Below are 55,697 nucleotides of genomic sequence, written 5' to 3'. Positions count from 1 at the left end.
AGACTGGATGCGCCGCATGCTGCTGCGCGACAACCGCATCGCCGACGCCAGCGTGATCGGCAATCTGGAGCGCAACGCGTCGTTCTTCGCCTCCAGCACGTTGATTATCCTGGCGGGTATTCTCACCGTGCTCGGCGCATCGGAGCGAGCGGTCTCGCTGTTGGCGGATATCCCGATGGTGCAACAGGCCTCCCAGGGCATGTCGGAGATCAAGTTGCTGTGTCTGGCGCTGGTGTTTGTCTATGCATTCTTTACCTTTAGCTGGTGCATGCGTCAGTACAACTTCGCAGCCATTCTGGTCGGCTCGGCCCCCATGGTCGGTGAGCGCCATGTGTCCGAACAGGAGCGCAAGGCCTTTGCCGCTCGCGCGGCGCGCGTCATCTCAATGGCCGCCAACCAGTTCAACTTCGGTCTGCGCTCCTACTACTTCGGCATGACCATGCTCGCCTGGTTCGTCAGCCCGTGGTTGTTCATGCTGATGAGTGCTGGTGTGGTGTTCGTGTTGTATCGCCGCGAGTTCCACTCCGACGTTCTCGACGTGATGGTCTATACCCCTACAGAGGCACCAATGCCCGAGGTGAATAAAGAGGCTGCTTGATGAGTATTCCATTCTGGTGTGTGTTTATCAGTGCCGTACTGATTTATGTGGCGCGGATGCCCGTGACCACGGCCATGAAAGAGCAGGGCGGCTACGACAACCACTTGCCGCGCCAACAGCAAGCGCAACTCACGGGGTTGGGGGCTCGTGCGGTAGCGGCACATCAGAACAGTTTTGAGGCGTTCATATTGTTCGCGGTTGGCGTGCTGATGGCGCATACCACGCAGACAGCGGGCTGGCTCATCGACTTGTTGGCGATCATCTTCGTGATCTCGCGAGTTCTCTATTTGGTGTGTTACTGGAAGGATTTGGCGTGGCAGCGCAGTCTGGTTTGGCTAGTGGGATTAATCTGCTCGTTGTTGTTGATGATTAGTCCGACTTTTCGCACGATTTTGCTTTAGCGCTGACATTGCAAAAAAATCAGGCAAAAGAAAACCCGCACTTGGCGGGTTTTCTTTTTCGACGCTAAAAACCGGTTTAGTTTTTAGGCGCTGCTTCTTTAGCAGCTTCTGCGTTCGATTCAGCCTGATCTTTGGCGGCTTCGGCGTTTTCTTTCGCCGCGTCGTTCACTTTATCCTGAGCTTTGTTCATGTCTTGCTGAGCTTGCTCAGCATGTTTGGCTGCATCTTGAGCTTTGTCCTCGGATTTTTTATCGCAGGCAGCGAGACCGAGGGAAGCGGTCAACATCAAGGCAATAGCTAAAGTCTTACGCATGGGGTGTTTCTCCTTATGGAAAATATCTATCTGGCCTTAAGAGCCCAGCCGTCAGGGTTAAGTTCCTCACTTTGTTCAGATATATAAGTTTGTTCTAAAACGGAACTTTTACCCGGACTGTTACTGCACTGTCCGAATGTTAAACAAGAGTATTTATCAAATGGCCGAAAACCCCGTTTTTGAGCGTGCGACGCGATTTCTGTCGGCGCTTCGACATTGTCAGGTACTCGGTTTGCGGGTTCACAGCGCGAGTACCGAGGGGCTTACGGTGGTACTGCCTTACAGTCCGCAAATCGTTGGAAACCCACAGACAGGCGTCATTCACGGCGGCGCACTGACATCGCTGATGGACACCGCATGCGGTATGTCCACACTCTGTGTGCTGCCCGAGTTTGAAGTCTGTCCGACCCTCGATCTGCGCATCGATTACATGCATGCCGCCGAGCCGCATAAAGATGTCTACGGCTTCGCCCAGTGTTACCGGGTCACCACCGACGTGATTTTCGCCCGCGGCTTTGCCTATCAGGACGATCCTGAACAACCAATTGCCCATGTCGTGGGCACGTTCATGCGCATGGGCAAGAACATCAAGGGCACCAAGGGTTTTGGTGGCGCCATCGCCGGAGTCAGGAAATGAGCGATTTTCAAGAACGACTGCAGGCGGCCCATGAGAAGGGCGAGTACAGCTCGCTGCTGCAATTGATTCCCTATGCCGGGCTGATCGGTGTCGAATGTTCGCGGGTGGGCGATGACTTGCTGTTCCGCCTGCCGGCCAACAAGGACAACATTGGTAACCCTTTATTGCCTGCGATCCATGGCGGCGTGATCGCCGGTTTCATGGAACTGTCCGCGGCGCTGCATCTACTGATTGCCACCGGATCGCCGGGGGTGCCGAAGATTATCGATTTTTCCCTCGATTACCTGCGCGCCGGGCAATTCCGTGATACCTGGGCCAGGTGCCAGGTCTGCCGTCAGGGGCGGCGGGTGGCCAATGTGGCGATTACCGCCTGGCAAACCACCGAAGGCGAGCCCATCGCCACAGCCCGGGCGCATTTCAAACTCGAGGAGCCCTTGAAATCCTGAACTGAGCCCCCAACTCTGATGACAACCCGCCGCCGACCGCTCAAGGTCGCGGCCAATGCCATCTGATTGGAGTTTGATGACCATGAGTGTGGAAACTCAAAAGGAAACCCTGGGCTTCCAGACCGAGGTGAAGCAACTGCTGCACCTCATGATCCATTCGCTGTATTCCAACAAGGAAATCTTCCTTCGCGAACTGATCTCGAACGCCTCTGACGCTGTAGACAAATTACGTTTCGAAGCGCTGTCCAAGCCAGACCTGCTGGAAGGCGGCGCCGAACTGAAAATCCGTGTGAGCTTCGACAAGGACGCTAAAACCGTCACCCTCGAAGACAACGGTATCGGCATGAGCCGCGAAGATGCGATCACCCATCTGGGCACCATCGCCAAATCCGGCACTGCCGACTTCATGAAGCACCTTACCGGCGACCAGAAGAAAGATTCGCACCTGATCGGTCAATTCGGTGTCGGTTTCTACTCCGCATTCATCGTCGCTGACAAAGTCGACGTGTACAGCCGTCGTGCCGGCACCGCCGCCAGCGAAGGCGTGCACTGGTCATCCAAGGGCGAAGGCGATTTCGAAGTTGCAACCATCGACAAAGCCGAGCGCGGCACCCGCATCGTTCTGCACCTGAAATCGGGCGAAGACGAATTCGCCGATGGCTGGCGTCTGCGTAACATCATCAAGAAGTACTCCGACCACATCGCCTTGCCAATCGAGCTGCCCAAAGAAGTGGCGGCCGCTGAAGGTGAAGAGAAGCCAGCCGTTGAATGGGAAACCGTCAACCGCGCCAGCGCGCTCTGGACTCGTCCGCGTACCGAAATCAAGGACGAGGAATACCAGGAGTTCTACAAGCACATCGCTCACGACTTCGAAAACCCGCTGAGCTGGAGCCACAACAAAGTCGAAGGCAAGCTGGAATACAGTTCGTTGCTGTACGTGCCAGCCCGTGCTCCGTTCGACCTGTACCAGCGTGAAGCGCCGAAAGGCCTGAAGTTGTACGTACAGCGTGTGTTCGTCATGGACCAGGCCGAATCGTTCCTGCCGCTGTACCTGCGCTTCATCAAAGGTGTGGTCGACTCCAACGACCTGTCGTTGAACGTGTCGCGGGAAATCCTGCAGAAAGACCCGATCATCGACTCCATGAAGTCGGCGCTGACCAAGCGCGTGCTCGACATGCTGGAAAAACTGGCGAAAAACGAGCCTGAACAATACAAGGGCTTCTGGAAGAACTTCGGCCAGGTCATGAAAGAAGGCCCGGCAGAAGATTTCGCCAACAAGGAAAAGATCGCCGGCCTGTTGCGTTTCGCATCGACCCATGGCGACGATGGCGAGCAGGTTGTTGGCCTGGCCGATTACCTGGCGCGTGCCAAGGAAGGTCAGGACAAGATTTACTACCTGACTGGCGAAACCTACGCACAAGTCAAAAACAGCCCGCACCTTGAAGTCTTCCGCAAGAAGGGCATCGAAGTGCTGCTGCTGACCGACCGCATCGACGAGTGGCTGATGAGCTACCTCAACGATTTCGACGGCAAGAGCTTTGTCGACGTGGCACGCGGTGACCTGGACCTCGGCAACCTGGACTCGGAAGAGGACAAGAAGGCCGCTGAAGAAGTCGCCAAGTCCAAAGAAGGTCTGGTTGAGCGTCTGAAGACGGCGCTGGGCGAGTCCGTAGCCGAAGTTCGGGTTTCCCATCGTCTGACCGATTCCCCGGCGATCCTGGCCATTGGCGAGCAGGACCTCGGTCTGCAAATGCGCCAGATCCTCGAAGCCAGCGGGCAGAAGGTTCCGGATTCGAAGCCGATCTTCGAATTCAACCCGGCTCACCCGCTGATCGAGAAGCTCGACAATGAGCAGAGCGACGAGCGCTTCGGCGACCTGTCGCACATCCTCTTCGATCAGGCGGCCCTGGCGGCCGGCGACAGCTTGAAAGATCCGGCGGCCTACGTACGTCGACTGAACAAGCTATTGGTTGAGCTGTCGGCTTAATCAGGTTGTAGAAAAACCCGCTTCGGCGGGTTTTTTCATTCTGGTGTTTACAAGTCAGGAGTCAGAAATGAGCCAAATCACTGTACGTTCCGTTGCCTATCAGATTGACGGCCAGGCCTACGAAAGCCGTCTGGCCTTTGATGCCGGCCACCAAGGCCCGCGTCCGGGTTTGTTGATGGCGCCGAACTGGATGGGTGTTGGTGCCGGCGCCGAGGAGATCGCCAAGTCGGTTGCGGCCAAGGGTTATGTGGTGCTGATCGCGGACCTCTACGGCCAATCGGTGCGTCCGCAGAACAATGATGAGGCAGCTGCGGCAATGATGCCGCTGAAGAATGACCGACCCTTGCTGCGCAAGCGCATGCAAGTGGCGTTCGAGCAGTTGCAAAGCCAGGGTGAGGCCGCTGTCGATACCTCGAAGCTGGCCACGTTCGGTTTCTGCTTCGGTGGTTGCTGCGCGCTGGAGTTCGCCCGTACGGGGGCGCCTGTGAAGGCGGCGGTGTCGTTCCACGGTACGCTCGATACCCCGGACGTCAACGATGCGAAAAACATCAAGGGCTCGGTATTGGTGCTGCACGGCGCGTCCGATCCATTGGTACCGAAAGAGCAACTGCCGGCGTTCGAAGATGAAATGAATGCGGCGGGTGTGGATTGGCAGCTGCTGAGCTACGGCGGCGCATTCCATTCGTTCACCGATCCGCATGCGAATGTGCCGGGCATGATGATGTACGACGCCAAGGTCGCCGCCAGGGCGTTCACCGCGATGCACAACCTGCTGGATGAAGTGTTCAAGGGCTGACAGTAATTCGATCGTTCCCACGCGCAGCAAAGGAATGCCTCAACGGACGCTCCGCGTTCGGCTCTGGATGGGACGCGGAGCGTCCCGGGCTGCATTCCCACGCAGAGCGTGGGAACGATCATCACAGCGGAGTGGGTTCGCTTCGTCCTTTTGGCAGTTCGATTCGCTCAACTTCCCCCGGCACTGTCGGCCAATCTCCGGCCGCCCAGCGCCGGCGCGCTTCGTCGATGGCCGCCGGATCGCTCGCCACGAAATTCCAGTTGATCCGTCGCGGTCCATCCAGCGGCGCACCACCGAACAGCACTGCATGACAATCGCTCTCGGCGAACAGTGTCATCTCTTCCCCGGCCGGCAAGACCACTAGCGAATGCGGTTCTACCGGCTCGCCATCCAGGTGCACATCGCCGCTCAACACATACAGCGCTCGTTCTTCATGCTCGGTTGGAATCAGCAAAGTCGTCGCCGTTTGCAGGTTCAATTCCGCGTAGAGCGTAGGAGAAAGAACAGGTACCGGTGACTCAAGGCAGAAGCCTGACCCGGCGATCATGCGGATCTTTACCCCCAGGTTATCGCTGACCGGGAGTGTCGCTGCCGGGTGATGGCTGTAATGCCCTGGACCTTGTTCATGATCCTTGGGCGAGGCCAGCCAGATTTGCAAGCCGTGCAGCTTGAAACTCCGATCCCACAGCGGCTCAGGCGTGCGTTCAACGTGAGCGATGGCGCTGCCGGCCGTCATCCAGCTGACATCGCCGGCGTTGACCACTTGATCCGAACCGAGGCTGTCCTTGTGCTGAAGCTGCCCCTCGAACAAGTAGGTAAGGGTCGACAGGCCGATATGCGGATGCTGTCGGATGTTCATGCCTTTGCCTGCCGGATACTCGGTTTCGAGCATGTGGTCGAAAAAAACGAAAGGTCCGACGCTGCGGCATTTGGCTGACGGCAACGGGCGAAGAATCGGCTGGCCTTCGACATCTTCAGCGCGAGGGCGGATCACGAGCGGAGTGTTCATGGTGCGTTCCAGACTGAGCGGGTAATGCCGTCGAGCATAACCCGCTTGCGCAGCCCTTGCCGCTATTGGCTGAATGCACCTTCCGAGAGGTGGGTTTCGATGCTGACTTCGGACGTGGTCATCAGCTTGTGGATCGGGCAGCGGTCAGCCACGCGATGCAGTTCGTCACGCTGTGCATCGGTCAGCACGCCCTTGAGCGTCAGCTTCACGTGTAGCGCGTATTTGCCTTTCTGTTCTTCGCTGTTATCGCGCTTGACCTCGACACCGACGCCAGTCAGCGGTATGTCCTTTTTCTTCGCGTACATCTTCAGGGTCAGGGCCTTGCATGCGCCCAATGCCGCGTCGAAGTAATCGTGTGGTTCCGGTGCGGAGCCTTCGCCGCCCGCGGAAACCGGGGCATCGGCAAACAATTGGTGGTCATCGATCTGTACGGTATGGCGAAGACCTTCAGCGGAAACGGTGTTGACGGTGACAGTCATGGAAAACCTCGCTAGCGACAGGAATAGTCATTCGATCAAAAAAGACCTTGAAGGTATAGAGCATGCCTGCGGTGACACGTTCCGGTTTTTTGTCCGGGCATGAAAAAGCCCCGCGATTGCGGGGCTCCTTCGTATCGTTGCGGATCAGCTGCCCTTGACAGCCTTGCCGTTGACGGTGCCGTCCAGGAGCATGATGTTGTACTCCTTGCCGTCGGTTTCGACCTGTTGCAGACGGACCAGCAGGTAGTCCCAATCCTTTGCGAACCACAGCACGGTGATGCGCTTGCTTTGGGTCGGGTCGCGCACGCGCTCGACCTTGATCGCCTCGATTTGGCCGGCCTTGGTGTCGACTTTTTCCGAGCCCAGCACGCGGAAGTCATAGGTATCGACTTCGCCATCATCGACAACCTGATAGCTCATGCTTTTTTTGCCGGCAGCCACGTCATGTTGCAGTGCCAGTTGATAGGTGGATTTGTCGAAGATGCCGCGGTTCAGCGGGATATTGACTGCGTCACCACGATCGGTGCCGGTGACCTTTTTGGCGGCCCAGTCGAAATCCAGGTCAGCCTTTTTGGCTTTGCCCAGGCCACCACGTTCGAAGTGGTAGGACTGGGGCAGCAAGGTGTCCTTGTCGACCGTCAGGGTGCTTTCTTCGGACAGGCTGGCGATCATCATTGACGCCTTGAAGCTGAGTTTCCAGACGCCGTTGGCTTCCTTGGTCAGGCTGCGTTCGGCGGTGCCGCTCATGGGCAACTGCTTCCAGTCGGCGGTGTAGCTGGCGGAGAAGGGTTGAAGGTCTGCGGCCTGCGCGAATGGCAGGGCGAGCAGAGCGCAAGCGAAGAGCAGGGCGCGACGCATAAAATCTCCTAGGTTCGAATCAAGTGGCCGCTGGCGGCGAGTAACTGTCCATCCAGTAAAGCACCTTGCTCACCGAGTGATAACCGGCCTTCGGCAAACCAGCGTACGGCCATCGGGTAGATCAGGTGTTCCTGAGCGTGGACTCGCTGCGCCAGACTTTGCGGCGAGTCGTGCAACTCTACCGGTATTACTGCCTGTACGACCAGTGGTCCGCCATCGAGTTCCTCGGTGACAAAGTGCACGGAGCAGCCGTGCTCGGTGTCACCGGCCTCCAGCGCGCGCTGATGAGTGTGTAACCCTTTGTATTTGGGTAGCAGCGAGGGATGGATATTGAGCAGGCGACCCTGGTAATGACGGACAAAGCCAGCGCTGAGGATGCGCATGAAGCCGGCCAGTACCACGAGTTTGGGATTGAAGGCGTCGATCAGTTCGATCAGCGCGGCGTCGAAGGCCTCGCGACCTTCGAAAGCCTTGTGATCCAGTGAGCGGGTGGCGATACCCGCATCACGGGCGCGTTGCAGGCCGTAGGCGTCGGCTCGGTTGGAAATCACCGCAGCGATGCGGACCGGGCTGTCGCCGGTCCGCGTGCTGTCGATCAAAGCCTGCAAGTTACTGCCGGTGCCGGAGAGCAGCACCACGACATCACAGGTGGCGGACATCAGTGCGCCTTAAGGTTCTTCAGTTCAACCTGAGCCGCGCCTTCGGCAGCGGTGGAGATCTGACCGATGACCCAAGGCTGCTCACCGGCTTCACGCAGAACGTTCAGGGCGGTTTCCACGTGCTCTTGAGCCACGCAGATGACCATGCCCACGCCGCAGTTCAGCACGCGGTGCATTTCGTTCTCGTCGACGTTGCCTTTCTCTTGCAGCCAGTCGAACACCGCCGGGCGGGTCCAGCTCGCTACGTCAACGACTGCTTGGGCGCCTTTTGGCAGCACACGCGGGATGTTGTCCAGCAGGCCGCCACCGGTGATGTGGGCCATGGCTTTGACAGCGCCGGTTTCCTTGATCAGCTTGAGCAGCGGCTTCACGTAGATGCGGGTCGGGGCCATCAACAGATCGGTCAGCGGTTTGCCGTCGAGCTGGGTGTTTTCGATGTCGGCACCGGAGACTTCGATGATCTTGCGGATCAGTGAGTAACCGTTGGAGTGCGGGCCAGAGGACGGCAGGGCGAGCAGGGCATCGCCGGCAGCGACCTTGGAACCGTCGATGATTTCGGACTTTTCCACGACGCCGACGCAGAAACCGGCCAGGTCGTAGTCTTCGCCTTCGTACATGCCTGGCATTTCAGCGGTTTCGCCGCCGACCAGCGAGCAACCCGACAGTTCGCAGCCAGCGCCGATGCCGGTCACGACCTGAGCGGCGGTGTCGACGTTCAGTTTGCCGGTGGCGTAGTAGTCGAGGAAGAACAGCGGCTCGGCGCCGCAAACCACCAGGTCGTTGACGCACATGGCAACGAGGTCGATGCCGATGCTGTCGTGTTTGTTCAGGTTCAATGCCAGGCGCAGCTTGGTGCCGACGCCGTCAGTACCGGAAACCAGCACAGGCTGCTTGTAGCCGGCCGGGATTTCGCAGAGGGCGCCGAAACCGCCCAGGCCGCCCATGACTTCCGGGCGCGCAGTGCGCTTGGCGACGCTCTTGATGCGTTCGACCAATGCTTCACCGGCGTCGATGTCTACACCGGCGTCCTTGTAGCTCAGGGAGGGTTGCTTGCTCATGATCCAGGCCTTTAGGGGGGATTCAGGGGTAACGACCGAGTCCAGCGGGGCCGCCGAAATCGACGAAGGCGATTGCCTCACGCGAATTTCGAAAGTGCCCGGCTGTTGCCGGTCTGCGAAGGCGCGCGATTTTATCAGGCTTGAAGGGCAGCGGCCATCCTCAGGCCGACGGCAGGGGGCATATCCGCCTAAAAAAACCTTAATTATTCCGGGTTGATGGCATCCTGCTGACCTGTGCAAGGTATCGTCATTAACCGTCTATCGTTATGACAGTGCGAAAACTTACCCAGAGCGTGTGAATGTTTTGCGCCGGGCGATGGTCACAGCCTTGCTCGATGTCTTCATGCGGTCTGTTCCAGCCGCTCTTGTCGTCAGGAATCTTCCATGCGTTTTTGTAAATTCTTGTTTGTAGGCTGTTTGTCATTGTTCAGTCTGGTCAGTCATGCCGAAACCGTCAAAGGCCTTTATCAAGTGCGCGAGCCGGTCAGTGGCCAGGCGCCGGAGGAGCGTGATCAGGCGACCCAACGCGCGCTGGATACGCTGGTGTTGCGCCTGACCGGCGATCCCAAGGCAGTGCAAAGTCCGGGTCTGGCGGCGATTCGCAAGGATCCGCAGCAAATCATCAGTCAGTTCGGCTTCGACGCCGGGCCACCGGAAGTGCTGAAAGTCGATTTCGATCCGGCATCTACCGAGCAGGCGCTGCGGCGCGCCGGGCTGGCAATGTGGGGCGCCAATCGACCCTCGATACTCAGTTGGTGGTTGAACGATTCCGCAGAGGGCTCGAGCCTGGTAGGCGACGGGCAGGCCAGCGCCGCACCTTTACGCAGGGCGGCGCAACATCGCGGTTTGCCGCTGCGGTTACCGCTTGCCGATCTGAACGAGCAGATCGTCGCCACGGCGCCGAATCTGGAAAGCGCTGATCCGGCACCGCTACGTGGGGCGTCGGAACGTTACAATGCCGATGCGTTGCTCGCGGTGCATGCCCGGGAAGAGGGGGGGCAGTGGCAAGCCAAGTGGCGTTTGTGGCTGGGCGATCAAAAGGAGGCGGGCAATGTTCAGGGGGCTGATCAGGCGGCCTTGGCGGATGCGGTGATGTTGGCGGTCAATGAGCGCCTGGCGCCGCGGTTTGTTGCCAAGCCGGGAGCGTCGTCGCAGCAGTTGCTGGAAGTGCAAGGCATGAACCTTGAGCGCTATGCAGTGCTTGGGCGTTTGCTGGAGCCTTTTGCCGGGCGCCCGCAAAGTGTCGACGGTGACCGGATCCTGTATCGGGTCAACGGCAGTACCGATCAATTGCGTGCGCAATTGTCCCTGGCGAAGTTACAGGAGGTGACGGATGCACCGGTAGCTGCCGTTCCCGTGACGCCGGCTCAGCCTGCGGCGGGCGGTTCCGCTCCTGCCGTAGCGCCAGCCCCGGCCCCGACCCCGCAATTACGTTATCGCTGGTAGATTTTCTTTCTTTATATAGAAGCAATGGAGTGGTTCATGGCCGATACGCGGCGTTGGTTCTGGTTGGGTGCAGTAGTCCTGCTCTGCGCGTTTATCTGGCTGTTGCACCCTATTCTCACGCCGTTTCTGGTGGCGTTGTTGTTGGCGTATCTGTTCGATCCAGTGGTGGATCGGCTGGAAAGGGCCGGACTGTCGCGGACCTGGGGCGTGATCACGGTATTCGCGTTGTTCACCCTGATTGTCACCGCGCTGATGCTGGTGTTGGTGCCTATGCTCGCCAAGCAGCTCTTGCGCTTATATGAGTTGGCGCCACAGATGCTCGATTGGTTGCAGCACACTGCGTTGCCATGGGCGCAGTCAAAGTTTGGCTTGTCGGAGGGTTTCTGGAAGTTTGACAAGCTCAAGGCGGCCATCAGTGAGCACATGGGGCAGACCACCGATATTGTCGGGGTGGTGTTGAGTCAGGCGACGGCCTCGGGGCTGGCCCTGATTGGCTGGCTGGCGAACCTGGTATTGATCCCGGTGGTGAGTTTCTACTTGCTGCGCGATTGGGATCTGATGATGGCCAAGATCCGCAGCCTGCTGCCGCGTGATCGCGAAGAGCGCGCAGTGTCCCTGGCCGGCGAATGCCATGAAGTGCTGGGCGCGTTCGTGCGTGGGCAGCTGCTGGTGATGGTGGCGCTGGGCGCAATCTACGCCGCGGGCCTGATGCTGGTTGGTCTGGAGTTGGGGTTGCTGATCGGTTTGATTGCCGGACTGGCCGCGATTGTGCCGTACATGGGGTTTGTGATCGGGATTGGCGCGGCGCTGATCGCCGGGCTGTTCCAGTTCGGTGGCGATCTGTATCCCATGATCGGCATCGTCGCGGTGTTCATGGTCGGTCAGGCGCTGGAAGGCATGGTCCTGACGCCGTTGCTGGTGGGGGATCGAATCGGCTTGCACCCGGTAGCAGTGATCTTCGCGATTCTGGCCGGTGGTGAGTTGTTCGGGTTTACCGGCGTTCTGCTGGCGCTGCCGGTGGCAGCGGTGATCATGGTGCTGGTGCGCCATGTACATGATTTATATAAAGATTCAGAAATTTACAGTGGCGTTGACGAGCCTGAGCTATAAAGGAAGGCGCGGGCAGCCCGGGTCGCTCCCGGGTTGCCCTGCACCTTCCATTGGATTGTTGCCCGCAGCGCCAAAGAAACTGTCATAAAACCAGAGCGCTAACGCAAACCTTTGATTTTGCTTGTGGTCTGTCGCATTGTGCGGTCGGCTTCACGGGTATAAACTTCGCAAACTTTACACAGAGGCCACTAACGGTTCCTTTGGAACTGTTCAGTCAGCATGAAACCGATTCAGCTGCCCCTAGGTGTGCGTCTGCGTGACGACGCCACCTTTATCAACTACTACCCAGGCGCCAATGCCGCTGCACTCGGCTATGTCGAGCGGCTGTGCGAAGCCGATGCTGGCTGGACCGAGAGCCTGATCTATCTCTGGGGCAAGCATGGGGTGGGGCGCACGCATCTGTTGCAGGCCGCATGCCTGCGATTCGAGCAGATGGGTGAACCGGCGGTTTATCTGCCGCTGGCCGAGTTGATGGACCGCGGCATCGAAATTCTCGACAACCTTGAACAGTATGAGCTGGTCTGCCTGGATGACTTGCATGCAGTAGCCGGCAAGGCGGATTGGGAAGAAGCACTGTTCCATCTGTTCAATCGCCTGCGTGACAGCGGTCGACGCTTGCTGATTGCGGCATCGACGTCCCCCCGCGAGTTGCCGGTGAAGCTGGCGGACCTCAAATCCCGCCTGACCCTGGCGCTGATCTTTCAAATGCGCCCGCTCTCCGACGAAGACAAATTGCGAGCCCTGCAACTGCGAGCATCCCGTCGCGGCCTGCACCTGACCGACGAGGTCGGGCATTTTATTCTGACCCGAGGTACCCGCAGCATGAGTGCACTTTTCGACCTGCTTGAGCAGCTCGATCAGGCCTCGCTTCAAGCCCAGCGCAAGCTGACAATTCCCTTCCTTAAAGAGACGCTGGGTTGGTAGTTGAACCCGCTAAATTAAAGGCTTAAAGCGCTTTCTGGCATATTTCAGGCGCCAGAAAATCCGCTTTCCCGCATGGCTGCAGGCTGCGTCAACATTCAAAATAGGCTTAAGCGCTTAGATGTTAACGAGAAACCGATAAGTCACAAAAAGTTCGATTGAATTTGCAAATGAGGTTGATAGCGGGCATAGTCTCGGCTTCTTTACAACTATCAGCCACGGTCGTGCCCATGCTAAATCGCTTTGCACCCCTCGTGCCCCTCGCACTCGTTACCCTGTTGTTCGGTTGCGCTGCCCATACTCCGGTGTCCCAGCAGCAACAACAGCAGGTTCAAAACTCTGTTACTGCCCAAGCTTCCGCTCGTTATCAGGAAGCTCTTTATCAAGAAGAAGTCGCCACCGAAAAAGAACTGGCCAACTTCGCCGATGGCAAGTCCTACCAGCTGCCGGTTCTGGCAGACAGCATTCTCGAACGCGGCATGTCGCTGATCGGTACCCGTTACCGTTTTGGTGGTACCTCTGAAGCCGGTTTCGATTGCAGCGGTTTCATCGGTTACCTGTTCCGTGAAGAGGCCGGCATGAACTTGCCGCGCTCGACTCGTGAAATGATCAACGTTGACGCGCCACTGGTTTCGCGCAGCAAGCTCGAACCGGGCGATCTGCTGTTCTTCGCAACCAATGGCCGCCGTGGTCGTGTCAGCCATGCCGGGATCTATCTGGGGGACAACCAGTTCATCCACTCCAGCAGCCGCCGCAGCGGTGGTGTGCGGATCGATAGCCTGGGCGACAGCTACTGGAGCAAGACCTTCATCGAAGCCAAGCGTGCACTTGCCATGGCCCCCGGTGCCGCTCCGATCGTCACCGCACGCAAGTAAACGGACTTTTTGTAAGGCGAACTTAAAGTCTTACTTGAAGTTTGCCTGATAAGCGCTAGAATTCTGATCAATCAATGATGGCAAACCGCCTGCGTACTGCGCAGGCGGTTTTCTTTTCTGCGTCCCGGCAGAAAAAAGCCGCAGCCAGATCAGGATGCTTTGCTTATGACGATGTCGGCCCGCCTCGCAATCATCTTTATCGCGGCACTGCTCAGCGCTTGCGCCAGCCGCACACCGCCACCAGCGCCGGTGGTTCGTGCTCCAATCGTATTCGGTCCCTCCCAGGCTTTTTCGCCAGAAGCGCAAGACGTGCTGTTTCGCGCGTTGGGCCTGGTAGGCACGCCCTATCGCTGGGGCGGCAACACGCCGGATTCGGGCTTTGATTGCAGTGGCTTGATCGGCTATGTGTACCGTGATGTCACCGGAATTTCCTTGCCGCGCACCACGCGCGAGATGATCTCCATGCAGGCGGCCAATGTCGGCAAGGAAGGTTTGCAGACCGGTGACCTGATCTTCTTTGCCACCAATGGCGGTTCCCAGGTCAGCCATGCCGGGATTTACGTGGGCGAAGGCCGTTTCGTCCATGCGCCCGCCACGGGTGGCACGGTCAAGCTCGATAGCCTGTCCAAAGCGTATTGGCAGAAAGCCTACCTGAGTGCCAAGCGCGTTCTGCAGCCAGAACATCTGGCGCGCAATCCCTGATGGCTTGAGGTTGTCGATATGACTGCTCGCACGCTTAATCTCGACGATGCGCTGTATCAATATCTGCTCGATGTGTCCCTGCGCGAGATGCCGCTGCTCAAGCGTTTGCGTGACGAAACCCAGGCATTGCCGATGGCGCGCTGGCAGGTAGCGCCCGAGCAGGGACAGTTCCTCGCGTTACTGGTGAAACTCACTGGAGCACGACGAGTGCTGGAAATCGGCACCTTCACCGGATACAGCGCCCTGTGCATGGCTGCAGCCTTGCCTGAAGACGGGGCACTGATCTGTTGTGACATTCCTGGGGATTACAACGCCATCGCGCGTCGCTATTGGCAGGAAGCCGGGCTGGCCAAGCGCATCGATCTGCGTCTGGCGCCTGCGCTGGAGACGCTCGGCAAACTCGATCAGCCTGGCGAATTCGATTTGATTTTCATCGATGCCGACAAGGCGAACTACCCAGCCTATCTGGAGCACGCATTGCGCTTGCTGCGTACTGGCGGGCTGGCGGTATTCGACAATACCCTGTGGAGCGGCCGGGTACTTGAGGACAACCCCGAAAGCGCAGACACCCGCGCCATTCAAACGCTCAATCGAGCGTTGAAGGATGACGCGAGGGTTGATCTGTCATTGTTGCCGCTGGGGGATGGGCTCACGCTCTGCCGTAAACGCTAGAGATCACAGGCTTGGGGACGTTTACTGGGTCGCAGACACCCGCCAAACCTTGTTCCCCACATCATCGGCCACCAGCAGGCCTCCTTGCTGATCGATCACCACACCCACTGGCCGGCCCATGGCTTTCTCATCTTCGTTGAGGAAACCGGTGAGCACATCAATCGGTTGTCCCGTTGGCTTGCCAGCGTTGAATGGCACAAAAATCACTTTGTAACCGCTGTGCGGCTTGCGGTTCCAGGAGCCGTGCTGACCGATAAAGGCACCTTCCTTGAATTGCGCCGGCAACGTGTTGCCTTCGGCGAACGTCAGGCCGAGCGAGGCGGTGTGCGGGCCGACGGCGTAATCCGGCGCAATGGCCTTGGCGACCAGATCGGGGTTTTGCGGTTCGACGCGTACGTCTACGTGCTGGCCGTAATAGCTGAACGGCCAGCCATAAAAGCCGCCGTCCTTCACGGAAGTGATGTAATCGGGCACCAGATCGCTACCGATTTCATCTCGCTCGTTGACTGCCGTCCACAGCGCCCCGCTTTGCGGCTCCCAAGCCATGCCATTGGGATTGCGCAGGCCAGAAGCAAAGATCCGGTGATTGCCGGTGGCGCGGTCCACTTCCCAGATGGCCGCGCGTCCTTGCTCCTGATCCATGCCGTTTTCGCCGACATTACTGTTGGAACCGACCGTCACGTACAACTTGCTGCCGTCCCGGCTGGCAATGACATTTTTGGTCCAGTGGTGATTCAGCGTGCCGCCGGGCAGGTCGACCACTTTGATCGGCTGCGACTTGATCGTCGTGTCGCCGTTTTCATAATGGAAGCGCAGCAGGCGATCAGTGTCGGCCACGTAAAGGTCGTTACCCACCAGCGTCATGCCGAAGGGCGAATTGAGGTTTTCCAGGAAGACCGTGCGGGTTTCGGCGACGCCATCGTGGTCCTTGTCTCTGAGCAGTGTGATGCGATTCGCACTTGGTACACCCGCCCCGGCGCGGGCCATGACTTTCTTGGTGATCCAGCCCTTCACGCCTTTGTTGTCATCGGGCTTGGGCGGGGCATTGGTTTCAGCGACCAGTACGTCACCATTGGGCAATACATACAGCCAGCGTGGATGGTCGAGATTATCGGCGAATGCGGCGACTTGAGTGCCGCTGGCCGCTACGGGTTTTACGCCCTCCGGCCAGCCAATGGCCGGGGCGATGTTCATCGTCGGGAACAGTGTTTTGTTGGGTTCGGGCAACTTGGGTGACGGGCCGGTGCCGTCGGAGACTTGCAGTCTGGAGGTTTCACCACAAGCGACGAGCCCTCCGGCGAGCGCGATAACGAGAACGTATTGAGGTTTGCGCATTGCTGATCTTCCCTATGCATGCCTTGATTTAATCATAGAGAAGCCGGGATGCCGGATGGTTCAACGCTTCAGCCGCGAGCCTCCTTGAACAGCACCGCGATGCCGGGATGATACTGGCCCGCTTCGTTGTGCAACTTGCGATAGGCGTATGGGAAATACCAGGCCACCGCGCAGGTGTGTTCCTTTTGCAGGTCGTCGACCATGTCCTGGAGCTCTTCGGGTGTGGCGCCATGCTGGGTTTTATGCGGCGCCACGAACAGGCAGCCAAGCTTCAGGTCGCTGGCGTAGCTGATGCGTTTGGCCTCGCTGGTGATGTCTTGCAGCGCCTGGGCGAGGTTCAGATTGTTGACCCGTGGCCAGCGCTGAGTGGCCTGGAGCCAGGCGCGGGTTTCGGTGGTGGCGATGAACAGGTCGGCCCGGCCGTTGCGCTCGCCTTCTTCTATCTGTTTGCGGGTGGGCGATTGCTGGAGGGTAATCATCTCGGCCATCCAGGCCGCGGAGGAGAGCAGGCCTAGGTTGGCTTTTTCGTCCAGCCAATAGGGCGTTTCATTGTCGCCGCGTACAGCGTTGTAGCGATCGATGCAGTCAAACCAGCGCTCCAGCACCGGTCGCAGGAATTCCAGCTTCGGATTGCTGATGATCAAGCCTTGCATGGTGCTCACCCTTATTATTGTGTGGTGTTATGGCTCTTTGATATCACTGCTGAGAGTGTGGCACAAGATCGCCATCAGATTATTGATCGCTGGTAGTTATTCACTTGTGCGCCCTGTCTTCAATTGACGCTCCACCCCCAACCCTCTAACCTTCGCGGCTTGTTTCAGGTGCTCTGTGGCTCGGGTCGACAGAGTGAAACAGGGAAGTCGGTGAGCGAGCGCATCAAGGGTGATGAGCCGCAATCCCGACGCTGCCCCCGCAACGGTAAATGAGTGAAAGACTGCGCCTTTAGCCACTGTGTCGACTGACATGGGAAGGCGCGCAGTCAGGCGCAAGCCGCTCATGAGTCCGGAGACCGGCCTGATTCATCCAAGCGGCATCACGGTGGGCGATGCCAGGCTTCTTGCCGTCTATTCTTGTGCCTGCCCGCCGTTATTCATGCCTCAACGGAGAGCTCCCCCATGACTGATACCCCTGATCGTGACGAACGTCATCTGGCGCGCATGCTGCGCAAAAAAGCTGTGATCGACGAACGTATCGCCAATTCCCCGAATGAATGCGGGCTGTTGCTGGTGCTGACCGGTAACGGCAAAGGCAAGAGCAGCTCGGCGTTCGGCATGCTTGCGCGATCCATGGGCCATGGCATGCAGTGTGGCGTGGTGCAGTTCATCAAAGGGCGTAACAGCACCGGCGAAGAATTGTTCTTCCGACGTTTTCCCGAGCAGGTGCGATTTCATGTGATGGGCGAGGGCTTCACCTGGGAAACCCAGGATCGCCAGCGTGATATCGCCGCGGCCGAAGCGGCCTGGGCTGTTTCGCAGGAACTGCTGCGTGATCCGTCCATCGGCCTGGTGGTGCTGGACGAACTGAACATCGCCCTCAAGCACGGGTATCTCGATCTGGACCAGGTGCTCAGTGATTTGCAGGCGCGCCCGGCGATGCAGCACGTGGTGGTGACCGGTCGCGGCGCCAAGCCTGAGATGATCGAGCTGGCCGACACCGTCACCGAAATGGGCATGATCAAACACGCCTTCCAGGCCGGCATCAAAGCGCAAAAAGGCGTTGAGCTGTGAGCCGCCCTGTATGAATAGCGCTCGTCAATGCCCGGCGGTACTGATTGCCGCGCCGGCCTCCGGTCAGGGCAAGACCACGGTCACCGCGGCGCTGGCCCGTTTGCATCGCAATCAGGGGCGTAAGGTGCGGGTGTTCAAATGCGGCCCGGACTTTCTCGACCCGATGATTCTCGAGCGCGCCAGCGGTGCGCCGGTTTATCAACTGGACATGTGGATGGTCGGCGAGCAGGAAAGTCGTCGGCTGTTGTGGGAAGCCGCGGCTGACGCCGATCTGATCCTGATCGAAGGCGTGATGGGGTTGTTCGACGGCACGCCGTCGAGTGCCGATCTGGCACGGCACTTCGGTGTGCCGGTGCTCGCTGTGATCGACGGCACCGCCATGGCCCAGACCTTTGGTGCGCTGGCCCTCGGGCTGGCGCGCTATCAGGCGGACTTGCCGTTTGCCGGGGTTCTGGCCAATCGTGTCGGCACCCTGCGTCACGCGCAATTGCTCGAAGGCAGCCTGACCGAAGGCTTGCGCTGGTACGGCGCCTTGTCCCGGGAAACCGGGATCGAATTGCCGAGTCGGCACCTGGGGCTGGTACAGGCCAGCGAGTTGAATGATCTCGATGTGCGTCTGGATGCTGCCGCCGATGCCCTGGCCAGCAGTTGCGAAGTGGCGTTGCCGCCGGCCGTGGAATTCGCGGCGCCCGACCTGATCGCGGCCGAACCGTTGTTGGCCGGTGTGCGGATTGCCGTGGCCCGGGACGAAGCCTTTGCCTTTACCTATGGTGCCAGCCTCGATCTGTTGCGGGCGATGGGTGCCGAGTTGCGGTTTTTCTCGCCGATTCGCGATGCCGATTTGCCGCAGGCCGACAGCCTGTATCTGCCCGGTGGTTATCCGGAATTGCACCATGTGGCATTGGCGCAAAATACTTCGATGCTGAACGCCATCCGCGCGCACCATGCCGCGGGCAAGCCCCTGCTGGCCGAATGTGGCGGCATGCTTTATCTGCTCGATTCGTTGACCGACGTCGAAGGCACGCGCGCCGAGCTGGTCGGTTTGCTCAGCGGTGACGCGGTGATGCAAAAGCGCCTCGCCGCGCTGGCCTTGCAAGCGGTCGAGTTGCCGGAGGGTTCGCTGCGTGGACATACGTATCACCACTCGCTGACGACCACCGATTTGACGCCGATTGCCCGTGGCCTGAGCCCTAACGGCGGGCGCGGGGCGGAGGCGGTTTTCCGCGAGGGGCGGATGACAGCGTCGTATGTGCATTTTTATTTTCCGTCCAACCCATCGGCAGTCGCCGCATTGTTTGCGCCTGACCTTGAAACCGCTATCGCTGCGATGCGGCGACCCGACAAATCAGCCCCCACAGTGAGCGGTGTGATACCTGGAAAAATGCAATTCCCTGTGGGAGCTGGCTTGCCAGCGAAGAGGCCATGACCGACAACGCCTTTTCCGACGTCGAACGCGAAGCGGTTTATCGCGCCATCGCCGAACGCCGCGACATGCGCCACTTCAGCGGCGGTACTGTCGAACCCGAATTGCTTCGGCGTCTGCTCGAAGCCGCGCATCAGGCGCCCAGTGTCGGCCTGATGCAGCCCTGGCGTTTCATCCGCATCAGCGATCGAGATTTGCGCGGCAAGATCCAGCGACTGGTGGAAGACGAACGTGTGCGTACCGCCGAGGCTCTCGGTGAGCGCACCGACGAGTTCATGCAGCTCAAGGTCGAAGGCATCAACGAGTGTGCCGAAGTGCTGGTGGCCGCACTGATGGATGGCCGCGAGCGGCACATCTTCGGTCGCCGCACCTTGCCGGAAATGGACCTGGCGTCGTTGTCCTGCGCGATCCAGAACCTGTGGCTGGCGTCCCGTGCCGAAGGATTGGGCATGGGCTGGGTTTCATTGTTCGAACCGCAGGCGCTCGCCGACCTGCTGGGCTTGCCCGCCGGTGCCAAGCCGTTGGCGATCCTGTGCCTGGGGCCGGTCAGGGCGTTCTATCCGGCGCCGATGCTGGTGCTCGAAGGCTGGGCGCAGGAACGTCCGCTAAGCGAAATGTTGTACGAAAATTATTGGGGAGTGAGTCAATGAGTGTGGCGTTATTGAGTGTCGCCGCAGTGGCGCTGGATGCGCTGCTGGGCGAACCCAAACGCTGGCATCCGCTGGTGGCGTTCGGCCGTTTTGCCGAGCGCATCGAGCAACGTTTCAATGGCGGTGGCCGTGGCTGGCGCAGCCATGGCGTGACGGCGTGGGTGATCGCCGTGTTGCCGCTGACATTGTTGGCCACGGCCTTTTCCTGGGCGCCTTATGTCGGCTGGATCGTCGAGATTCTCGCGCTGTATTGCGCCCTCGGCATGCGCAGCCTCGGTGAGCACGTCGAACCTGTAGCAAAAGCCCTGCGCAGCGATGATCTTGAAGAAGCACGCAAACGCGTGAGTTATCTGGTGAGCCGCAAAACCAGTGAGCTGGACAAAACCGAAGTCGCCCGTGCCGCCACCGAATCGGTACTGGAGAACGGCAGCGACGCGGTGTTCGCCGCCTTGTTCTGGTTCGCCGTGGCCGGTGCGCCGGGCGTAGTGCTCTACCGTTTGAGCAATACGCTGGATGCGATGTGGGGTTATCGCAACGAACGCTTCGAGCGTTTCGGATGGGCCGCGGCAAAGATCGATGACATCCTCAATTACATTCCTGCGCGTCTGGTGGCGATGACCTACGCGCTGCTCGGCAAAACCCGACTGGCCTGGAAATGCTGGCGTACCCAGGGACCAACCTGGGACAGCCCGAATGCGGGTCCGGTGATGGCGGCGGGGGCCGGCGCGCTGGGCGTCGAATTGGGCGGGCCGGCGATTTATCACGGCGAACTGCATGAGCGTCCGCAACTGGGCGAAGGTGCGCCGGCGGACGCGGACTCCATCGACCGTGGCTGGCAATTGGTCCAGCGCGGCGTATGGTTATGGCTGCTGATTCTCTGCGTGGGGGCTGAATTTTATGCTTGAACACGGTGGACGGTTGCGCAAGGCGGCGCTCGAATACGGCATCGAGGAAGCCGATTGGCTCGATTTGTCCAGCGGTCTCGCGCCCTGGCCGTTTCCAGTCCCCGATATCCCGCTGCGCGCCTGGGCGCGGTTGCCAGAGGCCGACGATGGCCTGGAGCAGGCCGCCTGCGATTACTACGGCACCTTGCAGGCATTGCCAGTGGCCGGTTCGCAAATGGCTATCCAGCTGCTGCCGCGTTTGCGGCGGGTCGGCAAGGTTGGCGTACTGTCGCCGTGTTACGCCGAACATGCCGAAGCCTGGCGTCGCAACGGCTACATCGTGCGAGAAGTGCTGGAACAGGAAGTCGATTTCTTCCTCGACAGCCTCGACGTGCTGGTGGTGGTCAACCCGAACAATCCTACCGGGCTGAGCCTGACGCCCGCCCGATTGCTGGACTGGCACACGCGCCTAGCGCAACGCGGAGGCTGGTTGGTGGTGGACGAAGCGTTCATCGACAACACGCCGCACTTGAGCCTGGCACCGTTTGCCCATCAGGTCGGCCTGATCGTACTGCGCTCGTTCGGCAAGTTTTTTGGCCTGGCCGGCGTGCGTCTCGGGTTTGTGCTGGCCGAGCGCAAGTTGCTCAAGTTACTCGCTGAACAGGTAGGGCCGTGGGCCGTCAGCGGTCCGACCCGTGTGTTGGGCCAATCGTGCCTGCGTGATACCGAAGGACAAACGCAGCAACGGATACGGGCCGAAGAGGCCAGCGAGCGGTTGGCGTCGTTGCTCGAGCGTCACGGTTTCAAACCGCAGGGTGGTTGCGCGCTGTTTCAGTGGCTGATCACCGATCGCGCCGAAGAGCTCCACGAGTTCATGGCCCGTCGCGGCATTCTGCTGCGCTTGTTCACCCACAACAGCAGCCTGCGTTTTGGCTTGCCGGGAGATGAAGCCGATTGGGCGCGTCTCGACGCCGCATTCACTGCTTTATCCAAGGAACACCCATGACCACGCTGATGGTGCAGGGCACCACCTCCGATGCCGGCAAAAGCACCCTGGTGACGGCGCTGTGCCGCTGGGTCAAACGTCAGGGGGTGAGTGTGGTGCCGTTCAAGCCGCAGAACATGGCCCTCAACAGCGCAGTGACGGCCGACGGTGGCGAGATCGGCCGCGCGCAAGCCGTGCAGGCTCAGGCGGCGTTCCTCGAACCTCACACCGACATGAACCCGGTACTGCTCAAGCCCAACAGCGATACCGGCGCGCAGGTGATCATCCATGGCCGCGCAGTCACGACGATGAATGCCGTGGCCTATCACGACTACAAAGCTATCGCGATGCAAGCGGTGCTGGCCTCGCACGCACGATTGAGCGCGGCGTATCCAGTGGTGATGGTCGAAGGCGCGGGCTCGCCGGCCGAAATCAACCTGCGTGCCGGCGACATCGCCAACATGGGGTTCGCCGAAGCAGTGGATTGCCCGGTGCTGCTGATCGCCGATATCAATCGCGGCGGGGTTTTCGCGCATCTGGTGGGCACGCTGGAGCTGTTGTCGGCGAGCGAACAGGCACGGGTCAAAGGCTTCATCATCAATCGTTTTCGCGGTGACATTGCCCTGCTACAACCCGGTCTCGACTGGCTGGAACAGCGCACCGGCAAACCAGTGATCGGTGTGCTGCCTTATGTGATGGACCTGCACCTCGAAGCCGAAGACGGCATCGATCAGCGCCAGACCGACAAGGCCGAGCAAGTCCTGAGAGTGGTAGTGCCAGTGTTGCCGCGTATCAGTAACCACACCGATTTCGATCCACTGCGCCTGCATCCGCAAGTCGACCTGCAATTCATCGGCCCCGGTCAGGCGATTGCGCCGGCCGACCTGATCATTCTGCCCGGCTCGAAAAGTGTGCGCAGTGACCTCGCCTATCTGCGTGCTAACGGCTGGGAAACGGCGATCTCTCGGCACTTACGCTATGGCGGAAAAGTGTTGGGAATTTGCGGTGGCCTGCAGATGCTTGGCGAGCAAGTGCATGACCCGTTGGGCCTGGAGGGTGCACCCGGTTCCAGCGCCGGTCTGGGCTTGCTGGCATTTGAAACGCAATTGGAACAGGACAAACAACTGCGCAATGTGCGTGGGCGCCTGGCGTTGGAGAATGCTGAAGTCGTCGGCTATGAAATTCATGCGGGCGTGACCACCGGGCCGGCGCTGGAAAATGCGGCGGTGCAACTCGACGACGGTCGTTGCGACGGTGCCCGGAGCGTCGACGGGCAAATTCTCGGTACTTATCTGCATGGCCTGTTCGAATCACCGGCCGCTTGCAGTGCGCTGCTGCGCTGGGCGGGTTTGCAGAACGTGCAGGACGTCGATTACCACGGTTTGCGCGAGCGCGATATCGAGCGGCTGGCGGATTTGGTGGAGAAGCATTTGGATACCGCGCTGCTGCGCGATCTCTGTGGGATCTGAGGTGATTGTGCTGGCCTCATCGCGGGCAAGCCTTGCTCCGACAATTTCGCGGCGAGCCGCAATTGTGTGGTTGACACAAAACTGTAGGAGCAAGGCTTGCCCGCGATGACGTCAGTCGATTCACCAATATTTATAGGAAGTAACCATGCTGCAACTGATCCTCGGCGGCGCCCGCTCCGGCAAAAGTCGCCTGGCCGAAAAACTGGCGGCTGACAGCCAATTGCCGGTGACCTACATCGCTACCAGCCAGCCGCTTGATGGTGAAATGAATGAGCGGGTCGCCCATCACCGCGCCCGTCGCCCAGCCGAGTGGAACCTCATTGAAGAACCGCTGCAACTGGCCCGCGTCCTGCGGGAAAACGCGCGCGCCGATCATTGCCTGTTGGTGGATTGCCTGACGCTGTGGCTGACCAACCTGCTGATGCTCGACGACGCTGAGCGCGTTTGCGCCGAACGTGATGCCTTGCTGGAGTGCCTGGTGTCGCTGCCGGGTGAAATCATTTTTGTCAGCAACGAGACCGGAATGGGTGTCGTGCCGCTGGGCGAATTGACTCGCCGCTTTGTCGATGAAGCCGGTTGGCTGCATCAAGCTCTGGCCGAACGCTGTCAGCGAGTCGTCCTGACCGTTGCCGGCTTGCCCCTGACTCTGAAAGGAACTGCGTTATGACCTCATCCTGGTGGCTGGCCCCGTGCAAACCGCTCGACACCCAAGTGCTCGAACTGGCGCAAGCGCGGCAACAGCAACTGACCAAACCGGCCGGTTCCCTCGGTCAGCTCGAGTCGCTGGCTGTTCAGCTGGCCGGCCTGCAAGGGCAGGTGAAACCCGGCCTGGATCAAGTGTGGATTGCGATTTTCGCCGGTGATCATGGCGTGGTCGCCGAGGGTGTGTCGGCGTACCCCCAGGCAGTCACCGGGCAAATGCTGCACAACTTCGTCAACGGTGGTGCGGCGATCAGCGTGTTGGCGCGACAGTTGGGTGCATCCCTGGAAGTGGTCGATCTCGGCACCGTAACGCCGTCGTTGAATCTGCCGAACGTACGTCATCTGAACATCGGCCCTGGCACGGCGAATTTCGTACAAGGGTCGGCGATGACTCAGGCGCAAGGCGAACTTGCATTGCAGGCCGGTCGCGACAGCGTGTTGCGTGCCATCGCGACGGGCGCGCAACTGTTTATCGGTGGCGAGATGGGCATCGGCAATACCACCGCCGCCAGCGCCTTGGCCTGTGCCTTGCTCGATTGTCCGGTGATGCACCTGACCGGGCCGGGCACCGGGTTGAATGCACAAGGTGTCAGCCATAAGGCTCAAGTGATCGAGCGGGCGTTGACGTTGCACGCCGCTCAACGTGGCGATGCCTTGCTCACCCTGTTCAACCTCGGCGGTTTTGAAGTTGCAGCGTTGGTCGGGGCTTATCTGGCCTGCGCCCAGGCGGGTATCGCGGTGCTGGTGGACGGGTTCATTTGTAGCGTTGCGGCATTGGTCGCGGTGCGTTTGAACCCGCAATGCCGTCCGTGGCTTTTGTTCGCTCATCGTGGCGCCGAGCCGGGTCATCGGCATGTTTTGGAAACGCTGAATGCCGAACCGTTGCTCGATCTCGGACTGCGACTGGGCGAGGGCAGTGGTGCCGCGTTGGCGGTGCCGTTGCTGCGCCTGGCGTGTGATCTGCACGGGCAGATGGCGACCTTCGCCGAGGCTGCCGTGGCGGATCGTCCGGCATGACTTTGCACCTGGATCTGTTGCGTCACGGTGAAACCGAACTCAGCGGCGGCCTGCGCGGCAGCCTCGACGATGCGCTGACCGAGACGGGATGGGCGCAAATGCGCGCGGCGGTGCTCAGTCAGGGACCGTGGGATCGCCTGGTCAGCTCGCCATTGCAGCGGTGTGCGCGGTTCGCCCATGAGCTCGGTGAGCGATTGGCTTTGCCGGTCACGCTGGAAAAAGATCTGCAGGAACTGCATTTCGGCGCTTGGGAAGGGCAGAGCGCCGCCGAATTGATGAAAACCGATGCGCAGGCCCTGGGGCTATTTTGGGCTGATCCCTATGCGTTTACCCCTCCGGACGGTGAGCCGGTTGCGGATTTTTCTGCCAGGGTGCTTGCCGCCGTGGCGAGGTTGCAGGCCGCCTACGCCGGTGAACGGGTGTTGCTGATCAGCCATGGCGGCGTCATGCGTCTGCTGCTGGCCCAGGCACGGGGATTGCCGCGCGAGCAATTGCTGGGTGTCGAGGTCGGTCATGGTGCGTTGTTCTCGCTGTCGGTCGATGCCGATGGCGTGTTAAGGGAAGTGATCTGAGCATGTTGCCATTCTGGATCGCCCTGCAATTCCTCAGCAGTCTGCCGATCCGTCTGCCGGGAATGCCGACGCCTGAGCAGCTGGGACGCTCGCTGTTGTTCTATCCGCTGGTGGGGTTGTTGTTCGGCATCATTCTGTGGACGTTCAACTGGCTGATGCTGGGAGCGCCTTTGCTGCTGCATGCGGCCCTGTTGTTGACGGCTTGGGTCCTGCTCAGCGGAGCGTTGCACCTGGATGGCCTGGCCGACAGTGCCGATGCCTGGCTGGGCGGTTTTGGTGATCGCGAACGGACGTTGACGATCATGAAAGATCCGCGCAGCGGTCCGATCGCGGTGGTGGCGCTGGTGTTGGTGTTGCTGCTGAAATTCTGCGCGTTGCTGGCGCTGATCGAGCAGTCCCATGCGCTGGCCCTGATCATCGTGCCCCTGATCGGCCGAACTGCGTTGCTGGGGTTGTTCCTGACCACCCCTTATGTGCGCGCAGGCGGTTTGGGCCAGGCGCTCGCCGATCATCTTCCGCGCTCGGCGGGCAAGCAGATAATGGTCACAAGCGCCGTGGTCTGTGTGCTGATTGCGGGGTTTGGCGGTGTTCTGGCGCTGGCCCTGGCGGCGGCAATGTTTGTCTGGCTGCGGCAGATGATGCTACGGCGATTGGGTGGAACCACGGGCGATACCGCCGGGGCGCTGCTGGAGCTGCTGGAAGTTGCAGTGCTGGTGGGCTTGGCGTTTTTCTGAACGTCACCCATCATGCGACTTGATTTAACACAACCGCGGGTATATACACGCACCATGCTCGAATCCCAATGTTTATGTATCAACCTGCGTCGCGCCGCCCGTGGCGTCAGCAGGCATTACGACGGCGCACTCGACGGCTTCGGGATCAATGTCGCGCAGTATTCTTTACTGTGTAATTTGCAACGGCTGGATCAACCGAGCATTTCCACCCTCGCCGAAGCGATGGGGCTGGACCGCAGCACGCTGGGGCGCAATCTGCGTGTGCTGGAGGGCGAAGGGTTGGTGATGCTGGTCGAGGGCGAGGACATGCGCAATCGCATCGTCAGGCTGACCGAAGCCGGAGCAGAGCGTTTAAAAGCAGCCCTGCCGGCGTGGGAGGCAGCGCAACAGCGCTTGATCGATCGCCTGGGCGCTGAAAAGCGCGAAACATTACTGAAGTTGCTGGATGAACTGGCTTGATGCCAGTTTGTTCGATCTTAAGCGGGTATATACCCGCGACCGGAGAACAATAATGACATCGATGTGGCGTACATGTGGTTGGGTTCTGTTGGGGAGTGCGCTGATTCTTGCGTTGTCTCTGGGGGTGCGGCATGGCTTCGGGCTGTTCCTGGCGCCGATGAGTGCCGAATTCGGCTGGGGACGCGAGGTGTTTGCCTTCGCCATCGCCCTGCAAAACCTGATCTGGGGACTCGCACAGCCCTTTACTGGCGCGTTGGCCGATCGCTTCGGCGCGGCGAAAGTCGTGCTCATCGGCGGTGTGCTGTACGCCCTGGGCCTGGTGTTCATGGGCCTGTCGGATTCGCCGGCGACCTTGTCCCTGAGCGCCGGTCTGCTGATCGGGATTGGTCTGTCGGGTACCTCATTTTCAGTGATTCTCGGGGTGGTCGGGCGCGCAGTGCCGCCGGAAAAACGCAGCATGGGTATGGGCATTGCCAGCGCCGCCGGTTCGTTCGGTCAGTTCGCCATGCTGCCCGGCACGCTCGGATTGATTGGCTGGCTCGGTTGGTCAGCGGCGCTGCTGGCCTTGGGGCTGTTGGTGGCGCTGATCGTGCCGCTGGTGAGCATGCTCAAGGACAAGCCATTGCCAGTGCTTGGCCATGAGCAAACCCTCTCGGAAGCACTGCGTGAGGCCTGTTCTCACTCCGGGTTCTGGCTGCTGGCATTCGGTTTCTTTGTCTGTGGTTTTCAAGTGGTCTTTATCGGCGTGCACTTGCCAGCGTATCTGGTCGATCAGCATCTGCCTGCCACCGTCGGTACGACTGTTCTGGCGTTGATTGGCTTATTCAATATCTTCGGCACCTACACCGCCGGCTGGCTCGGCGGGCGCATGTCCAAGCCGCGTTTGCTTACCGGTTTGTACCTGTTGCGGGCCGTGGTGATCGCGCTGTTCCTGTGGGCGCCGGTGACCACGACGACGGCGTACCTGTTCGGCATGGCCATGGGCTTCCTGTGGTTGTCGACGGTGCCACTGACCAACGGCACCGTCGCAACCTTGTTCGGCGTACGAAACCTGTCCATGCTCGGAGGCATCGTTTTTCTCTTTCATCAACTGGGTTCGTTCCTTGGCGGCTGGTTGGGCGGGGTGGTGTACGACCGGACCGGGAGCTATGACTTGATCTGGCAGGTCGCGATTCTTCTGAGCCTGATGGCCGCCGCGCTGAACTGGCCGGTGCGTGAGCGACCGGTTGCGCGCCTGCAAACGCAAATGAGCACGACATGAACAGTCTCTGGCCACGTATCACCATTCTTGCCGTCTGCGCCGGGTTGCTCGCTGTGGCCTGGTGGGGTTGGCATCAGGGCGGCCTGGCGTTGATGCAATTGGGCATGGGGGCGTGTTAGGACGCTTGCTAGCGGGAGGGTAGGACGAGTAACTTCGATGTCACCCGAATCACTCAAGGAAGCACCGATATGCTGATGCGCTGGTTGGCAGTTCCCGCGTTACTGGTAGCGTTTACCGGATTGGCTCAAGCGGCAGAGTGCCCGGCGCTGCTACAGGGCTCGTTGCCCAAGCTGCGTTCCAATGAGTCCATCGACCTGTGCCAGCGCTTCGCCGGCAAGCCGCTGGTGGTGGTCAATACAGCGAGCTTCTGTGGTTTCGCCCCGCAGTTCAAAAGTCTTGAGGCGCTCAATCAGCGCTATAAGGAACAAGGCTTGGAAGTGATCGGTGTGCCGTCCAATGACTTCAAACAGGAGTCCAAGGACGGTGCCGAGACTGCCAAGGTCTGCTACGTCAACTACGGCGTGACGTTCACCATGACCGAGCCACAGAAAGTCCGGGGCGACGATGCCACGAACTTGTTCAAGGTACTCGGCAAACAGTCCGAAAATCCGCCGAAATGGAATTTCTACAAATACGTGGTCGACCGTCAAGGCAAGGTGGTCGCCAGCTTCTCCAGCTTGACCAAGCCTGACGATCCCGACTTCATCGCCGCAGTGGAAAAGGCTCTGGCCTCGCCACCCCTGGCCTCCGCTCCCTGATCGACAGCCACAAAAAAGCCCCGCCTCTGTACCAGAGCGCGGGGCTTTTTTTGATTGCGCGGGCGAGGGGTCAGGCTCGCCGCGAATTATCAGAAACGGTAGGTCGCACCGACACCGAAACCGTTCGCCGAGTTTTCATACTTGGCGCTGTAGGCCTGACGGCCATTGCTGTTGTTGACGTTGACCGATTCTTCCCACAGGTAGGAGTACGCCACGTCGATGGTCAGGTCGTCGGTCGGGCTCCAGCCGGCGCCCAGGCTGAAAATCTTGCGATCGCCCGTCGGGATGCGTGGGGAGCGGTTTTCGTTGTTGGTTGGTGCCTGGTCAACCGAGAAACCGGTGCGCAGTACCCACTGCTTGTTCAGCTGATACGAAGCACCGATGGCGTGAGCCCAGGTGTCGTGCCAGTTCTGTTCTTCGGTGATGGTGCCAAGACCACGTGCGGCCAGGGCAGCAGGAACGCCTTCGTTTTCCACGGTGATTTCTTTCAGGCGGCTCCAGCGAGTCCAGGTGCTGCCTGCATAGAGAGTCCACTGGTCGTCGAGCTGGTGGGTAACCGAGAAGTCAACCGACTCGGGCGTGGTCAGGTCCAGGGAAGCATCGAACTTCTGGTTCGGATTCTGGCCCAGGGCGCCGAGCAGGCCGTAGTTGACCTTGGTGTCACCGTCGAGCTTGTACTTCACTTTCGAGTGGTAGGTCAGGCCGACGCGAGTGCTGTCGGTGGCTTGCACCAGGATACCGATGTTGTAGCCCAGAGCCGTGTCGTCACCCTTGATCTTGACTTCACCATCCGGTGCGCGCGGGTCCAGCGACAGGTTGGATTCCAGCTTGCCGTCGATACGGTTGATGGTCGGGCCGAAACCGATCGACACCTTGTCGTTGAAGGCGTAGCTGACGGTTGGCTGCAGGGTGATGATTTTGACTTCGCTCTTGCTGCCGAAGTAGCGGCCGGCAAAGCCGTTTTCATAATCGGTTACCAGGCCGAACGGTGCATAGACACCGAAACCGACTGCCCATTGGTCATCGAGGGGCTTGACGTAATAGCCCATCGGCACGCCCATGAAAGGGACCATGTCACCTTTGTTGGTGCCGCCATTCGGACGGGAGCTGGCATCGCTGATGTCGGTGTGTGCGTCGATGAATGCAACACCACCGGTTACTTGTTCACGCTTGAGGCGGGACATGCCCGCAGGGTTGCCCACAAGTGTGGATGCGTCGTCGGCAACGGAAGATCGCCCGGCAAAACCAGTACCCATCCCGCTGATGCTTTGTTCGTTGAGGGCAAAGCCACTTGCGAAGATCTGGGTGGATGCCATGGCAACGGCGAGACTAATGGTGGTTTTGAGCATTACTTTTTTCATTATTAGAACTCCTGGTGATCACCGGGGCGAAAATTACCAACATTTTCGTCCCAGCGCTATAGGCTGTATGGCTTGATTTAGAGCGGTTTTGTAGGACAATCCGACCAGATTCGCAGCGTATTGTGCGATCTTTGGATCCAGAGTGTGTCAGCAGGCAACCTGATTCAGTGGTGATACACAGGTTTGCCAAGCGAAGGTGAAGTCTCTCAGGCGACCTTGGGGCTGGAAGGTCTGGCGCCAGATTCGGGCCATTCCCAGCAGGTCGTCTGCTTCGGGGAGCGGGGTGTTCTGTTCTTCGACCATCAGCCAGGCGATGGCGGTGGCGTAACGCAGGTTGACGGTCAATTCGACGTGCGGGCCACTGAGAAAGGCATGTTGGCTGGCGAGGCCACGGACCAGGCTTGCGCGTTCGGGATCGAGCGCCAGGTAGTGGTCCCAAAGTGCCTGATGGCGAGGTTCGGCGATACGGTAGAGGCCGTGGCCACGGCGGTCGTGAAGGGCGGAACCAAGGGCTGACTGACTGGCGGCAATGCCCAGCAGCAGGGATTCGGCAGTTGCGCTATGGCGTCCAAGGTAGATCAGCGTCGGACGAATCACATAACGGCACAGTTCGCTGGCAGCGATACCCATAAAACCCTCGAAACCATGAATTGGACGGCGATACCTGAACAGGGCCTTGGCAGCAATGGATCGAATCAGGCTCGCCGAAAGCGGATCAAGCCGCTTGAGTTGAAGTGTAGTGTCATATTCGCTGCGTAAAGGACTGTTTTTAAAATATTTCCAGCTTCCAGTTATAACCGTTATATCGGTTGGTGCTTAACCGCTGTGCGGGCAAACTGAAATTTCAGGCAACAAAAAGCCCCGCTTTTGAGAGCGGGGCTTTTGGTATTTCAGCCTTGCTGGCGTCTCAGGCAACCAGTGCCTGACGAGTACGTTCGATCACGGCCTGCAGCGGTTCAGCGCTGGAGTATTGATCGGGGTACAGGCGTTCGCTGTGTCGGGCGATGCCGTGTTCGTTGACCAGGGTAAAACTGAAGCAGCCTTTGCGAGCGGCCATGATCAGGCAGTTCATTGGTGCAAAAGCGTTGGTTAGGGTGCGGATGGCATCCTGTGCATGGATTTGAGTAGACATAGTCATGGTGTTCCTACAAGCGACACGGATAAGAGCCGTGCAAAATTAAAACGTTCCAGTGACGACGACCACCGTTGGTCGAGCGAAGAACCTGACTGGAACAAAGCAGCCAGTTTGAAGCGCTGATAAATTGGCGCGCTTGGGCTGGCAGGTAGGTACTTAGGAGGGCAGGCAACACATCAAGGGCTAAGGTTCTGGGCCCGGGGTGAGGATCCTGATCAATTTGCAGGTTGGTTCGGTCAGAGTAAGCGAGCCTGGCAACACCCTTTGCTTTCGATTCAAAGGCTGTGTTGACGCAAGATTTACCTGGAAACCATCGAGGTGGTCGATCCCGCTTTTATCGGTTGGGCTTCCATCGGGAAGGCAGTCCGGGGGGATTTGTTCGACCAGAATTGACTTTCAGCTTGGTACTAACGCCGGGGATAATAACGGATTGAATCGGCAAAGGGAAGTGTGATAGCCACAGGAATATCCAGGGGGGCCTGGAACAGCCGTAAAAAAACCGACATGAGCCCTGATAGCGAGCTTGGATGATCCGGATTCCGACCGATGGTCATGACCATCCGACGGATGACAAACGGCCTGGAATGCGGGTTTGCCGCGATTTATCCCCAGGACCGATGCCAAATCGCGCCGAAAAAACGCCTCGATATAACCATCGGCGAGCTACTTGTACACATTAGTTGCACAGACTGTAACGCCACTGTCATCCCGCTCCAGAGAGGAGTGGGTGCCTGTAACCAAAATTTAAGTCAATGAAAAACATCGCTTTTTTTTACTGGTGAAAAAATCGTCAGTTTGACTGCAGGCCCCATTCCACAGGGCTTTGCGGCTCTTCAAGGGCGGTTGTCCACTGAGTTATCCACAGCTTCTGTGGATTGTCCCGAGCGCTTGCTCTAGGACGGGCGTGCCGGGATTTTTTCAGCTTTACCTGTAAGAAAAAAAGAGTAGAGTGGCGCGCCTTCCGATCTGCCCACAGTGCTTTATGAAGTTTCGTACACCATCCGATTCCTCTTCCTCCAAAACATCCACTGTTGCCCCTCCCAAGCGTTTTTCGATGCGGGTTGCAGAGTGGTTGCTGGACAGTCCGCGACTGGGCGAAAACCCGAATGTCAAACACATCGCCGGGCGTTTGCTCAAACAACCTGCCCGTGAGGGCGTGGTGGCCGCGCAAAGCCGCCTGGGCCAACTGATGTGCCGCGAATGCGGGAATGCCCGGGACCGCCGGATCGGCCAGGACCTGTTGCGGCAGGCCGCACGGGCGGGTGATCAGCGTGCACAACAGGAACTGGGGCTGATCGAAGACTGAGCTGTCCAAGACCTGACGCCTTGGTTAACCTTCAAACTTTAATTCGAAGGCAGGAATGGCTATGGCTATGGACTTGACCAGCGCCTTGCTCGGTCTGGCAGGCGCTGCGTTGCCTTTGCTGGTATTGGCCTGGCAGCTTCAGCGCCGGGCGAGCAACTCGCAAGCGGACGTCGCGTTACTGGAAGAGCGTCTGGCCATGGCCCAACTGGTGCAGGATGGCTTGAGTTCACAACTTGAAACCTGTCGCGATGAAATCGCTGATCTGGGGCAGGCCAACGCCGCCAGGCAGGCAGATTTGGCCGCTGTGCGCCGTGAAGTCGAGTTGTTGCAGATCGAACGCGATGACGCCCGGGATGCTGCCCATGCCTGGAACATCGAGCGCGCCGGCAAGGAAGCCGAGTTGCGGCGCCTGGATGCCCAGGCCGCCTCGCTCAAGGCTGAACTGCGCGAACAACAGGAAAGCCATCAACAACGCCTCAATGACCTGCAGGGCTCCCGAGACGAGTTGCGCGCTCAGTTCGCCGAGTTGGCGGGGAAAATCTTCGATGAGCGTGAACAGCGTTTTGCCGAAACCAGCCAGCAGCGTCTGGGACAATTGCTTGACCCACTGAAAGAACGCATTCAATCGTTCGAAAAACGTGTCGAGGAAAGTTATCAGGCCGAGGCGCGCGAGCGCTTCTCCCTGGCCAAGGAACTGGAGCGCCTGCAACAGCTGAATCTGCGCCTGAGCGACGAAGCCACCAACCTGACCCGTGCCTTGAAAGGGCAGAAGACCCAGGGCAACTGGGGCGAGTTGATCCTGGAGCGGGTACTCGAACATGCCGGCCTGGAAAAAGGCCGTGAGTACCAGACTCAGGTCAATCTCAAGGGGCCGGACGGCGAGCGTTTCCAGCCCGACGTGATCATCTATTTGCCCGGCGACAAGCAGGTGGTGGTCGACTCCAAAGTCAGCCTCACGGCTTATCAGCAATACGTGGCGGCCGAGGACGAAGGCATCAGCCAGATCGCCATCAAGCAGCACGTGCTGTCTCTGCGTAATCACGTCAAAGGCCTGGCCGGCAAGGATTACAAGCGGCTCGACGGTTTGCACAGCCTGGATTTCGTGTTGCTGTTCGTGCCGATCGAAGCAGCGTTTTCCGCGGCATTGCAGGCCGAGCCGACGCTTTTTCAGGAGGCGTTCGACCGCAACATCGTGATCGTCAGCCCAACCACGTTGCTCGCGACACTGCGGGTTATCGACAGCCTGTGGAAGCAGGAACGACAAAGCCAGAACGCCCGGGAAATCGCCGAACGAGCCGGGTGGCTGTACGACAAGTTTGTGTTGTTTATCCAGGACCTGGACGAGGTGGGCAATCGCCTGCAGCAACTGGACAAGGCCTACAGCTCGGCGCGTAACAAGTTGACCGAAGGGCGCGGCAATCTGGTCAGTCGCAGCGAGCAACTGAAGTTGCTCGGGGCCAGGGCAAGCAAGAGTTTGCCCGCAGATTTGCTGGAGCGGGCGATGACCGATGTCGATGGCTTGGTCGAGTTGCCGGAATAAGGGTTTTCGCTGACGCTACAACGGCAAATGCCGGCTCAACAACGCTCGCAACGCCGCGGGTTTGACCGGCTTGGTCAGGTAATCCAGTCCGGCCGCATGTACCTGAGCGATGGTCTCTGGCCGCCCGTCGGCGCTGATCACCACGCCCGGCACAGGCTCACCGAGTCGAGTTCGCAACCACGCCATCAATTCGGTTCCGGTCTCGCCGTCATCCAGGTGGTAATCGACCAACGCCAATTGTGGTCGCATCCCCTCAGCGAGCAGGGTCATGCACTCTTCGCGGTTGCGTGCGGTCCAGACCTGGCAACCCCAGCGCGTCAGCAAGCTGTTCATGCCGATCAGAATGCTGTCCTCATTGTCGATGCACAGCACCTGGCCGCCATTGAGCAACTTGCCATTGAGTTCGACAGCCTTGGCGGGCAGCGCCGTTTGCGCTCGGGCCAGCGGTACTCGGACGCTGAATACGCTGCCGCGTCCTGGCCAAGAGCGTACAAGCAAGGTGTGACCCAGCACGCGGCACAGACCATCGGCAATCGCCAGGCCCAACCCCAGGCCTTTTTCCGCCCGTGTCTGATGGCTGTCGAGACGTTTGAATTCTTCGAAAATCACCTGCTGCTTGTCTGCCGGAATACCCGGTCCGCGGTCCCAGACTTCCAGGCATAGCTCGCCTTTGCGTCGCCGAACCCCAAGCAACACGGGGCCTTTGGCGTAGCGGAAGGCGTTGGTGAGGAAATTCTGCAGGATTCGGCGCAGCAGTTTGATGTCGCTGTCGATGCGCAGCTTGCTGCCCCGGACACGGAATTGCAGGCCTTGCTCACGAGCCAACGCCTTGAATTCGGCGCCAAGGGTGTCGAACAATTCACTGAGGGCAAATGGCTTGGGATCAGGATTGATCTTGCCGTTTTCCAGGCGGGAAATGTCCAGCAGATCGCTGATCAAGTCTTCGGCAGAACGCAGCGAGCTATCCAGGTGCTGGATCAGTTTTTGCGCCTCACCGGGCAAACCGTCGTGCTGATGAGTCAAGGCCGCGGAAAACAGCCGCGCAGCGTTCAGTGGCTGCATCAAATCATGGCTGACCGCTGCCAGGAACCTGGTCTTCGATTGGTTGGCCGCCTCGGCGGTGCCCTTGGCTTCGGTCAGCGCGACGTTGAGTTGTGAGAGCTCACGGGTACGCTCAGCTACCCGCTGTTCCAGGCTCTCGTTGGCTTCGGTCAGCGCCTGCTCGGCCTCGCGGAATGGGGTGATGTCGGTGAAACTCATGACAAAACCACCACCCGGCATCGGGTTGCCGATCAGTTCGATCACCCGCCCGTTGGGGAACAATCGCTCCGACGTATGCGCACGCCCCTGGCGCATCCAGTGCAGGCGCCGGGCGACGTGTACTTCGGCTTCGCCGGGGCCGCACAGTCCCCGTTCGGCGTTGTAGCGGATGATGTCGGCGATGGGGCGACCCACGCTGATCAAGCCGTCCGGGTAGTTGAACAGCTCCAGATAGCGCCGGTTCCAGGCCACCAGTTTCAGTGACTGGTCGACCACGCTGATGCCTTGGGTAATGTTCTCGATGGCGCCTTGCAGCAGCGCACGGTTGAATTGCAGGACTTCCGAGGCTTCGTCGGCGATCCGCACGACGTCCTCCAGTTGCATCTCCCGACCTTCGATGGCTGCCTTTACCACCGCCCGCGTCGACGAGGCGCCCAGTACGCCGGCGAGCAGGCGTTCGGTATGGGCGATCCATTCACCGTCGGCGTTCTGGTTCGGGTTGAAGCCTTTGCCCTGGCGATAGGCAAAGCGGATGAAGCTCTGGCGGGCGCGTTCTTCGCCGACAAAGCGGGCGGCCAATTGCAGCAAGTCGTCGATCTGTACCGCAAGCATTGAGCGCGCGCTGGGGCGGGCGCTGATTTCCTGGCCGATGAAACGGCCAGCCTGCCAGTGTTCCGACACGCGGGTGCGCGACAGCACCGAGACCCAGGCAAACAGGGTGAAGTTACCCGCCAGAGACAGCACCACGCCTTGAGTCAGCGGGGTGATCGGCAGGTTCAGCGGATTGCCGTGTAGCCAGGCCAGGCCCGGGAAACTGTTCAGGGACATGCCGAGGCTATGGGCGGCGATCGGCAGGATCAGCGTGTAAAACCACAGGAAGGTGCCGGCGGCGAGACCGGCAAACACACCACGGCGGTTGGCCTGTTTCCAGTACAGCGCGCCGAGCATCGCCGGTGCCAGTTGCGTGACCGCGGCGAAAGCGATCTGGCCGATGGTTGCCAGGCTGGCGGTCGAGCCCAGCAGCCGATAGCTCACGTAGGCCAGCAGCAGAATGACCACGATACTCACGCGGCGCACCGAGAGCATCCACTGGCGGAACACTTCGAATGGACGCTCGGCGTTGTTGCGGCGCAGCAGCCATGGCAAAAGCATGTCGTTGGAAACCATGGTCGACAGTGCGACGCTGGCCACGATCACCATGCCGGTGGCCGCCGACGCACCGCCGATGAACGCCAGCAACGCGAGGGCAGGATGAGCCTGGGCCAGCGGCAGACTGATGACGAAAGAGTCCGGCAACACCGAGCTCGGCAACATCATCTGGCCGGCCAGGGCGATGGGTACGACAAACAATGCTGCCAAAGCGAGATAGGCCGGAAACACCCACTTCGCCAGACGCAGGTCTTGCGGGTCGATGTTTTCGACGACGGTCACATGGAATTGTCGCGGCAGGCAGATGATCGCCATCATCGCCACGCCGGTTTGCACCACCATCGACGGCCAGTTGATGGTTTCTTTCCAGTATTGCTCCAGGCGTGGGGCGAGCATGGCTTGATTGAACAGGTCATCGAAACCGTCGTACAAACCGAAGGTCACGAACGCGCCGACCGCCAGAAAGGCGAACAGCTTAACCAGTGACTCGAACGCAATCGCCAGCACCATGCCACGGTGGTGTTCAGTGGCATCGAGGTTGCGCGTACCGAAAACAATGGTGAACAGCGCCAGCACCAGCGACACCACCAGCGCGGTGTCCTGTGCGCGAACGCCCATGGCGTCGGCGCCCGCACCGATCAGCAGATTCACGCCGAGCACGATGCCCTTGAGCTGCAAGGCAATGTAGGGCAGCACGCCAACCAGGCAGATCAGCGCCACCACCACCGCCAGCGACTGGGATTTGCCATAGCGTGCGGCAATGAAGTCGGCAATCGAAGTGATGTTCTCCTGCTTGCTGATCATCACCATTTTTTGCAGGACCCACGGCGCCCCGATCAACAGCAGGATCGGTCCAAGGTAGATCGGCAGGAACGACCACAGCTGTTCGGCGGCCTGGCCAACGGCACCGAAGAACGTCCAGCTGGTGCAGTAGACGGCCAGTGACAGGCTGTACACCCAGGCACGCACCCGCGGCGGCAACGGCGCGCTGCGACGGTCACCGTAAAAGGCGATGGCGAACATGATGGCCATATAGGCCAGGGCGACGGCGGCGATCAGCCCGCTGGACAGCGACATGGGAACTCCCGGCAACCAAAGACACCCGGGCCTCCCGCCCGGACAGACAGTCTCGCACGATGGCAGGGGTTAGTCAGTGTCGACCAAGGTCGTGGCGTGGCGGGCTGTCGCAGGGGGCTGCTCTCGATAGGGTCGTCACTGAGTCAGTGCAATCTCGATCAATCGATGCAACTCCTCTACCTCCAGCGGCGCTTCGGAAAACAGGATGCGGAACACGATGGGCGCCGCGATCATGTTGATCAGCCGGTCGACACCGGGCTGTGGTTCATTCGGGTAGCGATCCAGAATGACCTGCAATTGCCCGCCAATGATCGTTGCGCAGTAGCTCGGCTTGAGGCTCGACTGCACGTCGCGCAGCATGTTGCGGCCGGGGGCTGAGCTCATCTCGTCCAGGTACTGTTCCGCCCAGGCGCGCACATCACCCGCCAGGCTGCCGGTGTTGGCCGACTCGGTTTCCGGTTGCATGCGCGCAAGGGCGACGTCCGCGAGCAGCACCGACAATTCTCCCCACCGCCGATAGATGGTCGATGGCGTGACCCCTGCGCGAGCAGCAATCTGCGGCACGGTGAGGGTGGCGCGGTCCTGTTCTTCAAGAAGCTCGCGCACGGCGTTATGAATCGATTCCTGTACCCGGGCGCTGCGGCCACCGGGACGTAAAGCGGGCGTGCTCATGATGTGTTTCCTGTTTCGCGGCGGAGTCTTTTCAAGGCAGCGCCGTTTCTAAAAAGCCATGCATCGGACCTTAACACAAAGAATTTGCTTTAAGCGCTATCCGGTAGCACACTCCGCAAAAGCAAAAAATTAGCTTTTGCGGAGTGTGCGCATGTCCAGTACTCGTTCGAACCAGTCCAGCCTGTGGTTCCTGGCAATCACCTTGCTCAGTTTTCTGGCGGCATCCACCGCGCCGACACCGTTGTACTACTTGTATCAGGAGCAAATGCAGTTCTCGGCTGCGGTGCTGACCCTGATTTTCGGTGTGTATGCCCTCAGTTTGCTGGCGGCGCTGCTGACGGTCGGTTCGCTCTCGGATTACCTGGGCCGCAAACCGGTGATCTTCACCGCGGTGCTACTGAACATCCTGGCGATGCTCATGTTTATTCATGCCGACAGTGTTACCTGGCTGATCAGTGCCCGCGTCCTGCAAGGCTTTGCCACCGGTATGGCGACCGCGGTGTTGAGCGCGACGCTACTCGATACGGACCGCCAGCATGGGCCGCTGATCAACAGCGTGGCACCCTTGATCGGCATGGCCATGGGCGGGTTGGGCTGCGGTTTGCTGGCGCAGTTTGCGCCGGCACCACTGCACTTGACCTATTGGCTGCTGCTGGTCTTGTTTGCGATGCAGGCGGTGTACGTCTGGCGCTTGCCGGAAAGCGTTTCGCGACAGCCCGGCGCCTGGGCTTCATTACGACCCACGCTGCATGTGCCCGTCCAGGCGCGTCCGACAATGTGGCGGGTGTTGCCGCTCAACACTGCGACCTGGGCGCTCGGTGGTTTCTACGCCTCACTGGCACCCTCGCTGGTACGCACGGCCACCGGCTCGACATCAAACTTGATCGGCGGCGCGACCGTCGCCGCTCTGACACTGACGGGCGCGCTGATGATCTACGCCTTGCGCAATCGCCCGGCCGCCAGGTCGCTGCAATTGGGAGCCAGCCTGCTGCCGATGGGTATCGTGTTGATTCTGCTGGGTGTACACGGTTCCAGCCTGACGTTGTTTTTCGTGGGCACGCTCATCGCCGGGTGTGGCTTTGGTTCCGGGTTTCTGGGGGCCGTGCGCAGTCTGGTGCCGCTGGCCTTGCCCCATGAGCGGGCGGGGTTGATGTCGGCGTACTACGTGCTCAGCTATCTGGCGTTCTGCCTGCCATCGTTGCTGGCCGGCAACCTTACGCACGGTTTTGGTCTGGTCAGAACCACTGATGGCTATGGTGTTGCATTGATCGTCCTGTCGCTGAGCGCTTTGTTTGCATTGATGCGCCAACGTAACGCCAGCATCAGCAATGCTTCAGGTCGTGCGTAATCTCCTGTAGGAGGTCTACATCTGCAAAATAGATAACAGTTAGAGATATTACCCGTTATATCGATATTCCATCTGGCTCTATGATGAACTCCACCTCACCAGAGGACAGGAGTTCATCATGGCCTGCACCCACATCGCCAAACCCGGTATCAAGCCGTTTCGTCATCTGCAACATCCAATGGAAGTCATTCGCCAGTTCACCCCCAACTGGTTTGCCGCCACCATGGGCACCGGTGTATTGGCTTTGGCGCTGGCACAATTGCCGGGCGCCAATCCCGCGCTGCACGCAATCGCCGAAGGTCTTTGGCTGTTCAATATTCTGTTGTTTGTATTGTTCACGGGCCTTTATGCCGCGCGCTGGGTTCTGTTTTTCGACGAGGCTCGCCGGATTTTCGGACATTCCACGGTTTCGATGTTTTTCGGCACGATTCCCATGGGGCTGGCGACCATCATCAACGGCTTTCTGCTGTTCGGTTTGCCGCGTTGGGGCGAAGGCGTGATCGCACTGGCCGAGGTGTTGTGGTGGCTGGATGTCGCGATGTCGCTGGCGTGTGGGGTGCTGATTCCCTACATGATGTTCACCCGCCAGGAACACCGCATCGACCAAATGACCGCTGTCTGGTTGCTGCCGGTGGTGGCGGCGGAAGTGGCCGCCGTCAGCGGTGGTTTGCTGGCGCCGCACCTGGCCGACGCTCATTCGCAACTGGTGGTGCTGGTGACCAGTTACGTGCTCTGGGCGTTTTCCTTGCCGGTGGCGTTCAGCATTCTGACGATTCTTCTGCTGCGCATGGCCCTGCACAAATTGCCCCACGAGAACATGGCCGCTTCCAGTTGGCTGGCATTGGGGCCGATCGGCACCGGCGCGCTGGGCATGTTGCTGCTGGGCGCGGATGCGCCAGCGATTTTCGCCACCAACGGTATGGCGGGTAGCGGCGAGATTGCCGCCGGCCTGGGCCTGGTCGCAGGCATCACGTTGTGGGGCTTCGGCTTGTGGTGGATGCTGATAGCGATCCTGATCACCCTGCGTTATCTGCGTGCCGGCATTCCTTTCAATCTCGGCTGGTGGGGCTTCACCTTTCCGTTGGGGGTCTACTCTTTGGCAACGCTGAAGTTGGCCAGCACCCTGCACCTGATGTTTTTCAGTGTGTCTGGTTGTGCTCTGGTGGCGTTGTTGGCGGTGATGTGGCTGATCGTAGGCACGCGCACTGTACAGGGCGCCTGGAGAGGGGAGCTGTTCGTCTCGCCATGCATTGCAGGATTAAAGAAATAACCTGCGAAGTTTAGGTAATGTGTGGCCTGGATCGAGGTTCGACAATCCAATCAGAAAACCCGGCCACTTTTACCCAACCTCAGGGAAACATGGAAGATGAGTCACCCCTCACAGTTCACCTTGCTGCGCACACGTCGATTCCTGCCGTTCTTCGTGACCCAGTCCCTGGGGGCGTTCAACGACAACATCTTCAAGCAGTCGCTGATCCTCGCCATCCTGTACAAACTCACTATCGACGGTGATCGTTCGATTTGGGTCAATCTGTGTGCGCTGTTGTTCATCCTGCCGTTTTTCCTGTTCTCGGCGCTGGCCGGGCAGTTCGGGGAAAAATTCGCCAAGGACGCGTTGATCCGTCTGATCAAGCTCGGGGAAATCGCCATCATGGCGGTAGGCGCGATCGGTTTCATGTTCGATCACCTGTGGCTGATGCTCGTGGCGCTGTTCGCCATGGGTACGCACTCGGCGCTGTTCGGGCCGGTGAAGTATTCGATCCTGCCGCAAGCCCTTCGCGAAGATGAACTGGTCGGTGGCAACGGCCTGGTGGAAATGGGCACGTTCCTGGCGATCCTTGCCGGGACCATCGGCGCCGGGATCATGATGTCTTCCAGTCATTACGCCCCGGTCGTTTCGACGGCGATCATCGGCATTGCCGTGCTCGGTTACCTGGCCAGCCGCGGTATCCCGCGGGCTGCAGCGGCGACCCCGGAAATGCGCCTGAACTGGAACATCTTCAGCCAGTCCTGGGCCACGTTGAAACTGGGCCTGGGGCAAACCCCGGCGGTGTCGCGTTCGATTGTCGGCAACTCGTGGTTCTGGTTCGTCGGGGCGATTTACCTGACGCAAATCCCCGCCTATGCCAAGGAGTGGATGCACGGTGACGAGACCGTTGTAACGCTGATATTGACGGTGTTCTCGGTCGGTATCGCCGTTGGTTCGATGCTCTGCGAAAAGCTCTCCGGGCGTAAAGTCGAAATCGGCCTGGTGCCGTTCGGTTCGTTTGGCCTGACCGTGTTCGGCTTGCTGCTGTGGTGGCATTCCGGGGGGATTCCCGACAGCGTTGCGGGCCATGGCTGGATCGACATTCTCGGCTTTGGCCACACCTGGCTGGTGTTGCTCGACATCCTCGGCCTCGGCGTCTTCGGTGGTTTCTACATCGTGCCCCTGTACGCGCTGATTCAGTCACGCACCGCCGAGAACGAACGTGCGCGGGTGATTGCCGCCAACAACATTCTCAACGCGTTGTTCATGGTGGTATCGGCGATCGTTTCGATCATCCTGCTGAGCCTGGCCAAGCTGTCGATTCCGCAATTGTTCCTGGTGGTTTCGCTGCTCAACATCGGCGTCAATGCCTACATCTTCAAGATTGTTCCCGAATTCACCATGCGCTTCATGATCTGGCTGCTCAGCCATTCCATGTACCGGGTGGAGCACCGCAATCTCGAACGGATTCCCGATGAAGGTGCTGCGCTGTTGGTGTGCAACCACGTGTCGTTCGTCGATGCCTTGTTGATCGGCGGTGCAGTGCGTCGGCCGATTCGCTTTGTCATGTACTACAAAATCTACAACCTGCCGGTGTTGAACTTTATCTTCCGTACGGCGGGGACGATTCCGATTGCCGGACGTCAGGAAGATATCCAGATCTACGAACAGGCCTTCACGCGCATTGCCCGGTATCTGAAGGAAGGTGAGTTGGTGTGCATCTTCCCCGAAGGCAAGCTGACGGCGGACGGCGAGATCAATGAGTTCAAGGGTGGACTGACGCGGATTCTCGAGGAGACGCCAGTGCCAGTGATTCCGTTGGCTTTGCAGGGGTTGTGGGGAAGTTTCTTCAGCCGCGATCCGGGCAAGGGATTGTTTCGTCGGCTGTGGTCGCGAGTGACACTGGTGGCGGGGCCGGCGGTGGCGGTTGAGGTGGCCGAGCCGGCCAAACTACAGGCTTTGGTTGGGGACTTGCGCGGGACCGTCAGGTAGTTGGTGACTGTACTGGCCCCATCGCGGGCAAGCCCACTCCCACAGGGATTGATGGTGTGCTCCAAATAGGTGGCACAACGTAAATCCTGTGAGAGCGGGCTTGCCCGCGATGGCGGTAGTGGCCTAAGCGCTGACCTTGAGCCCAACCAACCCGGCAATAATCAACGCCACACTGGCCAGCCTGAACAACGCCATCGACTCACCGAACAGGATGATCCCCGCAATCACCGTACCGACGGCGCCTACGCCAGTCCAGACTGCATAGGCCGTACCCAGCGGCAATTCCTTCATGGCAAGGCCCAGCAAACCAAGGCTGATCGCCATGGCCGCGAGGGTGAGGGCAGTGGGGAGTGGTCGGCTGAAACCGTCCGTGTACTTCAGGCCCACAGCCCAGCCGACTTCAAACAGGCCGGCGAAAAACAGAATGATCCAGGACATGTAAGACCTCATCGATTGACGGGGTCGTCCCCAGATTGATGACTCGATCGAGCCGCGAGGTCGTCCTCCCGGTGCGCAATATAGTGCCCAGCATTAATCCGGGGATCAAGTTGCCGGATCAGTCGGTGGCTTGCTGACCCGCGACTTTCCGGTCTTGCTTCTCGCTCATGCGGCGGAAATACGTCGAAAGCAGCGCGCCGGAAATGTTGTGCCACACACTGAACAACGCACTCGGCACTGCCGCCAGCGGCGAGAAGTGTGCACTGGCCAGCGCGGCACCCAACCCGGAATTTTGCATGCCGACTTCCAGTGCCAGGGATTTACGCTGGGCCAATGGCAGCTTGAATACGCGTCCGGTGAAGTAACCCAGCAGGTAACCGAAGCTATTGTGCAGCATGACCACCGCCATGATCAGCAGGCCGGATTCGGCGATTTTCGCCTGGCTGGCGGCGACGACGGCAGTGACGATAATCACGATGCTCACCACCGAGACCAGCGGCAACACGTCCACGGCGTGACGAACCTTGTCCCCGAGCAAGCGCTGGGCAACCACGCCTAATACGATCGGCAGCAGCACCACTTGCAGAATCGACCAGAACAACTCCATGAACGAAACCGGCAGCCAGGCCGAAGCCAGCAACCAGATCAGCGCCGGCGTCAGCAGTGGGGCGAGGAGGGTGGTAACCGCAGCGATGGCCACCGACAGTGCGAGATCGCCACGGGCCAGCCAGGTCATGACGTTTGAAGAGGTGCCGCTAGGGCAGCAGCCGACCAGGATAACGCCGACGGCGATTTCCGGCGGCAGATGGAATGCCTGGCAGAGCAACCACGCCACACCGGGCATGATCACGAAATGCGCAACCACGCCGAGAGCCACGCGCCATGGATGGCGTGCGACCTCAGCAAAGTCTTCGAGTTTGAGGGTCAGGCCCATGCCGAACATCACCAAACCCAGCAAGGGCACGATGGCACCTTTGAGGCCAATGAACCATGCCGGTTGCAGGAATGCCACGACAGCGAAAATCAGTACCCAGTAAGCGAAAGTGTTGCCGACAAAACGACTCAATGCAGCCAGTGCGCGCATGGCCTGATCCTTATTATGAGAAAAGCGTTAGGGAGCTAAGCATACGCTGCTTGCAAAAAAAGATCGCAGCCTGCACCAGCCTCGCCTCAGGAAAAAGTTTTCCGTAGGCGCCGCCGAAGGCTGCGATCTTTTTGAGTGCCGATTATCTGGGAAAGAAGTCAGATCCCCTGCGGAGTCTCTTCGCCGCCCAACGCTTCAACCAGCGCCGGCAGGAAATCGCCGAAGGTCAGCATCATCAGGGTGAAGCTGGCATCCAATTGGCCGAGGGCTTCGTCGCCGCCGTCCTGTTCTGCCTGGTCTTGCAGCAAGTCTTCAAATTTCAGGCGCTTGACCACCATCTTGTCGTCGAGCACGAAGGACAGCTTGTCCTGCCAGGCCAGCGACAGCTGAGTGACCACTTTGCCGGTGCTCAGGTGCAGCTGGATTTCTTCGCTGGTCAGGTCCTGACGCTTGCAGCGCACAATGCCGCCGTCTTCGTGGGTATCGCGTAGCTCGCACTCGTCCAGCACAAAGAAATCGTCGGCGGCTTTCTGCGTGGTGACCCATTCGGTCATGGTCGCGGTCGGCGACATCTTCACCGTCAACGGGCGCACTGGCAGGGTGCCGATCACTTCGCGCAGGGTCGACAGCAGGTCTTCGGCCCGTTTCGGGCTGGCCGAATTGACGAGGATCAAGCCTTGTTTCGGCGCGATGGCAGCGAAGGTCGAGGAGCGGCGAATAAAGGCACGAGGCAAGAAGGCCTGGATGATTTCATCCTTGATCTGGTCGCGTTCTTTCTTATAGACCTTGCGCATTTGCTCGGCTTCGATCTCTTCGACCTTTTCCTTTACCGCGTCCCGCACGACGCTGCCAGGCAGAATACGTTCTTCCTTGCGCGCGCTGATCAGCAGGAAATCTCCGCTGACATGTACCAGCGGCGCATCCTCGCCCTTGCCGAACGGGGCGACGAAACCGTAGGTGGTCAACTCCTGGCTTGCACATGGGCGCGCCAGTTTGGTGGCCAGTGCAGTTTCCAACGCCTCGGCATCAACAGGCAGATCTTGGGTCAGGCGATAGATAAGCAGGTTTTTGAACCACATGGGGTGAGTCTCTCCTTTATACAAAGGCGGGCATTATTGTCCTCCGTGTGCCATAGGCCAACCCTTCTCTAAGCCTTTGGAAGGCATCAGAAAATTAATTAAAAAAGTGCTTGCCAGAGGTAGGGTCGCTCCGTAGAATGCGCGCCACACCGAAGCGAAGGGTGATTAGCTCAGCTGGGAGAGCGTCTGCCTTACAAGCAGAATGTCGGCGGTTCGATCCCGTCATCACCCACCATTCGTTTTCAGTGTTACGCGCAGCGGTAGGGTTAGAATACCGGCCTGTCACGCCGGGGGTCGCGGGTTCGAGTCCCGTCCGCTGCGCCATATTCGGTAACCTGGAACACTGAACGCCAGGTCACCACGGAAAAACCCGCCAAGGCGGGTTTTTTTATGAATGGAGTTCCTGCAGGTTGCATCGTTTCACCGGTTTTTAGATTTTTTTGAAAAAAACTTCAATTAAATCAACACTTTATAAAAACCTGTGGCATAATGTGCCCCGCAACGAAGGTAAAGGGTGATTAGCTCAGCTGGGAGAGCGTCTGCCTTACAAGCAGAATGTCGGCGGTTCGATCCCGTCATCACCCACCACTTTCAACGCTACGCGCAGGTTAGAATACCGGCCTGTCACGCCGGGGGTCGCGGGTTCGAGTCCCGTCCGCTGCGCCATATTCGGTAACCTGGAACACTGAACGCCAGGTCACCACACAAGAAGCCCGCTTTATGCGGGCTTTTTGCTGTCTGGCGTTTGGCAATTCTGTGTATATAACTATGTAGTGCCTGCAAGGCACGCAGCTTTCGGATGATGGGCAACGTTTCCATGACAGTCATGGGAAGTGTTCGATATCTACCGAGAGACTGAAAACATGAATACCCTCCCTCCTGAAACTATTGTTTCGTCATCGGCTGCCGCTCCGGCAGCAGGATCGAATCCGGCTTTTCTGACCTGTGATGACGCAGCGGCCTTCATGCATGAGTCGTTGAAAGGTCGGCGAAATACCGAATTCACCGGCTTCATCCTCAAAAACACGGAAGGGCGCTTTTATTGTGCCCTGGAAGTGAAGAGCGCCGATGAACTTGCTGACACAGAACTCCCCCGCGATTTCCCGTTAACCGTAGCCGTGAATCTTGTCGGTGAGATGGAAGTGCCCAGCGGCTATTCCCTTGAAGCGAGCCTGGTCTCCCGCGTCGACAAAGCAAAAGGTTTCGACGAAAGCGCCGTAGAGTGGAACCAGCGCAACCTTTTCCATTCGGTTGCTGATTTGCACGCGGTCATGTCTTCGCGACGTCAATATTCCAGGTGTTATCTGTCGGCCAGTGATGGCGGGCTTATTGCCTACACCTCAAGCCTTTCCGACTTCGAGAAGGAGTTGTCGCCAAGGCTTCAGCTAAAACCTGACGGGAGACCGCAAAACTTCGAGAGTTTGTATGAAAGAGGTGCAATCCCGAGCAGTGTTCTGATTTTGCTGGCGGTTGCGGCGGGTGAGGTAACCACTGTGGTAGCCGGTAGTCTCTGGAGGCGCAGGGGCAGGCTCAAAGCCAGTTGGAGAAACGACATACTGCAACATAATCCGCCAATCGAGTTGATGCCTGTCTGTGGTCCGGTTCTAAAGGATGTCAGTGCTGTGGCTCATTATCTTCATGAACACATGCTCAAGTTATCGCACCTGCAGCAGCACGTCGGCATCATTCTCAAGCATAAAACTCAGGACGTTTTTGTCGTCACCGCACCGGTGGCGAGCGATTACGCCAGTTTTGACCGGCACACTATCTTTCCCAAGGGGCCTCAGGCAAACGTGCTGCTGCCGTCACAGTTTCGGATTCATGGCTTCTATCACACCATGAACGCTATCGCTGATGACAGGCTGCCCGCGCAGGAAGTGCAGCTTTATAAAAACTTTTTCTCTGCCAATGATCTGCGCATCGGGTTAAGCCGTTTTATCGACGCACCGCATCATCGGATATTTCTGTGTACGCCGAGTGGGGCTGTTTTGCGATTCTCCAAACCGGAACCCGAAAAGCTGCAAAACCTGATGGCGCAGTTGGATCCCCAAAACGCTGACTATCAAGATTTTGAACAGAAGATTCTTAGCGGTGAGATGCGTGTGCAGGCGTTTGTCGATCGGCTGGCGGCTGCCGGAACCCTGAGCGTCCTTTATCCTGGCGATGTCTGGGCAAAGGGCAGGGTCCAGGCTCCAACGGCGATTGTGATCATTGGGGGCGAGTCAGCGCAATGAAGCCTCGGCATTGCGACTGTGTCGATAGTCACTGACCGCCTCATAAACAGCTTTGCGCAGCCGATTGATTCCGCCGATGGGGCGGTGCGCCTCAAGCCCGAACCACGGATTGAACGAAAGGTTGTCGCATTGCAGATTCTGCGCAGGCGTATCGAAATCCTGAGGCGGCAAAGTGATCCGTGCCACCGTTTCGAACGGGGAATCCTGTTCACGCCATTCGATGCTGGTGTCCTCGATCGGCATGTACTTGTTCGCATCCTGGCGCTGGATCTGCAAGGCAAAGCAGGCCGGCACCCGGTCGGTGGACAATTGCTGGTTAAGAGCATTGCGCAGAAAGTTCGGCAGATCGCGGTTTTGCCTGGGTAAAACGTATACCGGGCAATTATCCGGATCCGGCATCACCCGAAACTTCGCATTCGCCTCGCCGAACTTGTACGGCGATACAGAGAAGTAAGTGCTTTGCGTCGGGCTTTCTGGCGGCGGGGACAGCGTTGCCAGCGCAATGAACAGGTGGCGGACCTGCCAGGTTCGCGGATCCCATCCCGGAAAAAACGCCATGATTTTTTGCCCATTGGCTTGAGCCGCGACATTCTGCCGATACTCGGCAACATCGCTGACAAAGAAATTCGGATGGCTGAACATCACAAAGTCCTGTTCATGCTGCCCCTGCCGGTCAGCAAGCAGCGGCGTACCCGCAACATCGAGCAATTTGATCGCCATGCCTCGGGCATCGCGCATGCTGTCGAACTGCGGATAGGCATTGCCGTTGGAAAAACGCAGGGTGGCCTGCCAGACCTTGCCCGGCTCACTGAATACACCCTGACGCAGTTCCTGCGCCAGTTGCGGCAACACCTGCACTTGGGCTTTGACACAGCCATGTGCCTTGGCGTGGGCGTCGCGCAGATAACGGATGCTCTCACGGTGCTGGTCGACGATGCGCACAGCGGTCTGGATCACGTCCTGGGTCATGGCTGATTCGTCGTCCGGAATCTGTTCCAGTGCAGAAACCGGTCCACGGTGCTGCCAGACGAACCACGCAGTAGTCAGAGCCCAGGTCAGCAGGCCGATGCCGAGCGCGATCAGCAAGCACTTGCCGAGCAATCGGCCCAGGCGCAACCACAGCCTGGCAAGCAATTGCAGATCCTTCTTGAAGGTGGTCATGATCATGGCAGTTGCGCCTCCAGCGGGCCGCCCAACACTTTCAGGTACTCCAGCAGCGCCCAGCGCTCTTCGGGTAACAGCAGTCGGCCAATGACACCTCTGCCGCGCTTGCCGGCGCGGAATTCATGACCGCTGTTATGGTTGCCGGTGATGCGGGTATCGAACAGGAAGCCATTGGTGAACGCTTCTGTGCGATAACCCAAATGCCGCGGATCGTATTCGAAGGTGCCTTTGTAGAACGTGGTGGATCGCTCATCTTGAGGCGACAACAATTGATAAAGGGTGGGAACCGAGCCGTTGTGCAAAAACGGGGCAGTGGCCCAAACCCCTGCCAGTGGGCGAGCCTTGTAAGCGACCTTTTCGCGAACGCCGATAGGCAGGCCGAAGCCATCGAGCCGAGGCTTCTCTTGGGCAGTGACATCGGCTTCACGATAAGCGCGCTTTTCGACGAACGCGGTGACATAAGCCAGGCCCCTGGCTACCGATAGCTGACTCAAGTCCAGCGGTTCCTTGGGCGTGGGGTGCAACTTCACGTCCATCTGCTCCAACTCTGCCAGGTTCCATTGCAGGGCGGTCAAATCAAATCGGTGGTTGGCGATATTGTTCGCCGCGCTCGGATCCGTACCGATGAAGTCCACTGGCAGCATGTGCAAACGTTGCACCCAGCGCTCACCTTCCTGAGTCTTGTGCGGGACATGGCAGCCGGCGCAATTTTCGGCAAACAGTGTGCGGCCCCTGGCTGCGAGCGGTTTATCGACAATGCCGAACAGGGCTTGCGGCCAGGTGGGTGGTTTCAGGCGCTGCAGGGTTTCTTCGATCGCATGCAGGTCGCGCACGCGGACGCTGGAGGCGTAGCGCTCGTCGCCTTGCAGGGGTTGGCCGTTGGCGTCGAAGAAACTCAAGGTTGCGCCGACGCCCAGCGCCTCACCGATATTGCGTGCCATCGGCTGTTGCGCCGACCCGTTCCATTGCACCCAGTCGAACGTCCACATGTCCCATAGCTGTGGATAATCCACCGGGGCGTTGGCGACGCGATAGTTGGTCGGGGAAATGGCGTCTCCGAAGGTTGCATTGGCAATTCGGCCAAAAGCATCGGTGCGGCCAGGACCTTCCTCGGTGGGGTAGAGACCGCGATGGGTATCGTTCCAGGCGACCTTGAGGAACGTGTTCAGCGAGTTTTTGAAGTCCCTGCGCAGTTGCGCATGAGCAGCATCGTAGTTTTCGCCCAGTACTTGGCGGGCGAAACGCTCGAACTTCCAAGGGTTGTAGTAGGTAGATGTCAGGCTGGCGACCAATGCCTGTCCGAAACTCCCGCCGCGCAACGTAGGAACGCTGGAAGGCAAAACATGTTGCGCCGAGCCACCATCGATGCGCACCGCCTGGCCGTTTAACCGCAGTTCACCGGTGTGGCAAGCGGCGCAAGTTATGTCCAGATATTGCTCCGAACTTCCGGGGTTTCGGTGCCGGGTGAAGCCTACCGGCAAGTTGCCGGGATTGTTCGGCGTGGCTTTTTGCTGGGGATCAATCAGAAATCCAAAGCGAGCGAGGTATTGCGGTGAGGCGAAACGCTGTTGCGAGAACGGCAGTTCGAGGGCTTGGAACCACTCGTAGCGCAGACCTTTGACCTGTGTGCCCTGAGGCGTGAAGTAATAGGTTTGCCGTTCCTCGGCACTCCACTGATCCAGGTAATGCACTTGCTGCACTGGCGAATGGAAGGGCAATTTGGGGTTGGCGATGTAATACAGAACCACGGCCAGCCCAGCCACCAACAGAAAAACGACCACAATCAGCAAGCGGAGGAGGAGGCGCAAGATGAACATCCTTGTCGATTTTTTGCCCGTTATGCCTGAGTGGCCAATTAGCGGCAAGAGGCCATTACGCCATATGTCATCAGGGCAGAACTGCCTCCTTCAGATCAATCTGACAGAAGTTTCATCATGCTCAACTGCAAAAGCGTTTAAACACCTGAACTTATCGTAAAACTCTTGCTCTCATGCCGGTAGCCATTGGTCGTGGCGGCCTGATAAGCTCGCGGCTTTACTCGATTGCCCTTTCGGCGCATGAACAAGGAAATAGCATGAAACAGCATCGGTTGGCAGCGGCGGTTGCCCTGGTTGGCCTGGTACTCGCGGGTTGCGACTCGCAGACCAGCGTAGAGCTGAAAACCCCGGCGCAAAAAGCTTCCTACGGCATTGGCCTGAACATGGGCAAAAGCCTGGCTCAGGAAGGCATGGATGACCTGGACTCCAAAGCCGTAGCCCAGGGCATCGAAGATGCCGTCGGCAAAAAAGAACAGAAACTCAAAGACGAAGAGTTGGTTGAAGCGTTCGCCGCACTGCAAAAGCGTGCCGAAGAGCGCATGGCCAAAATGAGCGAAGAGTCGGCAGCCGCCGGCAAGAAATTCCTCGAAGAGAACGCCAAGAAAGCTGGCGTAGTGACCACCGCTTCGGGCTTGCAGTACGAAGTGGAAAAGAAAGCCGATGGCGCTCAGCCCAAGCCGACTGATGTAGTGACCGTTCACTACACCGGCAAGCTGACCAATGGCACCGTGTTCGACAGCTCCGTCGAGCGTGGCAGCCCGATTGATCTGCCGGTCAGCGGTGTGATCCCGGGTTGGGTCGAAGGCCTGCAACTGATGCACGTTGGCGAGAAGTACAAGTTGTACATTCCTAGCGAACTGGCTTACGGCGCTCAAAGCCCAAGTCCGGCCATTCCAGCCAACTCGGTGCTGGTATTCGACCTGGAACTGCTGGGCATCAAAGATCCGGCAAAAGAAGACGCTGCCAAGTAAATCGACGCCTGGGTCACAAACAACGCCTCGCTTATGCGGGGCGTTGTTGCATCCGGCATTTGGCGCGGATAAACAAAGCGAACAGATGCTGTAGGCTGGAGTCATAGCCAATGTAGGACCGCTGCTAACCGCGCAGGGCTGTCAAGTCAATGAAATCTTGGGTTTTTTTTGATGTGTAAAAAACGCCCGATCTAAGTTCGGCCCTTGTGTTGCGGGGCTTTCAGCCGTGAAAAGCAGGTCTGTTCACAAGGTTATCCACAATTTGTGTGGATAACATTCTAGTGGGAGGAATGATGAAAGCACCCTGGAGTTTCGCTCGTTTCTTGCCACTGGCCGGGCGCCTGATCGCACGTGGGCGATTGCCGACCTTGTTGTTCGCCGTGGCCAGCAAAAGTGCCAGCCAAGGTAACCGGCTGGGCAAACTTAAAGATGATTTGCGTCTGTTGCAGGCGCTTTGCCTGGCGTACTGGCGCGGCGAGTACCGGTCCATCAGCCCCAAGGCGTTGATCTCCGTGGTGGCAGGTTTGATGTACTTCCTCAGCCCGGTGGATGCGATCCCGGATTTCCTGCCTCTGTTTGGCATGATCGATGACATCGCCGTACTCGCCTGGCTCATGAAAGTCCTCGACGATGAGCTCAACGCGTTTCGCGCCTGGCGTAAACGGCAATTGCCGGAGAAGCTAGCCGTGGTTGAGCGCTTGCCCGATACGCCGGAACAACTTCACCTTCAGGGACCGAAAAAAAGATAAGTCGACCCCGACTTATCCTCAGATAGATACCCCCCGCGACCTTAGCCGCTGTTAGGATTACACTTCTAGGGAAAAGTGCCGACTCGCTAAGTGTTGTTGTCCTACGGGGTAGTCATGGATATTCAGATAATTACACGCGAAGGCGAGCCCGAATATGCGGTTTTGCCATGGGCTCAATATCAGGCTCTACTGAAAGCAGCAGGCATCAAAGAAGCACCGTCGAGCCCGGCCCCGGCGCCGCTGGCCGCGACAAGCCAAGACCCGACCCTTCCAGGTCTTGATCAACTACGCAGTTTGCGCGAAGGAAAGGGCATCGCCATTGAAGCGTTGGCCCGCACGGTAGGCATCAGCCCATCCTATCTGGCCATGATCGAAAGTGGCGAGCGTCTGCCCGACGCCGCGATACGTCGCAGCCTGGCCTGGGAGTTGACGGTGCCGGGGTGGAGGGATGAATCGTGAGCGTACGCATCAGTCGTCAACACTGGGATGGATTGCTGGGTGAGCTGGATCAGGCGCGCCGGCAGCGTCATCTACTGACTTATCGAGCATTGCTGGAGCGTTTGCAGTTGCCGACACCGGCCATGCAAACCTTGACCGCGGCACTGGAACATCTGGCCGCACTGGACGCCAAAGCCGAGCAGCCGCTGCGCAGTTCGCTGGTGATCAGCCAGGGTGCCAGCCGCCTGCCACGTACCGGTTTTTTTGAATGCGTCGAGCGACTGGGGCGCTTTTCCGGGCCCTCCGATGGCGTCGCAGCAGCGTCGTGGCATGCTTCGGAAGTGGTGCGTGTTTTCGAATACGAATACCCGGAATCGGCGGAAGCCTGAATGTTTTTTCGACTCAAGGCGCGGGCTGGGTACTGGCTCGCGCGCAGGCTGTTTCACTGGTCATGGTTTGTGCGTCAACCGCGCGGCTGGAAATGGCTTGAGGGCCAGTTTGCCCGCATGGCGAACCTGGGCGATGTCGGTGCCCAGAGCTTCTATGGTCACATCCTGACCTTCCGCGGCGTCGGACTGGGGGCTCGCGAGGAAGGCATACGCCTTCTGCGTCTGGCGGCATTGGGCGGGGATGGCAAAGCAGCCTATCAGGTCGGCGTGATCTACCTTTCCGGAAGCCCGAGCAAGGCGCCGGATCCGGCTGAAGCGGCGCGGTTCTGGACCATCGCCGCGAAGGCCGGACATCCGCTGGCGCAGATCAAACTGCAGGCGCTGGATTCCCCTGATAGCACGCATTAAAGACTGACCTGTTTGCTGAGCGCGGCGCTGGGATCGACCCCTGCGCCGCGTTTTTGCTTTTAGCGAAACGCCCTACAGCAACCTCATCCTTGCCTGACTTCTTTCCCCGCTGAACCCCCGCAAAGTCCATTGCGCCAAATTTCCTGCGCGAAGGATTGCTTATGTTCGACCCGGTTTTTTACGTGGCCCCAGATGTTCCGGTGGGCTGATGGATCACGTCACCCGTATTGAGCGAGAGCTCGACAGTTTCCCGGACACCCTCACGCTGTACCGCCAACAGCTCAAGCGATGGTTCAGCCAGACCGCCGATCAGGTCAGCCGCGCTACGGACATGCCTTCGCTGATGGGCATGGAGCGGGTGATCAAGCTGGGTAATACCAGCACCGTGGTCAGTAGTGCAGACGACGACTTCATCTCGACCGTGGCGCAGTGTCCGAAGGGTGGAATCCTGCACATCGAGAGCAAGTTCGAGTCGGTGTACGACGTTCCGCTGGGGAACATCAAGGTTGATGTGATTGCGGTGGAGGGTGGCGAGACGAAGCCGGTGACCCTCGACGCAGACGGCAAAGGTGAGTTCGAGGGAGAGCCGGACAAATTCTATCGCGTGCGCGTGCAAGGCGAGGTCACAGAGGCGCAGGTTGAAGCGCTGTTCTCCTCCTACGACGGCCTGTCCCTGGACCTGGACAAGTGGCTGCGCAATGAGTGGGAGGGGTTCAAGCCGCAATGGTCGCAGTCCTCTTCAACCGCCGTGGGCAACGGCTTGCTGGCCGGGAGTTGGGCGGCGATCGAGGGCGTGTGGGACGGGATCAATCTGCTTTCGGACATCCTCAAGGATCCCGAGGCGTTTGTTGCGCGACTGGGCAGCAGTGCAATTGCGTTGAAGGAAATGGCGCAGAAAACGCCGCAAGCCATGGCAAGAATCCAGCTGCTGGCCAGTGACGAAGCGGCCCTGTGTCTGCTGTTGCGCACGGCCAGTCTCTGGCTGGAAATGCTGCCGCCCAGCGTGATCGCTGGCAGCACCGCCGAAGCGCTGTCGAAGGTCGTGGTGGAGTTGCTGATCGACATCCTGATCGCCATCGTCCTGACCTTTGCCACGGCCGGGGGCGGTGTGGCCTATCTGGCGACGCGTTTGGCGGGGCGGGGCGCGCAGATGATCAGTGCGCTGACGCGTCTCGTCAATGCGTTGTTCGCCATCGTCAACACCTTCAGCGGTTACATTGACCGCTACAAAAATGTGGCCGCACGGGGCGTTGCGGCGGGCCTGAAAAAAGGCCGGATGCAACTGCGCTGGAATGCTCGCAACAACACCTCGCTGAAAAAACACGAGCACCACGACGACGCCTCGCAACAGGCGAAAAACCCCAACGGCGACAGCGCCGACGCCGCCGACCGCACCGCCACCCATGGCTGCCCGTTGTCGCTGGTCACCGGCGAAGAACTGCTGACCCTGACCGACGGCGTGCTGGACGGCCTGCTGCCGTTCGAATTCACCCGTTTGTATCGCACCAGCGCGGTGGAGATCGACAGCGGCCTGGGCTTTGGCTGGAGCCATTCGCTGGGCCAGCGCCTGGAGATCGACGGCGACACGGTGGTGTGGATTGATGCGGAGAATCGCCGCACGCTGTTTCCCTTGCCCAGCGCGGCCCGCCCGGCAATTCACAACAGCCTGTCGCGGGCGGCGATTTACCTCGGTGATGCGCCCGAAGAGCTGATCGTCGCCCTGGCCGGTGAGGCGGCGCGCTTTTATCACTTTGTCGGCGGGCGCCTGAGTGCGATCAGCGATGCCTATGGCAAACGTCTGACCGTGCAGCGCGACATTTCCCAGCGCATCCAGCGTCTGGATAACGGCGCCGGACGTGGCTTGCTGCTGCGTTATGAGCGTCGCCATTTGATC

At 59.2% G+C, this 55,697-nt stretch carries 56 protein-coding genes, 3 tRNA genes and 1 riboswitch (1 of these 60 running past the window's edge); of the genes, 41 read left to right on the top strand and 18 right to left on the bottom strand.

The window, feature by feature from the left end; genetic code table 11:
* Nucleotides 1–598, top strand: the 3' portion of a protein-coding gene (locus ASD60_RS05120) for a DUF599 domain-containing protein (protein WP_056852957.1). 140 nt of this gene lie to the left of the window's left edge; only the last 598 of its 738 coding nucleotides appear in the window; the start codon falls outside the window, past its left edge; its stop codon occupies nt 596–598.
* The gene (locus ASD60_RS05115) at nt 598–999 is read left to right on the top strand and encodes an MAPEG family protein (protein WP_056852956.1); all 402 of its coding nucleotides are present in this window, start codon (nt 598–600) and stop codon (nt 997–999) included. Before ASD60_RS05120 ends, ASD60_RS05115 begins: the two co-directional genes overlap by 1 nt.
* Before the next feature lie 76 nt (nt 1,000–1,075).
* Here ASD60_RS05115 and ASD60_RS05110 read toward each other — a convergent pair whose 3' ends face one another.
* Nucleotides 1,076–1,312 (bottom strand): hypothetical protein, encoded by a 237-nt coding sequence (locus tag ASD60_RS05110; RefSeq protein ID WP_056852955.1) that lies wholly within the window; start codon nt 1,310–1,312, stop codon nt 1,076–1,078.
* A gap of 160 nt (nt 1,313–1,472) precedes the next feature.
* Between ASD60_RS05110 and ASD60_RS05105 the strand changes: the two genes are divergently transcribed.
* The 4 genes from ASD60_RS05105 (at nt 1,473) to ASD60_RS05090 (ending at nt 5,178) form a co-directional block, all read left to right on the top strand.
* The gene (locus ASD60_RS05105; protein ID WP_056852954.1) at nt 1,473–1,949 is read left to right on the top strand and encodes a PaaI family thioesterase; all 477 of its coding nucleotides are present in this window, start codon (nt 1,473–1,475) and stop codon (nt 1,947–1,949) included.
* On the top strand, nt 1,946–2,395 hold the full coding sequence (locus tag ASD60_RS05100) for a PaaI family thioesterase (protein WP_056852953.1): 450 nt from the start codon (nt 1,946–1,948) through the stop codon (nt 2,393–2,395). Before ASD60_RS05105 ends, ASD60_RS05100 begins: the two co-directional genes overlap by 4 nt.
* A gap of 82 nt (nt 2,396–2,477) precedes the next feature.
* Nucleotides 2,478–4,382, top strand: a complete 1,905-nt coding sequence (htpG, locus tag ASD60_RS05095; RefSeq protein ID WP_056853163.1) for a molecular chaperone HtpG — start codon at nt 2,478–2,480, stop codon at nt 4,380–4,382.
* Nucleotides 4,383–4,449: 67 nt separating this feature from the next.
* A complete protein-coding gene (locus tag ASD60_RS05090; protein WP_056852952.1) occupies nt 4,450–5,178 on the top strand; it encodes a dienelactone hydrolase family protein in 729 nt (242 codons plus the stop codon).
* A gap of 121 nt (nt 5,179–5,299) precedes the next feature.
* Here the strand turns inward: ASD60_RS05090 and ASD60_RS05085 are convergent, their stop codons facing one another.
* The 5 genes from ASD60_RS05085 to purM all read right to left on the bottom strand — a co-directional run bounded on the left by ASD60_RS05085 (nt 5,300) and on the right by purM (nt 9,241).
* Nucleotides 5,300–6,187, bottom strand: coding sequence for a pirin family protein (locus ASD60_RS05085; RefSeq protein ID WP_056852951.1), 888 nt, complete (start codon nt 6,185–6,187; stop codon nt 5,300–5,302).
* A 62-nt stretch (nt 6,188–6,249) separates the two neighbouring features.
* Nucleotides 6,250–6,666, bottom strand: coding sequence for an OsmC family protein (locus ASD60_RS05080; RefSeq protein ID WP_056852950.1), 417 nt, complete (start codon nt 6,664–6,666; stop codon nt 6,250–6,252).
* A 144-nt stretch (nt 6,667–6,810) separates the two neighbouring features.
* Nucleotides 6,811–7,524, bottom strand: a complete 714-nt coding sequence (locus ASD60_RS05075) for a DUF3108 domain-containing protein (protein WP_056852949.1) — start codon at nt 7,522–7,524, stop codon at nt 6,811–6,813.
* 8 nt (nt 7,525–7,532) lie between these two features.
* On the bottom strand, nt 7,533–8,183 hold the full coding sequence (gene purN / locus ASD60_RS05070; protein ID WP_056852948.1) for a phosphoribosylglycinamide formyltransferase: 651 nt from the start codon (nt 8,181–8,183) through the stop codon (nt 7,533–7,535).
* A complete protein-coding gene (gene purM / locus ASD60_RS05065; RefSeq protein WP_034146362.1) occupies nt 8,183–9,241 on the bottom strand; it encodes a phosphoribosylformylglycinamidine cyclo-ligase in 1,059 nt (352 codons plus the stop codon). The genes purN and purM overlap by 1 nt, the downstream gene beginning before the upstream one ends.
* Before the next feature lie 384 nt (nt 9,242–9,625).
* Between purM and ASD60_RS05060 the strand changes: the two genes are divergently transcribed.
* The 6 genes from ASD60_RS05060 to ASD60_RS05035 all read left to right on the top strand — a co-directional run bounded on the left by ASD60_RS05060 (nt 9,626) and on the right by ASD60_RS05035 (nt 14,967).
* Nucleotides 9,626–10,687: a DUF2066 domain-containing protein gene (locus ASD60_RS05060; RefSeq protein WP_056852947.1), complete on the top strand. Its 1,062-nt coding sequence runs from the start codon at nt 9,626–9,628 to the stop codon at nt 10,685–10,687.
* A 36-nt stretch (nt 10,688–10,723) separates the two neighbouring features.
* Entirely contained in the window at nt 10,724–11,797 is a 1,074-nt protein-coding gene (locus tag ASD60_RS05055) for an AI-2E family transporter (protein WP_056852946.1), read from the top strand.
* Between the two features lie 219 nt (nt 11,798–12,016).
* Nucleotides 12,017–12,721 carry a DnaA regulatory inactivator Hda gene (hda, locus tag ASD60_RS05050; RefSeq protein WP_056852945.1) on the top strand — a complete coding sequence of 235 codons (705 nt, stop codon included), beginning with the start codon at nt 12,017–12,019 and terminating at the stop codon, nt 12,719–12,721.
* A gap of 227 nt (nt 12,722–12,948) precedes the next feature.
* Nucleotides 12,949–13,593 (top strand): C40 family peptidase, encoded by a 645-nt coding sequence (locus ASD60_RS05045; RefSeq protein ID WP_056852944.1) that lies wholly within the window; start codon nt 12,949–12,951, stop codon nt 13,591–13,593.
* Between the two features lie 165 nt (nt 13,594–13,758).
* Complete coding sequence (locus ASD60_RS05040; protein ID WP_056852943.1) at nt 13,759–14,295, top strand: C40 family peptidase; 537 nt, start codon at nt 13,759–13,761, stop codon at nt 14,293–14,295.
* An 18-nt stretch (nt 14,296–14,313) separates the two neighbouring features.
* Nucleotides 14,314–14,967 (top strand): O-methyltransferase, encoded by a 654-nt coding sequence (locus ASD60_RS05035; protein ID WP_056852942.1) that lies wholly within the window; start codon nt 14,314–14,316, stop codon nt 14,965–14,967.
* A gap of 21 nt (nt 14,968–14,988) precedes the next feature.
* On the opposite strand, the gene ASD60_RS05030 is transcribed toward ASD60_RS05035, so the two are convergent.
* Together ASD60_RS05030 and ASD60_RS05025 are read right to left on the bottom strand one after the other, a co-directional pair.
* On the bottom strand, nt 14,989–16,302 hold the full coding sequence (locus ASD60_RS05030) for a PQQ-dependent sugar dehydrogenase (RefSeq protein ID WP_056852941.1): 1,314 nt from the start codon (nt 16,300–16,302) through the stop codon (nt 14,989–14,991).
* A 68-nt stretch (nt 16,303–16,370) separates the two neighbouring features.
* Nucleotides 16,371–16,955 carry a hypothetical protein gene (locus ASD60_RS05025; protein ID WP_056852940.1) on the bottom strand — a complete coding sequence of 195 codons (585 nt, stop codon included), beginning with the start codon at nt 16,953–16,955 and terminating at the stop codon, nt 16,371–16,373.
* A 149-nt stretch (nt 16,956–17,104) separates the two neighbouring features.
* Nucleotides 17,105–17,334, top strand: a riboswitch (cobalamin riboswitch).
* A gap of 83 nt (nt 17,335–17,417) precedes the next feature.
* Between ASD60_RS05025 and cobO the strand changes: the two genes are divergently transcribed.
* The 14 genes from cobO to ASD60_RS04960 all read left to right on the top strand — a co-directional run bounded on the left by cobO (nt 17,418) and on the right by ASD60_RS04960 (nt 28,943).
* Nucleotides 17,418–18,029, top strand: a complete 612-nt coding sequence (cobO, locus tag ASD60_RS05020; RefSeq protein WP_056852939.1) for a cob(I)yrinic acid a,c-diamide adenosyltransferase — start codon at nt 17,418–17,420, stop codon at nt 18,027–18,029.
* Nucleotides 18,030–18,039: 10 nt separating this feature from the next.
* Nucleotides 18,040–19,455, top strand: a complete 1,416-nt coding sequence (locus ASD60_RS05015) for a cobyrinate a,c-diamide synthase (protein ID WP_056852938.1) — start codon at nt 18,040–18,042, stop codon at nt 19,453–19,455.
* Nucleotides 19,452–20,102: a 5,6-dimethylbenzimidazole synthase gene (bluB, locus tag ASD60_RS05010; protein WP_056852937.1), complete on the top strand. Its 651-nt coding sequence runs from the start codon at nt 19,452–19,454 to the stop codon at nt 20,100–20,102. Before ASD60_RS05015 ends, bluB begins: the two co-directional genes overlap by 4 nt.
* Complete coding sequence (cbiB, locus tag ASD60_RS05005) at nt 20,099–21,007, top strand: adenosylcobinamide-phosphate synthase CbiB (RefSeq protein ID WP_056852936.1); 909 nt, start codon at nt 20,099–20,101, stop codon at nt 21,005–21,007. The genes bluB and cbiB overlap by 4 nt, the downstream gene beginning before the upstream one ends.
* The gene (cobD, locus tag ASD60_RS05000; protein ID WP_056852935.1) at nt 21,000–21,992 is read left to right on the top strand and encodes a threonine-phosphate decarboxylase CobD; all 993 of its coding nucleotides are present in this window, start codon (nt 21,000–21,002) and stop codon (nt 21,990–21,992) included. The genes cbiB and cobD overlap by 8 nt, the downstream gene beginning before the upstream one ends.
* Nucleotides 21,989–23,440: a cobyric acid synthase gene (locus ASD60_RS04995; protein WP_056852934.1), complete on the top strand. Its 1,452-nt coding sequence runs from the start codon at nt 21,989–21,991 to the stop codon at nt 23,438–23,440. The genes cobD and ASD60_RS04995 overlap by 4 nt, the downstream gene beginning before the upstream one ends.
* Nucleotides 23,441–23,585: 145 nt before the next feature.
* Nucleotides 23,586–24,107 carry a bifunctional adenosylcobinamide kinase/adenosylcobinamide-phosphate guanylyltransferase gene (cobU, locus tag ASD60_RS04990; RefSeq protein WP_056852933.1) on the top strand — a complete coding sequence of 174 codons (522 nt, stop codon included), beginning with the start codon at nt 23,586–23,588 and terminating at the stop codon, nt 24,105–24,107.
* Complete coding sequence (gene cobT, locus ASD60_RS04985; RefSeq protein WP_056852932.1) at nt 24,104–25,159, top strand: nicotinate-nucleotide--dimethylbenzimidazole phosphoribosyltransferase; 1,056 nt, start codon at nt 24,104–24,106, stop codon at nt 25,157–25,159. The genes cobU and cobT overlap by 4 nt, the downstream gene beginning before the upstream one ends.
* Entirely contained in the window at nt 25,156–25,731 is a 576-nt protein-coding gene (gene cobC / locus ASD60_RS04980) for an alpha-ribazole phosphatase family protein (RefSeq protein ID WP_056852931.1), read from the top strand. Before cobT ends, cobC begins: the two co-directional genes overlap by 4 nt.
* Nucleotides 25,732–25,733: 2 nt before the next feature.
* On the top strand, nt 25,734–26,465 hold the full coding sequence (locus ASD60_RS04975; RefSeq protein ID WP_056852930.1) for an adenosylcobinamide-GDP ribazoletransferase: 732 nt from the start codon (nt 25,734–25,736) through the stop codon (nt 26,463–26,465).
* A 54-nt stretch (nt 26,466–26,519) separates the two neighbouring features.
* Nucleotides 26,520–26,924, top strand: coding sequence for a MarR family winged helix-turn-helix transcriptional regulator (locus tag ASD60_RS04970; protein WP_056852929.1), 405 nt, complete (start codon nt 26,520–26,522; stop codon nt 26,922–26,924).
* A gap of 52 nt (nt 26,925–26,976) precedes the next feature.
* On the top strand, nt 26,977–28,185 hold the full coding sequence (locus ASD60_RS04965; RefSeq protein WP_056852928.1) for an MFS transporter: 1,209 nt from the start codon (nt 26,977–26,979) through the stop codon (nt 28,183–28,185).
* Entirely contained in the window at nt 28,182–28,304 is a 123-nt protein-coding gene (locus tag ASD60_RS29610; protein ID WP_269083286.1) for a hypothetical protein, read from the top strand. The genes ASD60_RS04965 and ASD60_RS29610 overlap by 4 nt, the downstream gene beginning before the upstream one ends.
* A 69-nt stretch (nt 28,305–28,373) precedes the next feature.
* A complete protein-coding gene (locus ASD60_RS04960; protein WP_056852927.1) occupies nt 28,374–28,943 on the top strand; it encodes a glutathione peroxidase in 570 nt (189 codons plus the stop codon).
* 89 nt (nt 28,944–29,032) lie between these two features.
* Here the strand turns inward: ASD60_RS04960 and ASD60_RS04955 are convergent, their stop codons facing one another.
* The 3 genes from ASD60_RS04955 to ASD60_RS04945 all read right to left on the bottom strand — a co-directional run bounded on the left by ASD60_RS04955 (nt 29,033) and on the right by ASD60_RS04945 (nt 31,436).
* Entirely contained in the window at nt 29,033–30,304 is a 1,272-nt protein-coding gene (locus ASD60_RS04955; protein ID WP_056852926.1) for an OmpP1/FadL family transporter, read from the bottom strand.
* A gap of 147 nt (nt 30,305–30,451) precedes the next feature.
* A complete protein-coding gene (locus ASD60_RS04950) occupies nt 30,452–30,934 on the bottom strand; it encodes a hypothetical protein (RefSeq protein ID WP_056852925.1) in 483 nt (160 codons plus the stop codon).
* A 277-nt stretch (nt 30,935–31,211) separates the two neighbouring features.
* Nucleotides 31,212–31,436, bottom strand: coding sequence for a hypothetical protein (locus ASD60_RS04945; protein WP_003204606.1), 225 nt, complete (start codon nt 31,434–31,436; stop codon nt 31,212–31,214).
* A gap of 985 nt (nt 31,437–32,421) precedes the next feature.
* Between ASD60_RS04945 and ASD60_RS04940 the strand changes: the two genes are divergently transcribed.
* Nucleotides 32,422–32,745, top strand: coding sequence for a hypothetical protein (locus tag ASD60_RS04940; protein WP_082557531.1), 324 nt, complete (start codon nt 32,422–32,424; stop codon nt 32,743–32,745).
* A gap of 196 nt (nt 32,746–32,941) precedes the next feature.
* Complete coding sequence (gene rmuC / locus ASD60_RS04935; RefSeq protein ID WP_177336554.1) at nt 32,942–34,285, top strand: DNA recombination protein RmuC; 1,344 nt, start codon at nt 32,942–32,944, stop codon at nt 34,283–34,285.
* A 15-nt stretch (nt 34,286–34,300) separates the two neighbouring features.
* Here the strand turns inward: rmuC and ASD60_RS04930 are convergent, their stop codons facing one another.
* Both ASD60_RS04930 and ASD60_RS04925 read right to left on the bottom strand, forming a co-directional pair.
* Entirely contained in the window at nt 34,301–37,771 is a 3,471-nt protein-coding gene (locus ASD60_RS04930) for a hybrid sensor histidine kinase/response regulator (RefSeq protein WP_056852922.1), read from the bottom strand.
* A 135-nt stretch (nt 37,772–37,906) separates the two neighbouring features.
* A complete protein-coding gene (locus ASD60_RS04925) occupies nt 37,907–38,443 on the bottom strand; it encodes a TetR/AcrR family transcriptional regulator (protein WP_056852921.1) in 537 nt (178 codons plus the stop codon).
* A 151-nt stretch (nt 38,444–38,594) separates the two neighbouring features.
* Between ASD60_RS04925 and ASD60_RS04920 the strand changes: the two genes are divergently transcribed.
* The 3 genes from ASD60_RS04920 (at nt 38,595) to ASD60_RS04910 (ending at nt 43,032) form a co-directional block, all read left to right on the top strand.
* The gene (locus tag ASD60_RS04920; protein ID WP_056852920.1) at nt 38,595–39,791 is read left to right on the top strand and encodes an MFS transporter; all 1,197 of its coding nucleotides are present in this window, start codon (nt 38,595–38,597) and stop codon (nt 39,789–39,791) included.
* A gap of 118 nt (nt 39,792–39,909) precedes the next feature.
* On the top strand, nt 39,910–41,061 hold the full coding sequence (locus ASD60_RS04915) for a TDT family transporter (protein ID WP_056852919.1): 1,152 nt from the start codon (nt 39,910–39,912) through the stop codon (nt 41,059–41,061).
* Between the two features lie 96 nt (nt 41,062–41,157).
* On the top strand, nt 41,158–43,032 hold the full coding sequence (locus tag ASD60_RS04910) for an MFS transporter (protein ID WP_056852918.1): 1,875 nt from the start codon (nt 41,158–41,160) through the stop codon (nt 43,030–43,032).
* Between the two features lie 123 nt (nt 43,033–43,155).
* Here the strand turns inward: ASD60_RS04910 and sugE are convergent, their stop codons facing one another.
* From sugE to rdgC, 3 genes are all read right to left on the bottom strand, one after another.
* The gene (sugE, locus tag ASD60_RS04905; protein ID WP_056852917.1) at nt 43,156–43,470 is read right to left on the bottom strand and encodes a quaternary ammonium compound efflux SMR transporter SugE; all 315 of its coding nucleotides are present in this window, start codon (nt 43,468–43,470) and stop codon (nt 43,156–43,158) included.
* Between the two features lie 118 nt (nt 43,471–43,588).
* Entirely contained in the window at nt 43,589–44,554 is a 966-nt protein-coding gene (locus ASD60_RS04900) for a bile acid:sodium symporter family protein (RefSeq protein WP_056852916.1), read from the bottom strand.
* A 158-nt stretch (nt 44,555–44,712) separates the two neighbouring features.
* Nucleotides 44,713–45,633: a recombination-associated protein RdgC gene (rdgC, locus tag ASD60_RS04895; RefSeq protein WP_008060875.1), complete on the bottom strand. Its 921-nt coding sequence runs from the start codon at nt 45,631–45,633 to the stop codon at nt 44,713–44,715.
* A 159-nt stretch (nt 45,634–45,792) separates the two neighbouring features.
* On the opposite strand from rdgC, the gene ASD60_RS04890 reads away from it, so the two are divergent.
* The 4 genes from ASD60_RS04890 (at nt 45,793) to ASD60_RS04875 (ending at nt 47,867) form a co-directional block, all read left to right on the top strand.
* Nucleotides 45,793–45,868: transfer RNA gene (locus ASD60_RS04890), tRNA-Val, on the top strand.
* 19 nt (nt 45,869–45,887) lie between these two features.
* Nucleotides 45,888–45,957 (top strand) — tRNA-Asp (locus tag ASD60_RS04885).
* Nucleotides 45,958–46,145: 188 nt separating this feature from the next.
* Nucleotides 46,146–46,221, top strand: a tRNA-Val gene (locus ASD60_RS04880).
* A 275-nt stretch (nt 46,222–46,496) separates the two neighbouring features.
* On the top strand, nt 46,497–47,867 hold the full coding sequence (locus ASD60_RS04875) for a hypothetical protein (protein WP_056852915.1): 1,371 nt from the start codon (nt 46,497–46,499) through the stop codon (nt 47,865–47,867).
* Here the strand turns inward: ASD60_RS04875 and ASD60_RS04870 are convergent.
* Both ASD60_RS04870 and ASD60_RS04865 read right to left on the bottom strand, forming a co-directional pair.
* Nucleotides 47,856–49,001, bottom strand: coding sequence for a catalase family protein (locus ASD60_RS04870; protein ID WP_442965981.1), 1,146 nt, complete (start codon nt 48,999–49,001; stop codon nt 47,856–47,858). The two genes, ASD60_RS04875 and ASD60_RS04870, sit on opposite strands and share 12 nt — an antisense overlap.
* A 29-nt stretch (nt 49,002–49,030) precedes the next feature.
* A complete protein-coding gene (locus ASD60_RS04865) occupies nt 49,031–50,839 on the bottom strand; it encodes a di-heme-cytochrome C peroxidase (RefSeq protein WP_056853162.1) in 1,809 nt (602 codons plus the stop codon).
* A gap of 266 nt (nt 50,840–51,105) precedes the next feature.
* Here ASD60_RS04865 and ASD60_RS04860 point away from each other — a divergent pair, with 266 nt between their 5' ends.
* The 6 genes from ASD60_RS04860 to ASD60_RS04835 form a co-directional block, all read left to right on the top strand.
* Nucleotides 51,106–51,819: an FKBP-type peptidyl-prolyl cis-trans isomerase gene (locus ASD60_RS04860; RefSeq protein ID WP_056852913.1), complete on the top strand. Its 714-nt coding sequence runs from the start codon at nt 51,106–51,108 to the stop codon at nt 51,817–51,819.
* Nucleotides 51,820–52,112: 293 nt separating this feature from the next.
* Entirely contained in the window at nt 52,113–52,568 is a 456-nt protein-coding gene (locus ASD60_RS04855; protein ID WP_056852912.1) for a YkvA family protein, read from the top strand.
* Between the two features lie 114 nt (nt 52,569–52,682).
* Nucleotides 52,683–53,027 (top strand): helix-turn-helix domain-containing protein, encoded by a 345-nt coding sequence (locus ASD60_RS04850; protein ID WP_056852911.1) that lies wholly within the window; start codon nt 52,683–52,685, stop codon nt 53,025–53,027.
* Complete coding sequence (locus ASD60_RS04845; RefSeq protein ID WP_003223109.1) at nt 53,024–53,395, top strand: hypothetical protein; 372 nt, start codon at nt 53,024–53,026, stop codon at nt 53,393–53,395. Before ASD60_RS04850 ends, ASD60_RS04845 begins: the two co-directional genes overlap by 4 nt.
* Nucleotides 53,396–53,803, top strand: a complete 408-nt coding sequence (locus ASD60_RS04840) for a tetratricopeptide repeat protein (RefSeq protein ID WP_056852910.1) — start codon at nt 53,396–53,398, stop codon at nt 53,801–53,803.
* A 208-nt stretch (nt 53,804–54,011) separates the two neighbouring features.
* The coding region (locus tag ASD60_RS04835) for a DUF6531 domain-containing protein (protein ID WP_236708403.1) at nt 54,012–55,697 on the top strand (1,686 nt) is incomplete at its 3' end.

Origin of the sequence: Pseudomonas sp. Root562 (assembly GCF_001427125.1) — a bacterium.
Classification (GTDB): domain Bacteria; phylum Pseudomonadota; class Gammaproteobacteria; order Pseudomonadales; family Pseudomonadaceae; genus Aquipseudomonas.
The sequence above is the reverse complement of the archived record's forward strand: the minus strand, read 5'-3'. Positions and strand labels throughout refer to the sequence as shown.

Coding starts and splice junctions, on each gene's coding strand:
- ASD60_RS05115 (WP_056852956.1), top strand. CDS start 598: ATGAGTATTCCATTCTGGTGTGTGTTTATCAGTGCCGTACTGATTTAT.
- ASD60_RS05110 (WP_056852955.1), bottom strand. CDS start 1,312: ATGCGTAAGACTTTAGCTATTGCCTTGATGTTGACCGCTTCCCTCGGT.
- ASD60_RS05105 (WP_056852954.1), top strand. CDS start 1,473: ATGGCCGAAAACCCCGTTTTTGAGCGTGCGACGCGATTTCTGTCGGCG.
- ASD60_RS05100 (WP_056852953.1), top strand. CDS start 1,946: ATGAGCGATTTTCAAGAACGACTGCAGGCGGCCCATGAGAAGGGCGAG.
- htpG (WP_056853163.1), top strand. CDS start 2,478: ATGAGTGTGGAAACTCAAAAGGAAACCCTGGGCTTCCAGACCGAGGTG.
- ASD60_RS05090 (WP_056852952.1), top strand. CDS start 4,450: ATGAGCCAAATCACTGTACGTTCCGTTGCCTATCAGATTGACGGCCAG.
- ASD60_RS05085 (WP_056852951.1), bottom strand. CDS start 6,187: ATGAACACTCCGCTCGTGATCCGCCCTCGCGCTGAAGATGTCGAAGGC.
- ASD60_RS05080 (WP_056852950.1), bottom strand. CDS start 6,666: ATGACTGTCACCGTCAACACCGTTTCCGCTGAAGGTCTTCGCCATACC.
- ASD60_RS05075 (WP_056852949.1), bottom strand. CDS start 7,524: ATGCGTCGCGCCCTGCTCTTCGCTTGCGCTCTGCTCGCCCTGCCATTC.
- purN (WP_056852948.1), bottom strand. CDS start 8,183: ATGTCCGCCACCTGTGATGTCGTGGTGCTGCTCTCCGGCACCGGCAGT.
- purM (WP_034146362.1), bottom strand. CDS start 9,241: ATGAGCAAGCAACCCTCCCTGAGCTACAAGGACGCCGGTGTAGACATC.
- ASD60_RS05060 (WP_056852947.1), top strand. CDS start 9,626: ATGCGTTTTTGTAAATTCTTGTTTGTAGGCTGTTTGTCATTGTTCAGT.
- ASD60_RS05055 (WP_056852946.1), top strand. CDS start 10,724: ATGGCCGATACGCGGCGTTGGTTCTGGTTGGGTGCAGTAGTCCTGCTC.
- hda (WP_056852945.1), top strand. CDS start 12,017: ATGAAACCGATTCAGCTGCCCCTAGGTGTGCGTCTGCGTGACGACGCC.
- ASD60_RS05045 (WP_056852944.1), top strand. CDS start 12,949: ATGCTAAATCGCTTTGCACCCCTCGTGCCCCTCGCACTCGTTACCCTG.
- ASD60_RS05040 (WP_056852943.1), top strand. CDS start 13,759: ATGACGATGTCGGCCCGCCTCGCAATCATCTTTATCGCGGCACTGCTC.
- ASD60_RS05035 (WP_056852942.1), top strand. CDS start 14,314: ATGACTGCTCGCACGCTTAATCTCGACGATGCGCTGTATCAATATCTG.
- ASD60_RS05030 (WP_056852941.1), bottom strand. CDS start 16,302: ATGCGCAAACCTCAATACGTTCTCGTTATCGCGCTCGCCGGAGGGCTC.
- ASD60_RS05025 (WP_056852940.1), bottom strand. CDS start 16,955: ATGCAAGGCTTGATCATCAGCAATCCGAAGCTGGAATTCCTGCGACCG.
- cobO (WP_056852939.1), top strand. CDS start 17,418: ATGACTGATACCCCTGATCGTGACGAACGTCATCTGGCGCGCATGCTG.
- ASD60_RS05015 (WP_056852938.1), top strand. CDS start 18,040: ATGAATAGCGCTCGTCAATGCCCGGCGGTACTGATTGCCGCGCCGGCC.
- bluB (WP_056852937.1), top strand. CDS start 19,452: ATGACCGACAACGCCTTTTCCGACGTCGAACGCGAAGCGGTTTATCGC.
- cbiB (WP_056852936.1), top strand. CDS start 20,099: ATGAGTGTGGCGTTATTGAGTGTCGCCGCAGTGGCGCTGGATGCGCTG.
- cobD (WP_056852935.1), top strand. CDS start 21,000: ATGCTTGAACACGGTGGACGGTTGCGCAAGGCGGCGCTCGAATACGGC.
- ASD60_RS04995 (WP_056852934.1), top strand. CDS start 21,989: ATGACCACGCTGATGGTGCAGGGCACCACCTCCGATGCCGGCAAAAGC.
- cobU (WP_056852933.1), top strand. CDS start 23,586: ATGCTGCAACTGATCCTCGGCGGCGCCCGCTCCGGCAAAAGTCGCCTG.
- cobT (WP_056852932.1), top strand. CDS start 24,104: ATGACCTCATCCTGGTGGCTGGCCCCGTGCAAACCGCTCGACACCCAA.
- cobC (WP_056852931.1), top strand. CDS start 25,156: ATGACTTTGCACCTGGATCTGTTGCGTCACGGTGAAACCGAACTCAGC.
- ASD60_RS04975 (WP_056852930.1), top strand. CDS start 25,734: ATGTTGCCATTCTGGATCGCCCTGCAATTCCTCAGCAGTCTGCCGATC.
- ASD60_RS04970 (WP_056852929.1), top strand. CDS start 26,520: ATGCTCGAATCCCAATGTTTATGTATCAACCTGCGTCGCGCCGCCCGT.
- ASD60_RS04965 (WP_056852928.1), top strand. CDS start 26,977: ATGACATCGATGTGGCGTACATGTGGTTGGGTTCTGTTGGGGAGTGCG.
- ASD60_RS29610 (WP_269083286.1), top strand. CDS start 28,182: ATGAACAGTCTCTGGCCACGTATCACCATTCTTGCCGTCTGCGCCGGG.
- ASD60_RS04960 (WP_056852927.1), top strand. CDS start 28,374: ATGCTGATGCGCTGGTTGGCAGTTCCCGCGTTACTGGTAGCGTTTACC.
- ASD60_RS04955 (WP_056852926.1), bottom strand. CDS start 30,304: ATGAAAAAAGTAATGCTCAAAACCACCATTAGTCTCGCCGTTGCCATG.
- ASD60_RS04950 (WP_056852925.1), bottom strand. CDS start 30,934: ATGGGTATCGCTGCCAGCGAACTGTGCCGTTATGTGATTCGTCCGACG.
- ASD60_RS04945 (WP_003204606.1), bottom strand. CDS start 31,436: ATGTCTACTCAAATCCATGCACAGGATGCCATCCGCACCCTAACCAAC.
- ASD60_RS04940 (WP_082557531.1), top strand. CDS start 32,422: ATGAAGTTTCGTACACCATCCGATTCCTCTTCCTCCAAAACATCCACT.
- rmuC (WP_177336554.1), top strand. CDS start 32,942: ATGGCCCAACTGGTGCAGGATGGCTTGAGTTCACAACTTGAAACCTGT.
- ASD60_RS04930 (WP_056852922.1), bottom strand. CDS start 37,771: ATGTCGCTGTCCAGCGGGCTGATCGCCGCCGTCGCCCTGGCCTATATG.
- ASD60_RS04925 (WP_056852921.1), bottom strand. CDS start 38,443: ATGAGCACGCCCGCTTTACGTCCCGGTGGCCGCAGCGCCCGGGTACAG.
- ASD60_RS04920 (WP_056852920.1), top strand. CDS start 38,595: ATGTCCAGTACTCGTTCGAACCAGTCCAGCCTGTGGTTCCTGGCAATC.
- ASD60_RS04915 (WP_056852919.1), top strand. CDS start 39,910: ATGGCCTGCACCCACATCGCCAAACCCGGTATCAAGCCGTTTCGTCAT.
- ASD60_RS04910 (WP_056852918.1), top strand. CDS start 41,158: ATGAGTCACCCCTCACAGTTCACCTTGCTGCGCACACGTCGATTCCTG.
- sugE (WP_056852917.1), bottom strand. CDS start 43,470: ATGTCCTGGATCATTCTGTTTTTCGCCGGCCTGTTTGAAGTCGGCTGG.
- ASD60_RS04900 (WP_056852916.1), bottom strand. CDS start 44,554: ATGCGCGCACTGGCTGCATTGAGTCGTTTTGTCGGCAACACTTTCGCT.
- rdgC (WP_008060875.1), bottom strand. CDS start 45,633: ATGTGGTTCAAAAACCTGCTTATCTATCGCCTGACCCAAGATCTGCCT.
- ASD60_RS04875 (WP_056852915.1), top strand. CDS start 46,497: ATGAATACCCTCCCTCCTGAAACTATTGTTTCGTCATCGGCTGCCGCT.
- ASD60_RS04860 (WP_056852913.1), top strand. CDS start 51,106: ATGAAACAGCATCGGTTGGCAGCGGCGGTTGCCCTGGTTGGCCTGGTA.
- ASD60_RS04855 (WP_056852912.1), top strand. CDS start 52,113: ATGAAAGCACCCTGGAGTTTCGCTCGTTTCTTGCCACTGGCCGGGCGC.
- ASD60_RS04850 (WP_056852911.1), top strand. CDS start 52,683: ATGGATATTCAGATAATTACACGCGAAGGCGAGCCCGAATATGCGGTT.
- ASD60_RS04840 (WP_056852910.1), top strand. CDS start 53,396: ATGTTTTTTCGACTCAAGGCGCGGGCTGGGTACTGGCTCGCGCGCAGG.